59 protein-coding genes and 1 pseudogene (1 of these 60 cut by a window edge) are annotated in these 55,263 nt (G+C 57.7%); 31 read left to right on the top strand and 29 right to left on the bottom strand.

Annotated elements, in window-relative coordinates; genetic code table 11:
- Both HMPREF3142_RS13420 and HMPREF3142_RS13415 read left to right on the top strand, forming a co-directional pair.
- On the top strand, positions 1-894 hold the 3' portion of the coding sequence (locus tag HMPREF3142_RS13420) for an aspartate aminotransferase family protein (RefSeq protein ID WP_008804577.1). Its footprint begins 444 nt before the window's first position; 894 of the gene's 1,338 nt are visible here — the last part of the coding sequence; its start codon lies beyond the left edge, outside the window; it ends in the stop codon at positions 892-894.
- A gap of 92 nt (positions 895-986) precedes the next feature.
- On the top strand, positions 987-1,769 hold the full coding sequence (locus tag HMPREF3142_RS13415; RefSeq protein ID WP_004898673.1) for a DeoR/GlpR family DNA-binding transcription regulator: 783 nt from the start codon (positions 987-989) through the stop codon (positions 1,767-1,769).
- Between the two features lie 15 nt (positions 1,770-1,784).
- Here HMPREF3142_RS13415 and HMPREF3142_RS13410 read toward each other — a convergent pair whose 3' ends face one another.
- The 4 genes from HMPREF3142_RS13410 to HMPREF3142_RS13395 all read right to left on the bottom strand — a co-directional run bounded on the left by HMPREF3142_RS13410 (position 1,785) and on the right by HMPREF3142_RS13395 (position 6,409).
- Positions 1,785-2,774 carry an isopenicillin N synthase family dioxygenase gene (locus tag HMPREF3142_RS13410; protein ID WP_077263615.1) on the bottom strand — a complete coding sequence of 330 codons (990 nt, stop codon included), beginning with the start codon at positions 2,772-2,774 and terminating at the stop codon, positions 1,785-1,787.
- 20 nt (positions 2,775-2,794) lie between these two features.
- Positions 2,795-4,213 (bottom strand): amidohydrolase family protein, encoded by a 1,419-nt coding sequence (locus HMPREF3142_RS13405; protein ID WP_070612137.1) that lies wholly within the window; start codon positions 4,211-4,213, stop codon positions 2,795-2,797.
- An 11-nt stretch (positions 4,214-4,224) separates the two neighbouring features.
- The gene (locus HMPREF3142_RS13400; RefSeq protein ID WP_070612136.1) at positions 4,225-5,214 is read right to left on the bottom strand and encodes an ABC transporter substrate-binding protein; all 990 of its coding nucleotides are present in this window, start codon (positions 5,212-5,214) and stop codon (positions 4,225-4,227) included.
- A gap of 295 nt (positions 5,215-5,509) precedes the next feature.
- Entirely contained in the window at positions 5,510-6,409 is a 900-nt protein-coding gene (locus HMPREF3142_RS13395) for a LysR family transcriptional regulator (protein WP_004202952.1), read from the bottom strand.
- Between the two features lie 207 nt (positions 6,410-6,616).
- Between HMPREF3142_RS13395 and HMPREF3142_RS13385 the strand changes: the two genes are divergently transcribed.
- From HMPREF3142_RS13385 to HMPREF3142_RS13335, 11 genes are all read left to right on the top strand, one after another.
- Entirely contained in the window at positions 6,617-7,585 is a 969-nt protein-coding gene (locus HMPREF3142_RS13385) for a PDR/VanB family oxidoreductase (protein WP_070612135.1), read from the top strand.
- A gap of 11 nt (positions 7,586-7,596) precedes the next feature.
- Positions 7,597-8,880, top strand: coding sequence for an amidohydrolase family protein (locus tag HMPREF3142_RS13380; protein ID WP_070612134.1), 1,284 nt, complete (start codon positions 7,597-7,599; stop codon positions 8,878-8,880).
- Positions 8,870-9,349 (top strand): RidA family protein, encoded by a 480-nt coding sequence (locus tag HMPREF3142_RS13375; protein ID WP_008804570.1) that lies wholly within the window; start codon positions 8,870-8,872, stop codon positions 9,347-9,349. Before HMPREF3142_RS13380 ends, HMPREF3142_RS13375 begins: the two co-directional genes overlap by 11 nt.
- Positions 9,346-10,227, top strand: a complete 882-nt coding sequence (locus tag HMPREF3142_RS13370; protein ID WP_023322765.1) for a creatininase family protein — start codon at positions 9,346-9,348, stop codon at positions 10,225-10,227. The genes HMPREF3142_RS13375 and HMPREF3142_RS13370 overlap by 4 nt, the downstream gene beginning before the upstream one ends.
- Entirely contained in the window at positions 10,227-11,210 is a 984-nt protein-coding gene (locus HMPREF3142_RS13365; RefSeq protein ID WP_023322766.1) for an ABC transporter substrate-binding protein, read from the top strand. The genes HMPREF3142_RS13370 and HMPREF3142_RS13365 overlap by 1 nt, the downstream gene beginning before the upstream one ends.
- Complete coding sequence (locus HMPREF3142_RS13360) at positions 11,207-12,037, top strand: ABC transporter ATP-binding protein (RefSeq protein ID WP_008804567.1); 831 nt, start codon at positions 11,207-11,209, stop codon at positions 12,035-12,037. The genes HMPREF3142_RS13365 and HMPREF3142_RS13360 overlap by 4 nt, the downstream gene beginning before the upstream one ends.
- Position 12,038: 1 nt before the next feature.
- Positions 12,039-12,854, top strand: coding sequence for an ABC transporter permease (locus tag HMPREF3142_RS13355; protein WP_004175779.1), 816 nt, complete (start codon positions 12,039-12,041; stop codon positions 12,852-12,854).
- Between the two features lie 26 nt (positions 12,855-12,880).
- A complete protein-coding gene (locus HMPREF3142_RS13350) occupies positions 12,881-14,302 on the top strand; it encodes an FAD-binding oxidoreductase (RefSeq protein ID WP_070612133.1) in 1,422 nt (473 codons plus the stop codon).
- 384 nt (positions 14,303-14,686) lie between these two features.
- The gene (locus tag HMPREF3142_RS13345; RefSeq protein WP_008804564.1) at positions 14,687-15,163 is read left to right on the top strand and encodes a hypothetical protein; all 477 of its coding nucleotides are present in this window, start codon (positions 14,687-14,689) and stop codon (positions 15,161-15,163) included.
- A gap of 1 nt (position 15,164) precedes the next feature.
- Positions 15,165-15,593, top strand: a complete 429-nt coding sequence (locus HMPREF3142_RS13340; protein ID WP_012967991.1) for a hypothetical protein — start codon at positions 15,165-15,167, stop codon at positions 15,591-15,593.
- 32 nt (positions 15,594-15,625) lie between these two features.
- Positions 15,626-15,928, top strand: coding sequence for a hypothetical protein (locus HMPREF3142_RS13335; protein WP_051975541.1), 303 nt, complete (start codon positions 15,626-15,628; stop codon positions 15,926-15,928).
- A gap of 90 nt (positions 15,929-16,018) precedes the next feature.
- On the opposite strand, the gene chrA is transcribed toward HMPREF3142_RS13335, so the two are convergent.
- From chrA to HMPREF3142_RS13315, 4 genes are all read right to left on the bottom strand, one after another.
- A complete protein-coding gene (gene chrA / locus HMPREF3142_RS13330; protein ID WP_032733163.1) occupies positions 16,019-17,386 on the bottom strand; it encodes a chromate efflux transporter in 1,368 nt (455 codons plus the stop codon).
- Entirely contained in the window at positions 17,355-18,314 is a 960-nt protein-coding gene (locus HMPREF3142_RS13325; protein WP_077265579.1) for a chromate resistance protein ChrB domain-containing protein, read from the bottom strand. Before HMPREF3142_RS13325 ends, chrA begins: the two co-directional genes overlap by 32 nt.
- 128 nt (positions 18,315-18,442) lie before the next feature.
- Entirely contained in the window at positions 18,443-19,636 is a 1,194-nt protein-coding gene (locus tag HMPREF3142_RS13320) for an MFS transporter (RefSeq protein WP_223861307.1), read from the bottom strand.
- Positions 19,637-19,822: 186 nt separating this feature from the next.
- On the bottom strand, positions 19,823-20,071 hold the full coding sequence (locus HMPREF3142_RS13315; protein WP_004175772.1) for a tautomerase family protein: 249 nt from the start codon (positions 20,069-20,071) through the stop codon (positions 19,823-19,825).
- Between the two features lie 60 nt (positions 20,072-20,131).
- On the opposite strand from HMPREF3142_RS13315, the gene HMPREF3142_RS13310 reads away from it, so the two are divergent.
- Positions 20,132-20,593: a winged helix-turn-helix transcriptional regulator gene (locus tag HMPREF3142_RS13310; protein WP_009307678.1), complete on the top strand. Its 462-nt coding sequence runs from the start codon at positions 20,132-20,134 to the stop codon at positions 20,591-20,593.
- A gap of 177 nt (positions 20,594-20,770) precedes the next feature.
- Positions 20,771-21,988: an MFS transporter gene (locus HMPREF3142_RS13305; RefSeq protein ID WP_032730601.1), complete on the top strand. Its 1,218-nt coding sequence runs from the start codon at positions 20,771-20,773 to the stop codon at positions 21,986-21,988.
- Between the two features lie 82 nt (positions 21,989-22,070).
- Here the strand turns inward: HMPREF3142_RS13305 and HMPREF3142_RS13300 are convergent, their stop codons facing one another.
- Entirely contained in the window at positions 22,071-22,979 is a 909-nt protein-coding gene (locus tag HMPREF3142_RS13300; protein ID WP_016161239.1) for a DUF535 family protein, read from the bottom strand.
- Between the two features lie 290 nt (positions 22,980-23,269).
- Between HMPREF3142_RS13300 and HMPREF3142_RS27905 the strand changes: the two genes are divergently transcribed.
- Positions 23,270-23,410, top strand: a complete 141-nt coding sequence (locus tag HMPREF3142_RS27905) for a hypothetical protein (protein WP_002908189.1) — start codon at positions 23,270-23,272, stop codon at positions 23,408-23,410.
- A gap of 48 nt (positions 23,411-23,458) precedes the next feature.
- On the opposite strand, the gene HMPREF3142_RS13295 is transcribed toward HMPREF3142_RS27905, so the two are convergent.
- Positions 23,459-24,349, bottom strand: a complete 891-nt coding sequence (locus tag HMPREF3142_RS13295; protein ID WP_012541468.1) for a LysR family transcriptional regulator — start codon at positions 24,347-24,349, stop codon at positions 23,459-23,461.
- Positions 24,350-24,488: 139 nt separating this feature from the next.
- Here HMPREF3142_RS13295 and HMPREF3142_RS13290 point away from each other — a divergent pair, with 139 nt between their 5' ends.
- From HMPREF3142_RS13290 to HMPREF3142_RS13265, 6 genes are read left to right on the top strand one after another with little or no spacing between them, the layout of a single operon-like run.
- Positions 24,489-25,196 (top strand): CoA transferase subunit A, encoded by a 708-nt coding sequence (locus HMPREF3142_RS13290; protein ID WP_023297776.1) that lies wholly within the window; start codon positions 24,489-24,491, stop codon positions 25,194-25,196.
- A 1-nt stretch (position 25,197) separates the two neighbouring features.
- Positions 25,198-25,854, top strand: coding sequence for a CoA transferase subunit B (locus tag HMPREF3142_RS13285; RefSeq protein WP_012541466.1), 657 nt, complete (start codon positions 25,198-25,200; stop codon positions 25,852-25,854).
- A 9-nt stretch (positions 25,855-25,863) separates the two neighbouring features.
- Positions 25,864-27,045, top strand: a complete 1,182-nt coding sequence (locus HMPREF3142_RS13280; protein ID WP_012541465.1) for an acetyl-CoA C-acetyltransferase — start codon at positions 25,864-25,866, stop codon at positions 27,043-27,045.
- Positions 27,046-27,056: 11 nt separating this feature from the next.
- On the top strand, positions 27,057-27,980 hold the full coding sequence (locus tag HMPREF3142_RS13275; protein WP_012967978.1) for a 3-hydroxyacyl-CoA dehydrogenase family protein: 924 nt from the start codon (positions 27,057-27,059) through the stop codon (positions 27,978-27,980).
- 50 nt (positions 27,981-28,030) lie between these two features.
- A complete protein-coding gene (locus HMPREF3142_RS13270) occupies positions 28,031-29,425 on the top strand; it encodes a GntP family permease (RefSeq protein WP_008804551.1) in 1,395 nt (464 codons plus the stop codon).
- A 23-nt stretch (positions 29,426-29,448) separates the two neighbouring features.
- Positions 29,449-30,219: a 3-hydroxybutyrate dehydrogenase gene (locus tag HMPREF3142_RS13265; RefSeq protein ID WP_038422681.1), complete on the top strand. Its 771-nt coding sequence runs from the start codon at positions 29,449-29,451 to the stop codon at positions 30,217-30,219.
- A gap of 19 nt (positions 30,220-30,238) precedes the next feature.
- Here HMPREF3142_RS13265 and HMPREF3142_RS13260 read toward each other — a convergent pair whose 3' ends face one another.
- Positions 30,239-31,111, bottom strand: coding sequence for a LysR family transcriptional regulator (locus tag HMPREF3142_RS13260; RefSeq protein ID WP_008804549.1), 873 nt, complete (start codon positions 31,109-31,111; stop codon positions 30,239-30,241).
- A 106-nt stretch (positions 31,112-31,217) separates the two neighbouring features.
- Here HMPREF3142_RS13260 and budA point away from each other — a divergent pair, with 106 nt between their 5' ends.
- The 4 genes from budA (at position 31,218) to HMPREF3142_RS29875 (ending at position 35,520) form a co-directional block, all read left to right on the top strand.
- The gene (gene budA / locus HMPREF3142_RS13255; protein ID WP_008804548.1) at positions 31,218-31,997 is read left to right on the top strand and encodes an acetolactate decarboxylase; all 780 of its coding nucleotides are present in this window, start codon (positions 31,218-31,220) and stop codon (positions 31,995-31,997) included.
- A gap of 9 nt (positions 31,998-32,006) precedes the next feature.
- Positions 32,007-33,686: an acetolactate synthase AlsS gene (alsS, locus tag HMPREF3142_RS13250; RefSeq protein WP_023297780.1), complete on the top strand. Its 1,680-nt coding sequence runs from the start codon at positions 32,007-32,009 to the stop codon at positions 33,684-33,686.
- A gap of 23 nt (positions 33,687-33,709) precedes the next feature.
- Complete coding sequence (locus HMPREF3142_RS13245) at positions 33,710-34,480, top strand: (S)-acetoin forming diacetyl reductase (protein ID WP_008804546.1); 771 nt, start codon at positions 33,710-33,712, stop codon at positions 34,478-34,480.
- 398 nt (positions 34,481-34,878) lie between these two features.
- Positions 34,879-35,520: a hypothetical protein gene (locus tag HMPREF3142_RS29875; RefSeq protein ID WP_023322776.1), complete on the top strand. Its 642-nt coding sequence runs from the start codon at positions 34,879-34,881 to the stop codon at positions 35,518-35,520.
- A 128-nt stretch (positions 35,521-35,648) separates the two neighbouring features.
- Here HMPREF3142_RS29875 and HMPREF3142_RS13235 read toward each other — a convergent pair whose 3' ends face one another.
- The 4 genes from HMPREF3142_RS13235 to HMPREF3142_RS27895 form a co-directional block, all read right to left on the bottom strand.
- Positions 35,649-36,185, bottom strand: coding sequence for a GNAT family N-acetyltransferase (locus tag HMPREF3142_RS13235; protein ID WP_049163134.1), 537 nt, complete (start codon positions 36,183-36,185; stop codon positions 35,649-35,651).
- 75 nt (positions 36,186-36,260) lie between these two features.
- The gene (gene kexD, locus HMPREF3142_RS13230) at positions 36,261-39,377 is read right to left on the bottom strand and encodes a multidrug efflux RND transporter permease subunit KexD (protein ID WP_023322778.1); all 3,117 of its coding nucleotides are present in this window, start codon (positions 39,375-39,377) and stop codon (positions 36,261-36,263) included.
- A 37-nt stretch (positions 39,378-39,414) separates the two neighbouring features.
- Positions 39,415-40,299, bottom strand: coding sequence for an ABC transporter six-transmembrane domain-containing protein (locus HMPREF3142_RS13225; RefSeq protein WP_070612132.1), 885 nt, complete (start codon positions 40,297-40,299; stop codon positions 39,415-39,417).
- A gap of 229 nt (positions 40,300-40,528) precedes the next feature.
- Positions 40,529-40,918, bottom strand: coding sequence for a colistin resistant protein CrrC (locus HMPREF3142_RS27895; RefSeq protein WP_046620353.1), 390 nt, complete (start codon positions 40,916-40,918; stop codon positions 40,529-40,531).
- Between the two features lie 282 nt (positions 40,919-41,200).
- Between HMPREF3142_RS27895 and HMPREF3142_RS13220 the strand changes: the two genes are divergently transcribed.
- Positions 41,201-41,905 (top strand): response regulator, encoded by a 705-nt coding sequence (locus HMPREF3142_RS13220; RefSeq protein ID WP_032431070.1) that lies wholly within the window; start codon positions 41,201-41,203, stop codon positions 41,903-41,905.
- Positions 41,902-42,963, top strand: a complete 1,062-nt coding sequence (gene ccrB / locus HMPREF3142_RS13215; protein WP_023318488.1) for a HAMP domain-containing histidine kinase CrrB — start codon at positions 41,902-41,904, stop codon at positions 42,961-42,963. The genes HMPREF3142_RS13220 and ccrB overlap by 4 nt, the downstream gene beginning before the upstream one ends.
- On the opposite strand, the gene HMPREF3142_RS13210 is transcribed toward ccrB, so the two are convergent.
- From HMPREF3142_RS13210 to HMPREF3142_RS13190, 5 genes and pseudogenes are all read right to left on the bottom strand, one after another.
- Positions 42,960-43,895, bottom strand: coding sequence for an ATP-grasp fold amidoligase family protein (locus HMPREF3142_RS13210; RefSeq protein ID WP_070612131.1), 936 nt, complete (start codon positions 43,893-43,895; stop codon positions 42,960-42,962). The two genes, ccrB and HMPREF3142_RS13210, sit on opposite strands and share 4 nt — an antisense overlap.
- Positions 43,896-44,131: 236 nt before the next feature.
- A complete protein-coding gene (locus tag HMPREF3142_RS13205) occupies positions 44,132-45,169 on the bottom strand; it encodes a S66 family peptidase (RefSeq protein WP_070612130.1) in 1,038 nt (345 codons plus the stop codon).
- A 176-nt stretch (positions 45,170-45,345) separates the two neighbouring features.
- A complete protein-coding gene (locus tag HMPREF3142_RS13200) occupies positions 45,346-45,708 on the bottom strand; it encodes a TonB family protein (protein WP_070612129.1) in 363 nt (120 codons plus the stop codon).
- A gap of 204 nt (positions 45,709-45,912) precedes the next feature.
- Positions 45,913-46,419: pseudogene (locus tag HMPREF3142_RS13195) on the bottom strand (dihydrodipicolinate synthase family protein); the annotation flags it as partial.
- 32 nt (positions 46,420-46,451) lie between these two features.
- Positions 46,452-47,147 carry a B3/B4 domain-containing protein gene (locus tag HMPREF3142_RS13190; protein WP_070612127.1) on the bottom strand — a complete coding sequence of 232 codons (696 nt, stop codon included), beginning with the start codon at positions 47,145-47,147 and terminating at the stop codon, positions 46,452-46,454.
- A gap of 43 nt (positions 47,148-47,190) precedes the next feature.
- Here HMPREF3142_RS13190 and HMPREF3142_RS13185 point away from each other — a divergent pair, with 43 nt between their 5' ends.
- The 3 genes from HMPREF3142_RS13185 (at position 47,191) to HMPREF3142_RS27890 (ending at position 48,860) form a co-directional block, all read left to right on the top strand.
- Complete coding sequence (locus HMPREF3142_RS13185; protein ID WP_022066437.1) at positions 47,191-47,793, top strand: helix-turn-helix domain-containing protein; 603 nt, start codon at positions 47,191-47,193, stop codon at positions 47,791-47,793.
- Positions 47,794-47,855: 62 nt separating this feature from the next.
- Entirely contained in the window at positions 47,856-48,317 is a 462-nt protein-coding gene (locus HMPREF3142_RS13180) for a GNAT family N-acetyltransferase (protein ID WP_023322784.1), read from the top strand.
- Between the two features lie 138 nt (positions 48,318-48,455).
- On the top strand, positions 48,456-48,860 hold the full coding sequence (locus HMPREF3142_RS27890) for a GNAT family N-acetyltransferase (RefSeq protein ID WP_306426481.1): 405 nt from the start codon (positions 48,456-48,458) through the stop codon (positions 48,858-48,860).
- 265 nt (positions 48,861-49,125) lie between these two features.
- Here the strand turns inward: HMPREF3142_RS27890 and ccmI are convergent, their stop codons facing one another.
- The 9 genes from ccmI to HMPREF3142_RS29870 form a co-directional block, all read right to left on the bottom strand.
- Positions 49,126-49,968, bottom strand: coding sequence for a c-type cytochrome biogenesis protein CcmI (ccmI, locus tag HMPREF3142_RS13175; RefSeq protein ID WP_048268516.1), 843 nt, complete (start codon positions 49,966-49,968; stop codon positions 49,126-49,128).
- Positions 49,965-50,411, bottom strand: a complete 447-nt coding sequence (locus tag HMPREF3142_RS13170) for a cytochrome c-type biogenesis protein (protein WP_014599186.1) — start codon at positions 50,409-50,411, stop codon at positions 49,965-49,967. The genes ccmI and HMPREF3142_RS13170 overlap by 4 nt, the downstream gene beginning before the upstream one ends.
- A gap of 11 nt (positions 50,412-50,422) precedes the next feature.
- The gene (locus HMPREF3142_RS13165; RefSeq protein ID WP_008804532.1) at positions 50,423-50,977 is read right to left on the bottom strand and encodes a DsbE family thiol:disulfide interchange protein; all 555 of its coding nucleotides are present in this window, start codon (positions 50,975-50,977) and stop codon (positions 50,423-50,425) included.
- Positions 50,974-52,926 carry a heme lyase CcmF/NrfE family subunit gene (locus tag HMPREF3142_RS13160; protein ID WP_023297787.1) on the bottom strand — a complete coding sequence of 651 codons (1,953 nt, stop codon included), beginning with the start codon at positions 52,924-52,926 and terminating at the stop codon, positions 50,974-50,976. Before HMPREF3142_RS13160 ends, HMPREF3142_RS13165 begins: the two co-directional genes overlap by 4 nt.
- Positions 52,923-53,381 carry a cytochrome c maturation protein CcmE gene (ccmE, locus tag HMPREF3142_RS13155; RefSeq protein ID WP_004143391.1) on the bottom strand — a complete coding sequence of 153 codons (459 nt, stop codon included), beginning with the start codon at positions 53,379-53,381 and terminating at the stop codon, positions 52,923-52,925. The genes HMPREF3142_RS13160 and ccmE overlap by 4 nt, the downstream gene beginning before the upstream one ends.
- Complete coding sequence (gene ccmD, locus HMPREF3142_RS13150; protein WP_002908220.1) at positions 53,365-53,595, bottom strand: heme exporter protein CcmD; 231 nt, start codon at positions 53,593-53,595, stop codon at positions 53,365-53,367. The genes ccmE and ccmD overlap by 17 nt, the downstream gene beginning before the upstream one ends.
- Positions 53,592-54,329, bottom strand: a complete 738-nt coding sequence (locus HMPREF3142_RS13145) for a heme ABC transporter permease (RefSeq protein ID WP_008804529.1) — start codon at positions 54,327-54,329, stop codon at positions 53,592-53,594. Before HMPREF3142_RS13145 ends, ccmD begins: the two co-directional genes overlap by 4 nt.
- Positions 54,330-54,378: 49 nt before the next feature.
- Positions 54,379-55,038, bottom strand: a complete 660-nt coding sequence (ccmB, locus tag HMPREF3142_RS13140) for a heme exporter protein CcmB (protein WP_064171610.1) — start codon at positions 55,036-55,038, stop codon at positions 54,379-54,381.
- The coding region (locus HMPREF3142_RS29870; protein WP_416376789.1) for an AAA family ATPase at positions 55,035-55,263 on the bottom strand (229 nt) is incomplete at its 5' end. The genes HMPREF3142_RS29870 and ccmB, both read right to left, overlap by 4 nt.

Genomic DNA, 55,263 nt, shown 5'->3' with positions numbered 1-55,263 from the left:
ATCGTCACCGAGAGTGCCTATCACGGCAATACAACGGCGGTGATGGAGGTCTCTCCCTCCGGGCACAAAGAGGCCCTCCTGCCCCCGTGGGTGCATACCATTCCCGCCCCTGACCTGCGCAGGCTGTCAGCGGGCCAGACGCTGTCTGACCTCTTCGCCGCCGACGTTGAGCGCGCCATGGACGAGCTGGATGAGCGGGGCTACGGCTGCGCGGCGCTACTGGTGGATACCATTTTTTCCAGCGACGGCGTTTTCGCCGATCCGCCGGGATTTCTGGCCCAGGCGGTAGCCCGCGTACAGGCCCGGGGCGGACTGTTTATCGCCGATGAAGTCCAGCCGGGCTTTGGTCGGACAGGCTCTCATTTCTGGGGCTTCCAGCGTCACAGTGTGCAACCGGATATCGTCACGCTCGGCAAGCCAATGGGGAACGGTTTTCCCATGGCCGCGGTGATCACGCGTCCGGCTATTCTGCAGGCGTTCAGCGAAAAGACCGAGTACTTCAACACCTTTGGCGGTAACCCGGTGGCTGCCGCCGTGGGCCTCGCGGTACTGGAGGTGATTGAACAGGAGGCCCTGATGAACAACGCCCAGCGCAACGGGGACTATCTGCGTGCCGGACTGCGCCAGCTGGCCCAGGATTTCCCGGCCATCGCCGACATTCGCGGCGCCGGACTGTTCAACGCCATCGAGTTTGCCCGGCCAGACAGCGGAGAGCCGGATCCGCAGCTGACGAGTCGCGTTATCTATCACCTGAAGCTTGAGGGCGTGCTGATTGGCGCGGCCGGTCGCTTTGGCAACAGCCTGAAGATCCGTCCGCCGCTGTGCTTCAGTCGCGATGATGCAGATTTCTTCCTCGAACGGCTGGCGAAAGTCATGGGCCGCCTGAACGGATAGTCTAACCGACAGGGCAAACATCCAGTTTGTTTGCCCTCGGCGTGCAGGTATATTAACGGCATCAGCGACTTCAGGGAGAGTAACCAGCGTTCATGTCGAAGAGAAAAGAAGACCGTCAGCAACAGATCCTGCGCGAACTGGCTGAGACCCCGACCCTGCGGATTGGGGATATGGCGCGCACCCACGGTGTCTCTACCGAAACCATCCGTCGCGATCTCGACGAACTGACCCGCCGGGGCGTACTGAACCGAACTTACGGCGGTGCGGTGCGGGCCATGAACAGTGAACCGACGGTCACGGAGCGCCACCAGCTGTTTACCGAAGAGCGCGAGCGCATCGCCCGGGACGCCGTCCATTGTATGCGCGAGGGCAAAATATTTATGATCGGCTCCGGCGCCACCACGGTACATGTTGCCCGCCGGATGGCCAGCGAGCTGCGGGATATCACGGTCATCACCCACGCCTTCGGCGTCGCAACGGTGCTGTCGATGAATCCAACCATCCGGGTGATCGTCGCTCCCGGGGAGTACTGCGCTACCGAAGGGGCAATGACCGGTGCGCAGACGCTTCAGTTCCTCAGCCAGTTCACGGCGGACTATACGTTACTGGGGGCCAGCGGTATCGCCGCCGATGGGCCAAGCGAGGCGTTAATCGACAGTGGAACGGTTTACCGGGCGATGATCCAGCGCGCCGCGAAGAGCATTGTCGTCGCCGACCACTCGAAGTTCGACCTCACCTATCCCTACCACTACGCGGGCTGGTCGGGCATCAGTCGTTTAATTACTGACCAGCCCCTGCCCGACCATCTCGCTACTGTACTCGGCCGGGAAAAGGTGGTCGTGGCGCGTGGTCATGCCGCTCCTGAACAGCAGTGACCCGCGCCGGTACGTTTACCCTTTGGCAAAATTGGCCTGGATCCGCTGCTGCAGATAATCCTCGGCGCTGATGGGCGGGTACTTTCTCTGCGGCCCGAGGATCTCGACATCTTTATTGGCCTGGCAGAAAAACGCCAGGCTGTAGCGCGGTCCCTGATATTCATGCGGCAGCGGGTTTCTCACCCGGTGGAAGTTAGACGGCAGCTGGTCGTCGCTCCAGCGCATCAGCATATCGCCGATATTGCAGGTGATCACCTCCTCGCGCGGCTCAATACTGGTCCACTGCTGGCTTTCGCGGTCTTTACCGGGACAAACCTGCAGTCCGCCCTGGCCGGGGCGCTGGAACAGCAGCGTCAGGCAGTCAAAATCGGTGTGCGCGCCGGCCCGCCACATCCCCTGCTGCGACTGCTCGGTCGCATAGTAATGCAGCATACGCAAGGTGCTCTGGTAGGTGTCACGCTGCGGATCGTGCGCGGTGGTGAAAAACGATTCCGGAAAACCAAGCTTCAAAGCAAAGCAGGAGAGGATCTTCATCCCCAGCTGCCAGCACTGCGATTCAAACCCGAGCATCGTCTGCTGAAATGCTGGCAACTCCCGATCGCTGGGCCAGCGCCCGGCCATCAGCGGCCGGGTGATCTGATACGACTCTTTTTGATCCGGCGTGCGGGTCGATGGCCGGACCTGCGCCTTGCTTTCCCAGCCGGCGTTGCCGGCCAGCGGATACTGGCGCTTCACCTCGTCGGGCAGGTCGAAAAACGCCTCGGTCATGCTGAACGCCTGGCGGATATCCGCCAGCGGAATACCGTGGTGGCTGACCTGGAAGAAGCCAATCTCCACCGCCGCCTCCCACAGTTGTTCGGCAATGTCATTTTTTCTTTCGGCAAAGTTCGACAGGTCGATACAGCGCACTTCGCGGGCGAAGGTCTCTTCGCCCTGGGCGCCCATCAGCGCCTCTTTTTCCAGTTCCTGTAAGGCGTAGCGTTGATTCTGAGTGGTTGCGTTCATCGTCATTATCCTGTTATCAGTTAAACAGCGGCGCGCTGTTGGAGGGTACGGACGGCCGCCAGCGCGTCGTGGCGCATCGCGTCAAGGTCGAGACCGGGAATGGCGTCGTCTTCCACGATGGGGCGGCCATTGAGCAGCAGCGCCTTCAGCGCGGCGCGCCCACCGCAGGCCACCGGCCCAATAGCCATATCGTGCAGGCCGAAGTAGCGCGGATCGTCCAGCCGGTAAATGGCGAGGTCCGCCTGCATGCCGACCTGCAGAGTGCCGCTCTGCGCTAAGCCAAGGATCTGCGCCCCGCCGGCGCTGCCCCAGCGCACCACATCCTCCACCGTGGCCGCATCGGCCCCACCCTCGAAGGTGCCTCCGGCGTAGCGCGGCTGCGCCAGCATCCCCTTGCGCGCGCGTTGCAACAGCCATGCGGCATGGGCTTCGCTTTGCATATCCGCCGCTTCATTCGAGGCAGCGCCGTCCACCCCCAGCGAGACCGGGACCCCGGCCTGCTCCAGCGCCAGCAGATCGGCGATGCCGCTGCCCAGCCGGCCGTTGCTTTGCGGGCAGTGGGCGATGCCGGTTCCGGTGCGGCCCAGCAGGGCAATCTCCTCCGGCAGCAGCTTCACCAGATGGGCAAACCACACGTCATTTCCCAGCCAGTCGTGCTCCGCGCAGAACTGTATCGGCGTCATGGCGAATTTCTGCCGCGCGGCGTCGAGATAATCGACGGTTTCCGATAAATGGCTGTGCAGCCGGATCCCCAGCTGGCGGGCCAGCTTCGCCATCTCCCGCAGCTGGGCGCCCGGCGCGGAGTGCAATATGGTAGTGGGCGCCATCACCACCCGGCGCAGAGAATCGGGCCGGGGGTCGTGATAGCGACTGACCAGCCGTTCGACATCCGCCATATAGCCGTCGAAGGTTTCCGGACGCAGCGCCACAGGCAGATCCTGTTCCACCGCCCGACCCTGGGTCGCCCCACCCCGGCACAGAACGATGCGCATCCCCAGCGCTTCCCCTTCGCTGAAGACAATCTCCGAGGTATCGAAAGGCATATCCGGCCAGTACAGGTAGTTGTGATCCGCCACGCTGGCGCAGCCCGAGCGCAGAAGCTCCACCAGGCCGATGCGCACCGCCAGACGAAAGGTATGTTCATCGAAAGCCGCGCGAAAGCGGTACGGCGTGGCGCTCAGCCAGGCCGTCAGGCTCTGGTTCAGCCCCTGCGGCTCGCCCTTCAGCAGCGACTGAAAAAGATGGTGGTGCGTGTTCACCCATGCCGGATAGATCACGCAGTCGCGGGCATCGATCTGTCGCTCTTCAGGCAGCGGCGTCAGGCTGCCGATGGCGGCAATCTTGCCGTCGCGGATGCGAATATCCGGCCCGGCCAGCCGCGCCGCCTCTCCGGGCAGACCGCTGAGGATGGCATGGGCATTTTTAATCATTAATGACATGGCGTCGCTCCTCAGGGTTTAACCTGCATGGCCTGAACAAATTCGGTGGTGTAGGCCTGTTTCCAGTCGGTGGCCGCCGCCAGCAGACCGGCTCTGACCATAAAGTCGCGGGTCTTCTGCCAGCGCGCGTCGGTCATCGTCCCCCAGCCCTGGCTGGCGGCATCCCCACCGTCGATCAGGTGATGCTCACGGATCTGGGTCACGCCCCAGGCGAGCAGATCGTCGGTCATTTTCGGGTTGTCCTGCTTAATCAACGCATTTCCCGGCGCCGGATTGTTGAGGTAACTCACCCAACCCTCCATTGAGGCGCGCACAAACTTCGCCATCGCCGCTTTCCGCTCGGCGATGGTATCCGGGCGGGCGATGAGAATGCCGCCGTAGGGAGGATAACCATGCTCAGAAAACAGGAAGAAGTTCGCCTTCACCCCGGCCTTCTGCACCTGGAACACCTCGGAGCTGACATAGGCCTGCTGGGCGACGGCGTCATCGACGACAAAGGGTTGAATATTGAAGGTATAGGGGCGAACCTGAGCGTCGCTCAGCTGATATTGCGCCTTCAGCCACGGCCACCACGTCGCCTGACCGGAGCTGGAGACCAGAAGCGTTTTGTCTTTCAGCCCCTGCAGGGAGGTGACATCGGCATGGGTCAGCAGCCCCTGGGGATCGTACTGAAAGGGCGCGGCAATGGCTTGCGCCTGGAAGCCGCGCTGAATGCCTTCCAGCAGCTGCAGGTCGTAACCGATTATCACATCGGCCCGCTTCGACAACAGCAACTGCATGCCGTTGACCTGGGGGCCACCGGAGCGGATCTCGACGTCGAGACCATATTTTTTGTACAGCCCAGTGGCCTGAGCCTGATAATAACCCCCCTGCTCCGCCTGAGCGTACCAGGAGGTCAGCAGAACGATTTTCTCCTCGGCCTGAACGGCCAGCGAGACACCGCCGAGAGCCATCAGGCCCAGCCAGCGAAAGCCCCGGGGAAGGCGTGCACGACTTTTCATTATCCCTCTCCTCTTCATGCCGGGAGAGGGGCGAGCAAACCACGGCTCAGCCTCCCATCCCGGTCAACATTGAACCGCGACATGGTGACTGAGCAATGTCCCGTATGGATAACCCGTACTGACCGCTTCTACTCACACTCAGCTATACAAAAACAATGCCAGATTTGATCGCCCACGAGCGGCCGCGAGAAATCGCCTGCGCCGCCGCCCACGGGTATGCAACCTTTGATTCATGCACACAAAAAACGCACCATTATGGTGCGCTAATGAATGATTTTAGTGCCTGCCCGGTCTCTCACAGCTGACTGAAGAGCATCTCCAGCTGGTTCAACATCATCGAGGCGGCGAGGGAAAGCTGGCGGGCGGGCGAGACGCACAGCGCCAGCGTGAAAGGCTTAAGCTGCGGATCGGTTAGCGGTACAAACGCCAGCTGGCCTGACTCGATCTCATCGAGAATATCCAGCCGGCACAGGATGCCGATGCCCATCTGCTCTTTGATCAGGGTGCGGATCATGTGAATGTTATTCGACACCGCCACCTCCTTCACCTCGTTGCCGCTGATGTTCACCAGCGCCTCCACCGGCTCGCTGATCATCAACGGGGCGGACGGCAGGATAAACGGGTAGTCGATGCACTGACTAAAGCGCACCGCGCTGCGGCTGGCCAGCGGATGGCCGGTCGGCACCACGATACCCATATTCATCTCGGCAAACGCCCGCACCTGCAGTTCGCGGGAGGTCTGGGGATTGAGCATGATGCCGAAATCCGCCTCGCCAGAGATCAGCGCCTGCTGAATGTGGATATTGTTGATGGTGGTCAATGTAAAAGAAATGTTGGGATAATGTTTATGCACCTCTTTGAGCATCGTCGAAAAAAAATGCCGGTTAATGGCATCGATGGTAGCGATACGCACATGCCCCCGCCGCAACCCGCGCAGGTCATCCAGCTGTTCGCAGACCCGGGTAAAGTCCTTTTTCCAGTTATTGGCCGCGTGCAGGAGCAGCTCCCCGGCGGCGGTCAGACGCAGCCCGGTGGGATGGCGCTCGAAGAGCGGCATCGCCAGCTCCTGTTCCACGCGCAAAATCTGACGGTCGATGGAAGACGCCGACACATGCAGCGCCTCTGACGCTTTACGAAACGATCCCTGACGGGCCACTTCGGTGAAATAGAGCAGAAATCGGGAGAAGGCAAACATGGTTTGGGTGCTCTCTTTTTTGCAACGGGTTGTGCGAATCAAAGCTCTGGACGCAACAGTTTTATCACAATACCGTAGCATTCATAGCGGAGAAACGATCGTTTCACCCATTTTCTTGCACGCCGGACAGTTTACCGCGAAGAGGAGTTATCTCTTCGCCGACCCTGGCCGCCCTGCAGACAGCGGAATGAGGGAGAGTAAACGGTAATGCACAGCCACGATCTTATTTCGGTCTCGGTCGGGGAAATACGCCCCAATGGAGAGGGAAATCTATCATTAATATTGCAGGCGGCGGCTGGGGAAATATTACCGGCCTACTCTGCCGGGGCGCATATCGATATTATTATTCCCGGCGTTGGCCCCCGGCAGTATTCCCTGTGCGGCACGCCTGACCGCAGTAATACTTATGAAATTTGCGTCAGACTGACGGACGCGTCCACCGGCGGCTCACGCTATTTGCACCAGCAGGTGAAATCCGGCGATCGGCTCGCCATTTCGCCTCCGCGCAACCATTTTCCCCTGCCGGAGGCCGGGCGCTACCTGCTGTTTGCCGGCGGTATCGGCATCACGCCTTTGCTGGCGATGGCTGAAGCGATTGCCGCCAGAAAGGGGGCGCTGGAGCTGCATTATTATGTCGCCAGCTCGCGCCAGACGGCCTTCTCCCCGCGCCTGACCCAGCTGGCTGCGGGCGGCACGGTGGCGATCCACTGTAGCGAGGAAGGCGCGTCGTTTCGCCAGCGGATCCCCGCCTGCTTAACCACACCCGATCCTGATACCGCAGTGGTCGCCTGCGGCCCGGAGGGTTTTATTCAGCGACTGCAGTCGGTCATGGAGGAATATCGCTGGTCGCCGTCGCAATTCGTCTTCGAGCGTTTTACTCCCGCGGCGGAAAATAATACTGCGGCGAAAAATGCGTTTTATATTGAACTGGCCTCCAGCGGGCAGCGCCTGCAGGTCGCCGCGGATCAAACCATTGCTCAGGTATTACAGCACGCCGGCGTGGAGGTGATGCTCTCCTGCGAACAGGGAATGTGCGGGTCGTGTATTACCGGGGTCCTCGACGGGATCCCCGAACACCGGGACAGCGTGCTGACGGCGGAAGAGAAAGCTGGCAACGACCAGATCACGCTCTGCTGTTCGCGGGCGAAATCGCCGGTTCTGGTTTTGGATCTGTGAGGAGACTGACGATGACCTTCCCCTCCTCTTCCGCACCGCTCGCCGGTATCAGCCGCGCCCGACTCCCGGCCTGGGCGCTGCCCGACGGCTGGCCGACGCAGGCCAACGGTGAACCGCTGCTGGCGGACCTGGCCTTTCGCGACGGCCGGATTGCCGCATTGACCCCGACCGACCAGCCGACTCCCGGCCTGTGGGACCTGGCGGGGGCGTTGACGCTCCCCGGCCTGCTGGAACCCCATGCCCATCTGGACAAAACCTTTACCATTGAACGCTGCCGTCCGGCGCAGGCCGGGCTGCTGGCGGCGATCCACGCCATGCACGAGGATCGCCAGCACTGGACCAGGGCGGATATTCAACGTCGGGCGTCCGCCGCGCTGGCCCGGGCGGCAGCAAATGGTGTGACCTATTTGCGTAGCCATATCGACTGGTTTACCGCCGACGCACCGGACGCCTGGCAGGAGATCGCCCGCCTCGATACCGTCGGCATCACCCTGGAGCGGGTGGCGCTGGTCCCGCTGACCCTGTTTCGCGATCCGGCGGACGCCGGGGCCATTGCCCGAACGGTCGCCACCAGCGGGGAGGGCTGCCTGCTGGGCGGCTTCATCCACTCCTCCAACTGGGACGCCGCCGCCATGGCAAACCTGCTGGATAGCGCGGCCCGCTGGGATCTGGATCTGGATTTGCATATTGATGAGGAGCTCAGCGAAGTGTCTCAGGGGCTGACCTGGCTGGCGGACCATCTCTCCCGCCACCCTTTTCCCGGGCATATCTGCTGCAGCCACGGCTGCGCGCTGGCCGCTGGCAGCGACGAACAGGCGGCGCCGATCCTGCGCCAGCTGGCGGCGCACGGCGTCACCCTTATCGCTCTGCCGATGACCAACCTGCTGCTGCAGGATGCGACGTTCGGTCGCACGCCGCGCCAGCGGGGGATCACGCTGCTGCACGAGGCGCAGGCCGCCGGCGTGGCCACCCTGCTCGGCTGCGACAACGTACAGGATGCCTTCTGCCCGACGGGGAGCTATGACCCGCTGGACACCCTGGCCTGCGGCCTGTTCAGCGCCCAGCTCAGCGACCTGTTTGACCGGCAGTCGCGGCTGATCTGCGATCGCGCGGCGCTAACCGGTTCGCCGGCAGACGCGGCGCCCTTTGCCATCGGCGCGGCGGCCAGCGTGGTGATTTTCCCGGGTAGCGACCGTTTTACCTGGCCTTTAAACAGCGCCGCCCGTCTGGTGGTTAACCACGGCAGGTTAACCCACCGGCGCGTGTGGCAAGAGGAGATGGCACATGAGTCTTGAAGCAGGCGCGGGGGCGCCGCTGGCGCGGTATGCCGCCTGGCGCAGAGCCGGCGATTTTATCTTTCTCTCCGGCATTATTCCGGTCAATCCCCTGACCGGCACCATCGTCAACGGCTTTCAGGATGTGCCTGAGCCGGTGCGGGAGCTGCTGGGGGCGACCGGTGAATTTTCGACCGATGCGAAACAGGGCCCGATCCTCGCCCAGAGCTGGTACGTCCTGGAAAGCATCCGCCACACCGTGGCGTCCGCAGGAGGGCAGATGAGCGACGTTATCAAGCTGGTGCAGTACTTTCGCAACCTTGACCATTTTCCCTATTACAGCCGGGTCAGGAAGCTGTTTTATCCCGACCAGCCGCCCGTTTCCACCGTGGTCCAGGTCAGCGAAATGCTGCCCGACGCCACGGTACTGATTGAAGTTGAAGCGACCGTCTGGTTACCCCAGCCAATTCACTCCGAGGCACCGCGATGATTAACGGTTACATTCCTGCAGCGCGCTTTCTCCCTTTCCTGAGCTGGACGGACGTGGCCGCCCTGCCGGATAAAAGCAATACGGTTATCGTCCTCCCCACCGGGGCGATCGAACAGCACGGCCCGCATCTGCCCTGCTCGGTGGACAGCGTGATATCTTCCGGCGTGGCGGGCCATGCCCTCGCCCGGCTGCCGGCGGCGATCCCGGCCTACGCCATCCCGCCGATCGTCTACGGTAAGTCCGAGGAGCATCTGCATTTTCCCGGCACCCTGACCCTCAGCGGCGATACGCTGCTGCATACCGTGCTGGAGATCGCCGAATCCCTCTATCGGGCCGGTTTTCGCAAGCTGCTGATGATCAACGGCCACGGCGGCCAGCCGCAGATCCTGCAAATCGCCTGCCGGGAAATGCGCCTGCGCCACGGGGATTTCATCGCCATCCCGCACGATGTGTTCAACGTACCCAACTGCGAAAAACAGTTTCTCAGCCCGCATGAACAGCGGATGGCGATGCACGCCGGACATAGCGAAACGGCGCTGATGCTGGCGCTGGCCCCGGAGTGCGTTCATATGGAGCGGGCGGTCGCCAACTTCCCGCCGGAATTCCCCTGCCCGACCCTGTCGAAAGGCCGCCCGGCGGCGGCGTGGGCGTCCTATGACTTTGGCCCCAGCGGGGTGATTGGCGACCCGACCCCGGCGACGCGGGAGCAAGGCGAAGGGCTTCTCGACTCCCTCGCCGCCAGCTGGGCGCAAGCGATCATCGAGATCCACCGCATGGCCTGGGTCGAACGTCACGAACCGACCTGGGGCAAACAGCACTGGCACGGCTTTGTGCAGTCCCACCCCCCCTCTTTCGCTGCTGAATCCAAGGAGCCATGATGAATACCAGACCGACGCTCGTTTTTACCCTGCTGACCGTGGCCGCCCTCGCGACCTCAGCCTCCTGCTTCGCGGCGGAGAAGTTTACGTTTCTCACCAACTGGTATGCCCAGGCCGAGCACGGCGGGTTTTACCAGGCCCAGGCCACCGGGCTGTATCAGCACGCCGGTCTCGATGTCGAGATTAAAATGGGCGGTCCGCAGATCAACGTCATGCAGTTGATGGCTGCCGGTCAGGCCGATTGTACCCTTGGCGACAACGGTCAGGCGCTGGAGACCTGGCAGGCCGGGGTGCATGCGGTGACCGTCGCTACCGTGTTCCAGCACTCGCCGACGGTGTTTATCACTCATAACAAAGTGGAGAACCCGGCGGAGCTTAAAGACAAAACCTTCCTGCTCGCTACCGAGGCCTATACCTCTTTCTGGCCGTGGGCGAAGAGCGAGCTGGGTCTGGCTGGCAGCAAAGTGCGCCCCTATACCTTTAACGTTCAGCCGTTCCTCGCCGATAAAAACCTGGTGCAGCAGGGCTACGTGACCTCCGAGCCGTTCTCCGTCGCCAAAGGCGGGCAGCCGTTCTATGTCTATCCGCTCAGCGACTGGGGCTACCCGCCCTACGGCAACTCGATTATCTGTATGGCGGATACCATCCGCAAACGTCCGGCGGCGGTGGCGGCCTTCGTCAAAGCCTCCATGGAGGGCTGGAAAAGCTACCTGCAGGATCCCGCCCCCGGCAACCGCCTGATCGGTAAAGCAAATCCGCAAATGGGCGCCGAGCAGATCGCCTTTGGTATTGCCCAGATGAAGCAGTACCAGCTGGTGACTGGCGGCGATGCAAAGACCGGCGGCATCGGCATCATCACCGAGCCGCGGCTGAAGAAAACCTGGGACATGCTGGTGAAAAACAAGCTGATCGACGCCAGCAAGGTGCCGTTTGAGCAGACTTACACCCTGGAGATGGTCAAAGACGCCGGAGTGATGCCATGAATACCGCCCCGAAACTGACCGTGATGAGCGACACCCGCTTTATGCCCGCCTCTGCCACCCCGGCCATCGAGGTGCTGTCGGCGGAGAAGATCTACAGCAACGGTACCCGGGCGCTGCTGCCCGTCAACCTGACCATCAATCAGGGGGAGTTTATTACCCTGCTCGGCCCGTCCGGCTGCGGGAAGAGTACGCTGCTGAAGATGGTCGCCGGCCTGGTGGAGCCCAGCGACGGCAAGCTGATGCTGTGGCGGCGCGACAGCCGGGAGAAAGCCCAGCATCCGCTGTCGTTCGTCTTCCAGGAAGCCACCCTGATGCCGTGGAGCAGCGTGCGCAATAACGTCAGGTTGCCGCTGGATCTGGCCGGCGTGCCGCGGGCGGAAGGTAATACCCGGGTGAGTGAAGTCCTTGAGCTGGTGGGGCTGGGCAAATTCGCCGACGTCCTGCCGCGCGAACTCTCCGGCGGCATGCAAATGCGCGTCTCCATCGCCCGCGGCCTGGTCACCCGGCCAAAGCTGCTGCTGATGGATGAGCCCTTCGGCGCGCTCGATGAAATTACGCGTAACAAACTCGACAGCGACCTGTTGCGTCTCTGGCAGGAGCAGAACCTGACGGTGGTGTTCGTCACCCACTCGATCCACGAAGCGGTGTTTCTCTCACAGCGGGTGATCATGATGGCGGCCCGTCCCGGACGGGTGGTCGAAGATATCGCCATCCGGGAGCCGTTCCCGCGCAGCGAGGCGTTCCGCGTCAGTCCGGCCTTTTCCCTGTATGCCCGTCAGCTGCAGGACAGTCTGTTGCAGGCCAGCCAGTCCGGTATGGAGTCATAATATGAAAAACACAACCTCAACGCCGTGGGTCCAGCATCCGCGTTTTCTCAAAATTCTCTATCCGACCCTCGTCGCGGTGGCGGTGGTGCTCCTGTGGCAGGGCGCGGTGAGCTATTTTCGCATCCCGGCCTTTCTGGTGCCGTCGCCGCTGGTGATGCTGGAAAGCCTGTGGACGCATCTCACGCCGCTGCTGCTGGCGCTGCTGTTCACCCTCAAGATCACCCTGATCTCGTTTCTGCTGTCGATTGTCATTGGCGCCGCGGTGGCGTTTATCCTGGTGCAGAACCGCTTTGTGGAAACCGCCCTGTTTCCGTATATCGTGTTTTTGCAGGTGACGCCGATTGTCGCCATCGCTCCGCTGATCATCATCTGGGTGAAGGATGCCACGCTCTCGCTGGTGGTGTGCGCCACCCTGATGGCGGTGTTTCCCATCATCTCCAATACCACTCAGGGACTGCGCAGCGTCTCCCCCGGCCTGCTGAGCTATTTTCGCCTCAATCACGCCAGCCGCTGGCAAACGCTGGTGCGGCTGCGTATCCCCTCGGCGCTGCCCTATTTCTTCGGCGCGCTGCGTATTTCCAGTGGGCTGTCGCTGATTGGCGCGGTGGTGGCGGAGTTTGTCGCCGGGACCGGCGGGACCAATACCGGTCTGGCCTATCAGATCCTGCAGGCTGGCTACCAGCTGGATATCCCGCTGATGTTTGCCGCGCTGCTGCTGATCTCTCTCGCCGGGATCGCGCTGTTTGGCGTGATGTCCTGGGTTTCGCGCCGGGCGCTCAGCGCCTGGCATGAAAGCGAAGCCGTGCAATCTCATTAATATTTTGCTGACGAACAGGAAGAAAAATGATGACTGATGAGCAGCGTCAACACGCGGTCGCGGCGATCCAGCAGGCACTCCCAACGCTGGAGTGGACCTTACAGCCGGCGAAGATCAAACGGCTTTCCCGCGATTTTCACTGGTTCAGTCCGGTACTCACTGAGCAACTGGCGGGGAAACAGGCGGACGCGGTGGTTCGCCCACGCGACGAAGAGGAGCTGCGCCAGCTGGTCGCCGCCTGCGCGCAGCACCAGCTGCCGCTGACGCTGCGCGGCAGCGCCACCGGCAACTATGGCCAACTGGTCCCCCTCCAAGGCGGGCTGCTGGTCGATATGACCGGACTCAACCAGATCGTCGCCCTCGGCAACGGCACGGTGCGCGCCCAGGCCGGCATTCGTCTGGCAGACATCGAAACCGCCGCCCGCCCAACGGGATGGGAGCTGCGCTGCATGCCGTCGACCTACCGACTGGCGAGCCTGGGCGGCCTCTACGGCGGCGGGTTCGGCGGCATCGGCTCCATCAACTATGGGCCGCTGGCGGCGCCCGGCAATGTGCTCAGCGTCAAAGTGATGACCGTCGAGCCGGTCCCCCGCGTGCTGACCGTCCCGGCTCCCGAAGCGCTGCTGCTGCATCACGCCTACGGCACCAACGGCATCATTCTGGAGGTTGAGCTGGCGCTGGCGCCCGTGCACCAGTGGATAGAGCGCCTGGACGTGTTTGACGATTTCGCTGATGCGCTGAACTATGCCAACGCCTGCGTCCGCTCGCCGGGGCTGGTAAAACGTCAGGTCGCGCTGCTGGCCACGCCGATTGCCGATTATTTTAACCACCTCAACGATCGTTACCGCACCGGGCAGCATGCGGTTATCAGCCTGATCGCCGAGGAGAGCGAAGGACTCTGCGCCAGCCTGTTACAGCGCCATCGCGGGAGCAACGCCATCCGTCAGGCCAGCGACGAGGCCCGGACGCAAAACGCCTCGTTAATGGAATACTGCTGGAACCATACCACCCTGCATGCGCTCAAGGTGGACAATACGCTGACTTATCTCCAGACGGCGTTTGATCCGCTGCGCTATCCGCAGCAAATTTTACAGATGGAGCAGCACTTCGCCGGAGAGGTGATTTCCCATATTGAATTCCTGCGCGATATCGAGGGCAATCTCACCGCCAGCGGTCTGCAGCTGGTGCGCTATACCACGCCCGCGCGGCTCAACGCCATCATGCAGATATTTCGCGACAACGACGTCAAAATTAACAACCCCCACGTGCTGCAGGTTGAGGACGGCAAACAGGGCGTGATTCGCCCCGACGTCGTGGCGGTGAAACAGTCTCTCGACCCGGCGGGATTGCTTAACCCCGGCAAGCTGCGCGGCTGGGCGCTGCGCGACCAGCTGGAGCTGGACAGCAACCCGCTGGCACTGGCCACCCGCGAAACCCCCACGACCTGATCGCCCCATTCCGGGGCGCGCTAACCGGTCGCTGGCCCGCTTCTCTTCCTCCTGCCCGCGCGGCGAGTTTTTTTACGCCACTCATTCATATGAATGAGTGGCGTCTCTGTTTCCTCCGTTATACTCATCAAAAAAGCGACGATAAATTTATTATCACGGGTTAATTCCGCGGTTCAGTTTTCGTGTCGAATTAAATAGTTATTCCGAACACGCTCTGGCGGATTATTTATTACGCGCTGTCATTTTATTACAACTTGCCGATTACCGGCCTGAACGACAAAAATGACCGTAAAATGAGTCGACATAAATTTGCCCCTATGAATTAAGCACATGATAAAAACGTCGTAAATTATTTTTATTCAACACAGCAATAGTGAGGATAATATGAGCGATGCCATTTCTTCGCAACTTGAAAACATCATTACGATGCTGATCGCCATCAGTATCGCCTCGGAAAGACTGGTAGAGATAATCAAAGGGTATTTTCCCTGGCTTAATCTGGAAAATCAGGATCCGGTCATCGAAGGACGACGCAAATCAGCCCTGCAGATATTAGCGGTGGTTGCCGGTATTCTGACGGCGTTTTTGACCCAACCTTTCGTCGCCGGCAGTTTCTCGGCCATTAAACATCCGGACCTGATGACATTATGTATTGGCCTGATGGCAAGCGGCGGATCGGCGTTCTGGAACGTCATTCTTAATTATCTGTTGCAAGTGAAAAACCTGAAAAAGCAACAAGTCAGCAGCGTGAAAGCGGATCCAGTAGCCGATCCTGCCCCCCCTTCTCCGGTTTATCATGACGTGGTTCCTGGCGCAGAGCCGGTCAGCTCAAACCCCTGTTTCAATCCGGAGGGTAAATAACATGGTATGGCGTGTCGCAAAGAGTCTGCTGATACTCAGAGATCAGATTAATCAATATGCTCCGCATCGCAACAAGGACAGCGATGGCACCATTGGTGATGAACATCATGCCCACACCAACTCGGATCATAATCCGCAGGTGATAGATGGAAATATTGGTGTGGTAACGGCTATCGATATTACCCACGATCCTCTACATAAATGTGATGCTCAGGCGATTGTCGATGCGTTGGTCGCCAGCAAAGACAAACGAATTAAATATATTATCTGGAACAAACGGATCATTAGCGCTTCTGTCCAGCCTTGGGTATGGCGGGATTACCATGGGCCCAGCCCGCACGATAAACATTTCCACTTATCCGTGGTGCCGGTGAAAGCGCTGTACGATTACACCTTACCGTGGCTGTTATTTAATCCACATAAAGAATGATCCAGTTTTTTTCCGATTACCGTGAGGCGAATATGACTCAACAAATCGACATTGAGAAAATAAAAGCGGCACTCAACGCCATTGAAGAACTCGAACAGATTGCCCGTTCAACGCAGCCGGCCGATATTAAAAATTTTTGTGTGGAATATAACAAAACATGGAAAAAGAAAGTGGATACCCTGCTGGCACTGATTATTGATGAACCCATCAGTTCGCTGTTAGTTAAACTGGTGCCTTACTTACCCACACTGCTGGTGATTATTAACATGCTAAAGGCGGGCGTTGAGCAATATTGTCAACTGCATCTCGCGGAGGAGCCTCCCGTAGATAAATAATTGCCACCCATCCGGCCAGGGCCTGCTCAGGCACTGGCCTCCCTCCCCAATCCCCCATCTGTCCACGTTTCTCTCAACCCAACGCCGACCTTATCCTGCGCCGGACAGTCCCGCCATATGGACGATAAGCCCCACCGCAGCGGCGGCGGCCAGTACCCAGGTCAGCTTCCACTTATAACGAAACAGCAGCCCGGCGGCGCCCAGGGCAATGGCCGCAGACCACGGGTCGAAACCGGATGGTCCCCAGACGCTATGCCAGATAAAAAACAGCGCCAGATTCAGGATAACGCCCACCACCGCGGCAGTGATGGCGGTCAACGGCGCGGTAAATCCCACCTTATTATGGGTCGTTTCAATAAACGGCCCGCCGGCGAGAATAAAGATGAACGAGGGCAAAAAGGTAAACCATGTCACCAGGCACGCCGCCGCGATGCCCCCCAGCAGCACATCATCGACGCCCAACACCGCTTTGGTGTAGCCGCCGACAAACCCGACAAAGGTCACCACCATGATCAACGGTCCGGGGGTCGATTCCCCAAGAGCGAGGCCGTCCATCATCTGCCCTGCCGTCAGCCAGCCATAGTGGGTCACCGCCCCCTGGTAAACATAAGGTAAGACGGCATATGCCCCGCCAAAGGTCATCAGCGCGGCTTTGGTAAAGAACCAGCTCATCTGGGTCAGCGGATGCGCCCAGCCCAGCATTAGCGTAAGGGCGGCCATCGGCACCAGCCACAGCAGCATTCCGGCGATCAGCACCTGAGAGGTGCGCCGCCAGCTGAAAATGGCATGGGCCGGAATCGGCGTCGTGTCATCAATGATGGCGGCTCCGCCAGGGTGACTCTGCGCACGGTGGGCGTCCGCTTTGCCGAACGTCGTCGGCGCCAACCGTCCGCCGATAAAACCCACCAGTGCCGCGGCGAGGACGATCAGCGGAAAAGGAACGTTCAGCGCAAAAATAGCGACAAAGGCAGCGGCAGCGATGGCCCAGTAGGCACCATTTTTCAGCGCCCGCGAGCCGATGCGGTGCGCCGCCTGCAATACTATCGCCGCTACGGCGGGTTTGATGCCATAAAAGATCCCCGCCACCACGGCGACATCCCCCCAGACGAGGTAGATCCACGCCAGGGCGATGAGTAACACCAGCGAGGGCAAAATAAACAGCACCCCGGCGATGACGCCTCCCCAGGTTTTATGCATCAGCCAGCCGATATAGGTCGCCAGCTGCTGGGCCTCCGGGCCGGGCAGGACCATACAAAAATTGAGCGCATGCAGGAATCGCCCTTCCGAGATCCAGCGTCGGTTATCCACCAGCTCCTGGTGCATCATGGCGATCTGTCCGGCAGGCCCGCCGAAGCTGATGAAGCCAAGCTTGAGCCAAAAGCGAAATGCCTGCCAGAAGGAGACGGAAGCGACGACGGAAGGACTGTCACTCTGCGGAAGAACGACCGTTTTGCTCATGATTGCCAGACCTCATTTCACAGGACCTCAGTAAGCCGTCGAACAGCGAGCAAGCTGCCGCCAGCAGTTGGTCATCGTCCGTAATGGTTTCCCGCAGCCCTGCAAGAATGCTTTCTACCCCCGCCGCCTCCGGGGTCGGTACCCCACCGACGTCCAGGAAGTGGATCAACCGCCCCAGACTGTCGGGGATCACCGCGTCCAGCGCAAAGCGCCGGACCAGTACTTCGAAGGTCACCAGCGTGCCGACGTGGCTGAATGGCGCGCCGTCAAAATCAAAACCGACCGCTGTCGCCGGACAGTCCTCAGGCGCGGCCAGCCACAGGAATAGCGCCTCGTCGTCAATAAAGCGCCGGATAAGCCAGGCGCTGGCCAGACGATCGACCCACGGGCGTCGGCGGGTGGCCCACAGCCGGCCGCGAAAGGCGCCTCTGTCCAGCAGGCTCAGTTCGCCCGCCACCGACTGCGGCTCGTTCGGCGATAGCCGCTGATTAATGACCTGCTCGATAGTGGCCAGTCGCTCAGCGGCTTGCTCCCGGGCGGCCCCCGGAAAGAAATCAATGGCCTCGATCCGCCGGTAGTCACGCTGAATTTTACGCAGTTGTTTGAGCTGAGCCGCCAGTTCGTCGTTGGATAACGTCCCCTGCAGCGCCTGCAGATCCTGCAACAGCGCGTCGTACTGTTCACGACGATCGAATAGCGGCCTGAGCGCCTCTTCTTCCGCCGCCTCAATCGTGAAAACATACCCGGTCCCCCCTTCCGCGCGGATCGCCTGGCAGGTGCTGAGGAAAGTGTCATAGCCCTGGCGCACGTCGGGCAGCAGATAGACCCCATCGCGCAGGACCGCTGCCCCGCTCTGCTTCAGGGTTCGCCAGACACGCATGCGCAGCGTGGCTTGAGACGTTGTCAGGTTAAGGATCAAGAGATGCATTGTCATGTTGTAGAGATTACTACAGCATGTAGCGTCTGTGACGTTTTTACGCGCAAGGAGTCAGATGAATTTCAGCAATGCATAGCTGAAAAAAGCAAAAGACGGCCTGCGCAGCGGCAGGCCAGGCGCTAAGCGCGGGGTGGGGATAAGGGGCGCAGCAGCAGGGTCAACAACGCCACCGCAACCGGGACCAGGGAGCCCCACAGCACGGCGTTCCAGCCGAAGGCGTTGAGCAGAACCCCGGACGAAAACGACCCCACGATCATCACGCCGAAGACCAGAAAATCGTTGAGCGACTGAACCTGGGTCTTCTCTTCCGGGCGGTGGAAATCGATGATTTTCGCCGAGGCGCCGGTGAAGCCAAAGTTCCAGCCGATGCCGAGCAAAATCAGCGACAGCCAGTAATGATACACGCCGAGACCGCTCAGGCCGACCGCCACCGACGCGGCGGTGATCAGCAATCCCGCCGCCGCCATTCGCACTGCGCCGAAGCGCTGGATCAGCCGGCCGGTGAAAAATCCCGGGCCGTACATCGCCATCACATGCCACTGGATCCCAAGGTTGGCGGCCTGCTGGGAAAGACCGTGCATATGCATGGAGAGCGGCGCGGCGGTCATCAGAAAATTCATCACCATATAGGCCACCGCGCCGCTGAATACCGTGGTGGCAAAACCCGGCTGGCGGACAATCTCGCGCAGCGGCCGCCCTCCGCGCACGCTGGCCGCGGTGGGCTCCGCCGGCGTCACCCCTCTCAACAAAAAGGCGGCCAGCACTGCAACCAGCGCCTGAGCGAGGAAGGTGACGGCGAAGATATGTGCCGGCCAGAGGTGCATGGTGCCGGTGACCAGCATCGGGCCAATGATCCCGGCGGCCACACCGCCGCCCATCACCAGCGACAGCGCACGGGCGCGACGCGCCGGGGCGACGCCGTCGGTGGCGGCAAAACGAAAACTGAGCGCCACGGCGGCATAGGCGCCGCCAAGCATCGCGGCGAGACAAAACAGCAGAAAAGAATTCAGCACTACCGCCAGGGCGGCCGCCAGTCCGGTCACCATCCCGGCGCCGGTGCCGAGCCTGAACGCCGCTTTGCGGCCCCGCGTTCGCGCCAGCGCGCCGAAAGGCAGAATGGAGGCCGCCATCCCCAGCACAAACAGGGTGATCGGCAGCGTGGCCAGCGACGGGCTGGGGGCAATCGCGTTACCCACTATCGCGCCGGTAGCGTAGAAGACCACCGAGTTGGCGCCGGCCAGCGCCTGAGCGGCAGCCAGGCGAAGGATATTTTTGTTCTGCACCGCCAGCGGCAGCATGTGTTCTGTAGACATCCGTTGTTTTCACCGGTTTGAGAGTGGCGCCAGGCTGGCCGTCTGGCATCGCGCCCTGTTTGTTGGGTTCCCTGACCGTTACCTTAGCCGCAAAATACGCTTTTGCACCATAGCGAATCGCAATATTACCCGGCGATCTGGCCCCTCTTCTGCGTCAGATCGCCGGGCCGGGCTTCGCCGCCCGTTTTATTCCGGGGATCCGTCGCGCCGCGCGGCGGCAAATTTCGCCGCGATCATTGCGGCCGTCGGCTGGACGCCGCCCAGACTCCACTGCTCCGGGTCATGTTCGTCAATGCGGATCCAGACGGACTGACGGAACTGCGGATCGCCCTGCCCCTCAATCTCCACCAGCAGATCGGTCATCCGTCGCAGCAGCTCACTTTTCTGTTCCGCGGTCATGATCCCTTTAATGGTTTGCACGTTAACAAATGGCACGCTATTCTCCTTAGCATCTAAGTCTAAAATTCAAACTCAGAGTAGAAGGTCAATCTCGCGATGTCAAAAAATAAATCACTGCCCTACCTCGACCCGGCGCTGTGCGGCCTGGCGGAAGGGGCGAAAATCCTCGGCGACCGCTGGGTGCTGTTGATCCTCCGCGAGGCGTTTTACGGCGTGACGCGCTTTGAAACGATGCTGTCGCACACCCATATTACCCGCCAGACGCTCACCACCCGGTTAAAAACCATGACCGAAACGGGATTGCTCAGCAAAGTGCCCTACCGGGAAGCCGGCTCCCGCGAACGGTATGAATATGTTCTGACTGATAAAAGCCGTAGCCTGGCGCTGGTGCTGTTCGCCCTGATGGAATGGGGCCATCAGCACGTGCTGCACAGTGCGCCGCATATAGCATTGGTGGACAGCGCCAGCGGCGAGGCTGTCCATCCGGGGTTTATTACTGCCAGCGGCACCGTGGCGAGCCCCGCCGCCCTGCAGATCGTCAAGGCAGACGAACGCTAATAGCGCCGCTACAGAACTTTCGTACGCCTCTGGCGAAAGCCGCCGCAAGCGGGTATGTTGCATAGCCACGGTACCCGACGAGCGCGGGACATTTTTGTTTCATCGAACTGTGCGATAAAGGATGAAGGTATCCGGTGACCATTCCGACGCGCAGATCGCGCATGCTAAAGGTAGAAAATGTCGCTTCGTTCTCTGCGGGCTTTATGTCTGACCAGCTTTTTTATTGCCGACGTGCGCGACGGCCTCGGCCCGTTTCTGGGGATCTTTCTCACCCAGCGTCACTGGCAGGCGGAGGACATTGGCCTGCTGATGTCCGTCGGCGGTATCGCCGGCCTGCTGGCGACCCTGCCCGCCGGGTTCATCACCGACAGCTCGCGGCATAAGCGCTTGCTGCTGGCCGGGGTCTGCCTGGTGATCACCCTCACCACCCTGCTGCTCTGGTTTAGTCAGAAGACCAGCGTGGTCGCCCTCTCGCAAGTCGCCAGCGGCATCTGCGCGGCCTTTGTCGGACCGCTGATCGCCGGGATTACCCTCGGTCTTGCCAGACAGCGCGGCTTTAGCGCCCAGATGGGGAAAAACGAAGCCTTCAACCACGCGGGAAATTTCTTCACCGCGCTAATGGCCGGGGCTATCGCCTGGTACTGGGGCATCGGCGGCATTTTCATTCTGATGGCCTGTACCACGCTGCTTACCCTGGTCGCCCTGCTGGCGATCCGCGGCGGCGATATCGACGATGACGCCGCCCGCGGCATCGAAGCGGCATCCACGCCCTCCCTGCCGGGGTTTGCCATCCTGTTCCGCCATACGCCGCTGCTGATCGCCGGCGTAACCCTGATGCTGTTCCATCTCGCCAATGCCGCACTGTTGCCGATGCTGAGCATGCGGATCGCCGCCGCGCCCGGACACGTCAATCCCGGACTGTTTGCCGCCGCCACGGTGATTATTTCGCAGGTGGTGATGATCCCGGTGGCCATCCGGGTCGCCGGCAGCATCGACAAATACGGTTACTGGCGATGCATTCTGCTGGCGCTGGTGATCATGCCCATCCGGGCGGCGCTGGCGGCGTCCAGCGACGCCCCGGCGATGATGGTCCCGGTGCAAATTCTTGATGGCCTGGCGGCAGGGATTTTGGGGGTGGCGGTGCCCAGCTTTATCGTCTCGCTGCTGCGCGGCAGCGGGCACGTTAACGCTGGACAGAGCGTGGTGATGCTGATGCAGGGCGCCGGGGCGGCAATGAGTCCGGCGTTAACCGGGTCTATCGCCGGGCACTACTCCTTCGCCACCGCCTTCGGCGTGCTGAGCGTTATCGCGATTGTCGCCCTGATGGTATGGTGGCGCAGCGCTCCGCTGCTCACCGTCTCCGCGTCACCGCCAATCGGCGAGAGCGGGCAGTAACCTACGGCACAGCGACCTGAGGAGAGAGGAAATCGCCAGCCGGGTAGCAGCCCCCTGCAGCCCGGCTGGCGTATGAGAGGCGTTAATTCACCCGTGCTTGCAACGTAATGTGCTGCAGGGCGTTCGCCATATCTATCTGAATCAGATCCTTGACACCTTCGCGCTTAATAAACTGGCTCCGGTGCTTACTTTTCACCTCTTCAATACTTTTTTTGATCTCTTGCGCCGGTAATTTATACCAGCCGCGAGCCTGTTTCTCACCACCCATTTCCAGCCACAGCGATGAATAACTGGCTTTCACCAGATCGCTTTTCACGTGGTAATCGGAATCGATCGCGTAGACCGTGGTGATGCTGAAATAACGCAGGAAACCATACAGCACGCTCATGATGATATTTTTCGGCCGCGCGCCATGCAGCTCTTTAGTCAGCACCTTCACTTCGTCATTGGTGATATCTTTTCCGCCCTGGATGCCGCCAATATAGGCGCGGCCATCGTCGGTACAGGAAAAACAGACGCTATAGACGCGCCGGTCACCGAGAAACAGCTGCAGCATCAGCTCGCCCTCCTCCTGAAACGGCGACGCCAACAGTTTAACGTCAAGATTATCGCCATTTTTCAAAGGAATAGAGAACATCGCGCGACCAAAATCCGCCACATTGTACAGCTGCGGCAGGACATCAGGGTGAAACGTTTTCTCAATAAAATTCAGTGAACCGTGGGCAATATCCAGCTTGCGTCGTTTTGACAGCCGTTTATTGAGATACGCTTTAAACGGTTTATCCTCAAAAGGCACCAGCCCTTTGGTCACGGCGGTCAACCGCGCACACTGATATTTTGCACAAAGTTCTTGATATTCTCTGTATTTACCTCCTGCGAGCGAGAGCTCTCTGCATTTTCGTAAAACTTTTTTATAGTTTATTTTGACCTGACCGATCACTTTATTATGTTTACGCCATTCTTTGATGGCGCCTGCAACAGTATGTTCCATTGATTAAGATCCATAGATTCATCCATAATCGCGGCCATATTAACATAAAAGCTTTTCGTCAACGCTTAATTACTCCTTCGTTGTCCTTTCATTTAATATATACACAGGAAATCATTCTGTATGGTGATTAATAAAGCCTACACCCGCCTGTCAACGGTTATTTATAGTAGGGAAAGCCTGCCGCCCCGCGACTTAACGCTCTGTGCGTTCGGCGCGGAGAGCGGCTACATCCGCTGGCGGTTTTGCCCTATACTTGACGCTGATTAAAAACCAGCAACGATAGGTAACTTATGGAAATTGATCTCGACAACCTGGTCTTCAGCGGCCTGGATGAAGCAGAAGAACGCAACGCGGAGCGTCTGGAAGAAGCGGACAAAAAAGCGCAGGCGATCGTTGCCGATGACGATTGCGGCGACGCCTGCAAAATCTGATTGTCAAACCGGCCAGCAGGCCGGTTTTTTTTTGCCCCTCCCGCCTGCTCAGGTCGGCAAGAACCCTTTCAGCGTATCCAGCAGCGCCTGCGCCGCCTTCGACAGCGGCATATGCCCGGCATGGATCGCACCGACGCACTTCTCAATCGGCGGATCGCTGAGCGGGATGCAGACGGCCCCCAGGGAGGTCATCTGCGTTTTACACAGCGCCGGTACCGCGCTGCCCCCCAGGCCGCTGGCCACCATTCTCCCCACCGTCACCAGCTGGTGACTCTCCAGCGCTACGTCCAGCTGGCGACCGCTGCGCGCCAGCGCCTCCTCGAGCATCAGGCGTACCGCCGAGGGACGCTGCAGGGTAATAAAATCGAGGGTCAACAGCTCCTGCCAGGTGAGCTGCTTTTTCTTCGCCAGCGGGGATTGCCGGGGAACGATCGCCACGAAGCGGTCCACCGCCAGCGGGGTAAACAGCAGGTTGTGGGTGGGCGATGGCTCGAAGGCAATACCCATCTCCACTCGCCCCTCGCGCACCATCTCGATCACCTGCTCATTAATCACATCATGCACCGTGACGTTCACGCCGGCATAGCGGTCGCGAAAGGCCTTCAGCGCCTCCGGCAGGACGTTGGCCGCAAACGACGGCATCGCGGCCACCGAAATTTTACCCCGTTGCAGGGTAAAGCTCTGACGCATGGCCTCCTCGACGTTATCCCAGTCGGCCAGCAGCTGACGGGCCATCGGCAGAAAGAGTTCCCCCTCCTGGGTAAGGGTCACTTTGCGGGTGCTGCGCTGCAGCAGCGCGCCGCCCAGCGCCTCCTCTAACCCTTTGATGGTCAAACTGAGGGCTGGCTGCGACAAATTGAGCCTTTCGCTGGCGTGGGCGAAATTCAGAGTGTGAGCTACCGCTAAAAACGCGCGTAACTGTTTGACACTCATTCTCATTTTTCTTCCTGTTAACTAATTGAAAAAATTAGTTAACAGGAAATTAATTAAAATTCCAAATGAGTGGGTCACAAATTCAAAATTATCAAATCAGTCTCCAGCGCCAATGATAAGGCTATCGCAAGGCAGGAGAGACAAGATGGCAGGACTGGATAAACGCGTCGCCAGCTATGAAGCGGCGCTGGAAGGGTTAACGGACGGCATGACGCTGCTCGCCGGCGGTTTCGGCCTGTGCGGCATTCCCGAGAACTTGATCGCCGAGGTGCAGCGTCGCCAGGTGCAGGGGCTGACGGTGGTCTCCAATAACTGCGGCGTCGACGGCTTCGGTCTCGGTATGCTGCTGGAGTCACGCCAGATCAGCAAGGTGGTGGCCTCTTACGTCGGGGAGAACGCGCTGTTTGAACAGCTGGTGCTGAGCGGCGAGCTGGCGGTTGAGCTCACTCCTCAGGGAACGCTGGCCGAAAAAATTCGCGCCGGCGGCGCCGGGATCCCCGGTTTTTACACCGCCACCGGGTATGGCACCCCGGTCGCCGAAGGCAAAGAGGTGCGCCAGTTCGCCGGCAGGCACTACATCCTTGAAGAGGCGATCCGCGGCGATTTCGCGCTGGTCAAAGGCTGGAAAGCCGACTGGTACGGCAATGTGGTATATCGCCATACCGCGCAGAATTTCAACCCGCTGATGGCCACCGCCGGGCGTATTACGGTGGTGGAGGTGGAAGAGATTGTACCGCCGGGCGAACTGCCGCCCTCCGCCATCCACACCCCGGGGATCTATGTCGACCGGCTGATCGTCGGGCAATTCGAAAAACGTATTGAACAGCGCACCCTGCGCGCCGGAGGGAAGTGAGATGCTGACCCGTGAACAAATGGCGATGCGCGTCGCCCAGGAGCTGCGCGACGGCGACTACGTCAACCTCGGGATCGGTATCCCGACGCTGGTGGCCAATTACATTCCCGCCGGTATTGAGGTGATGCTCCAGTCGGAGAATGGCCTGCTGGGGATGGGCGAATTTCCAGACGAAGCCACGATCGACGCCGACATGATTAACGCCGGCAAGCAGACCGTCACCGCGCAAACCGGGGCGGCCATCTTCGACTCCGCTCAGTCGTTCGCCATGATCCGCGGCGGCCACGTTGACCTGACCGTTCTTGGCGCCTTTGAGGTCGACGTCGCGGGCAACATCGCCTCATGGATGATCCCTGGAAAAATGGTCAAGGGGATGGGCGGCGCCATGGACCTGGTAGCCGGCGCGCAGAACATCATCGTGGTGATGACCCACGCCTCAAAAAACGGCGAATCCAAACTGCTGCCGCAGTGCACCCTGCCGCTCACCGGCGTGGGCTGTATTCGCCGGGTGCTCACCGATCTGGCCCTGCTGGACATTGTCGACGGCGCATTTGTCCTGCGTGAAGTGGCCCCGGGGGTGAGCCCCGACGAGGTGATGCGTAAAACGGCGGGACGGCTGATCGTGGCCGACGATGTGCGCGAAATGCGCTTCAGCTAAGGAGAGACCATGACCGATATTGCCATTGTTGCTGCAGTACGCACCCCGGTCGGCAGCTTTCGCGGCGCCTTCGCCCCTCTTTCCGCCGTCGACCTCGGCGCCGCGGTGGTACGCAGCCTGCTTGAACGCGGCCAGTTGCCCGCCGCGGCGGTGGACGAACTGATTTTCGGCCAGGTGCTCACCGCCGGCTGCGGGCAGAACCCGGCGCGCCAGACCGCGCTGCGGGCCGGCCTGCCGGTGGACACCCCGGCGGTGACCGTCAATCTGGTGTGCGGCTCCGGGCTGAAAGCGGTTCAGCAGGCGATGCAGGCGATCCGCTGCGGCGACGCCGAGATCGTCATCGCCGGCGGCCAGGAGAGCATGAGCAATGCCCCCTATCTGATGCACGGCGCCCGCGACGGCCTGCGTTTCGGCCACGCCAGCCTGCAGGACAGCATGATTCTGGACGGCCTGTGGGACGCCTTTAACGACTACCACATGGGCATTACCGCCGAGAATCTGGCTGATGCCTTCGACATCAGCCGTGAGCGCCAGGATGCCTTTGCCGCCGGGTCCCAGCGCAAAGCGGCGGCCGCCATCGCCGCCGGACGCTTTCGCGAGGAGATCGTCCCGGTCAGCGTCCCGCAGGGCAAAAAGCCGCCGCGTGTCGTGACTGACGACGAGCAACCGCGCCCGGAGACCAGCGAGCAGCAGCTGGCCCAGCTGCGCCCGGCGTTTCGTCCCGCTGACGGCAGCGTCACTGCCGGAAACGCCTCGTCGCTGAACGATGGCGCCGCGGCGGTCCTGCTGATGCGCGTCGATAAAGCGCACGAGCTCGGGCTACCGGTGCTGGCGCGCATTGTCAGCTCAGCGGTCGCCGGGGTCGACCCATCGGTGATGGGCATCGGCCCGGTGAGCGCCTGCCGTAAAGCGCTGCAGCGCGCCGGCTGGACGCTGGACGAGGTGGATCTTATCGAAGCTAACGAGGCTTTTGCCGTCCAGGCGCTGGCCGTCGGTCAGCTGCTTGAGTGGGATAGCGAGAAGGTCAACGTCAACGGCGGCGCCATCGCCCTTGGCCATCCTATCGGCGCCTCCGGCTGCCGGATCCTCGTCAGCCTGGTGCATGAGATGCAGCGCCGGGGCGCCAGCAAAGGGCTGGCAACCCTGTGCGTCGGCGGCGGCCAGGGCATCGCCATGACTCTACAACGTTAACAGGAGCCACTATGTTTACACCACGCCTGGCGGTACTCGGCGCGGGACTGATGGGCGTCGGCATCGCCTGCCATTTCGCCCGTCACGGTCACGTCGTCCGCCTGTATGACACCGACCCGCAACGTCTCGCCGAGGTTCCGGCGGTGGCCAGCGCTATCCTGCGCGAGCTGGAGGCGAGCGGCCAGCAGGATCCCGCCGACCGCGACGCTGTGCTGGCCCGTCTGACCCCCACCCCGGCGCTGAATGCCCTGGCCGATGCCACGCTGCTGATAGAAGCGATCCCCGAGCGGCTGGCGCTGAAGCACGCCCTGTATGCCGAACTGGAAACGCTGATCGCCGACGAGGCGATTATCGCCAGCAACACCAGCGGCCTGCCGCCGGACTCGCTGGCGCAGGGCATGCGCCACCCTGAACGGCTGCTGATCGCCCACTTCTGGCATCCGCCGCACCTGATCCCGCTGGTGGAAGTGGTGCCCGGGAGCGCCACACTGCCCCATCTGGCGCGCCAGGTGAGCGACTTTTGCGCCGCCTGCGCGCTGGAAGCGGTGGTGCTCAATCGCGCCGCGCCGGGCTTTGTCGGCAACCGGCTGCAGTTCGCCCTGCTGCGCGAAGCGCTGCATATCGTCCACAGCGGCATTGCCTCTGCCGAGGTGGTGGACCAGGTGATGCGCGCCTCGCTGGGCCGCCGCTATGCGATGGTCGGCCCGCTGGAGGCAGCGGACATGACCGGGCTGGCGACGGTCCAGGATATCTGCCAGCACCTGCTGCCGGAGCTGGCCAGCGGGAGCGAGATGATGTCGCTGGTGGCGGAAAAGGTGGCGCGAGGCGACACCGGCGCCCGCAGTGGACAAGGCTTTTACCGCTGGGATGAGGCGCGGCAACAGCGCATCCAGTCGCGCCGGGAACATCAGCTTCGCTACGCCCTGAAGCCCTAGTATCGCGTTCTGTACCCCTACAATAACAATGAGAGTGAGAGTGAGACGTCGTGATGAGTGTGATAATTGCCCTGGCCGCACTGGCGTTACTGATGCTGGCGGCCTACCGTGGATACAGCGTGATCCTCTTTGCGCCGATCGCCGCCCTCGGCGCGGTGCTGGTCACCGACCCGGGCGCGGTCGGCCCGGCCTTTACCGGCCTGTTTATGGAAAAAATGGTCGGCTTTGTGAAGCTCTATTTCCCGGTGTTTCTGCTGGGCGCCGTGTTCGGCAAGCTGATTGAGCTGTCGGGATTCTCGCGGTCGATTGTCGCCGCCGCCATCCGCATCCTCGGACGCCGCCACGCGATCCCGGTGATCGTGCTGGTATGCGCCCTGCTGACCTACGGCGGGGTGTCGCTGTTTGTGGTGGCTTTTGCCGTCTACCCTTTCGCCGCCGAACTGTTTCGCCAGAGCGGGATCCCCAAACGGCTGATCCCGGCCACCGTCGCCCTCGGGGCATTCTCGTTTACCATGGACGCCCTGCCCGGCACGCCGCAGATCCAGAATATTATCCCCACCAGTTTCTTCGGCACCAACGCCTGGGCGGCCCCCTGGCTGGGGCTTATCGGCTCGCTGTTCATCATCATCTTCGGTTTGCTGTGGCTGGAGCGTCAGCGCCGCAAAGCGCAGGCCCGCGGCGAAGGCTATGGGACCGACCTGCAAAATGAGCCGGAGACCCCGGATGACATCGATCTGCCGCATCCGCTGATCGCTATCGCCCCGTTGCTGCTGGTGGGGGTGCTGAATCTGCTGTTCACCCACTGGATCCCGCAGTGGTACGGCGCCAGCCATGAGCTCACCCTGCCGGGTCTGGCGAAGCCTGTCGTCACCGAAGTAGGGAAAATCACCGCTATCTGGGCGGTGCAGGCGGCGCTGCTCTCCGGCATTGTGCTGGTGCTGGTCTGCGGCTATCGCAATATCCGCGGCCGGCTGGCGGAGGGGAGCCGGACGGCGGTGGGCGGGGCTATTCTCGCGGCGATGAACACCGCCTCTGAGTACGGATTCGGCGCGGTTATCGCCGCCCTGCCGGGTTTCCTGGTGCTGTCGAAAGCCCTCGCGGCCATTCCCAATCCGCTATTAAACGAGGCGATCAGCGTCACGGTGCTGGCCGGGATCACCGGCTCGGCCTCCGGGGGGATGAGCATCGCGCTGGCGGCGATGTCCGAGACCTTTGTCGCCGCCGCCCACGCCGCCAATATTCCGCTCGAGGTCCTGCACCGCGTCGCCGCCATGGCCAGCGGCGGCATGGACACCCTGCCGCATAACGGGGCGGTGATCACCCTGCTGGCGATCACCGGCCTGAGCCATCGCCAGGCCTACGGCGGTATTTTCGCCATCACGGTGATCAAAAGCCTCGCGGTACTGTTTGTCATTGCCACGTTCTATGTGACCGGCATTGTCTGATACCCGATTGAAGGAGTAATAAAATGAATTTGCACGGTAAAACGGCGCTGGTCACCGGCTCCACCAGCGGCATCGGTTTAGGGATCGCCAAAGTGCTGGCTCAGGCGGGCGCGCAGGTGATCCTCAATGGCTTCGGCGACAGCAGCCACGCCCGGGCTGAAGTCGCCGCGCTGGGTAAGATCCCCGGCTATCACGACGCCGACCTGCGCGACGTCGGGCAGATCGAGGCGATGATGCACTATGCCGAAAGCACCTTCGGCGGCGTCGATATTGTGATCAATAACGCCGGCATCCAGCACGTCGCCCCGGTGGATCAGTTTCCGGTGGACAAATGGAACGACATCATCGCGATCAATCTCTCCAGCGTCTTCCACACCACCCGCCTGGCGCTGCCGGGTATGCGCCAGCGCAACTGGGGGCGCATCATCAACATTGCCTCAGTGCATGGCCTGGTGGCGTCGAAAGAGAAATCGGCCTACGTCGCTGCCAAGCACGCGGTGGTCGGGCTGACCAAAACCGTGGCCCTGGAAACCGCGCGCAGCGGCATCACCTGCAACGCCATCTGCCCGGGCTGGGTGCTAACCCCGCTGGTGCAACAGCAGATCGATAAGCGCATCGCCGAGGGGGTCGACCCGGAGCAGGCCAGCGCCCAGCTGCTGGCGGAAAAACAGCCCTCCGGGGAGTTTGTCACCCCGCAGCAACTGGGCGAAATGGCGCTGTTTCTGTGCAGCGATGCCGCTGCCCAGGTGCGCGGCGCCGCATGGAATATGGATGGCGGCTGGGTGGCGCAGTAAGCCGCTGGCGCCGCGAAGATCAGAACATCGCCAGAAAGCGTTTCACTGTGCGTGAGCGCTCGAAGCGCCGCCAGGCGATGGCGATATCGGTCTTCAGCGGCGCCCCACTGAGCGGGTGATAGCTGACGTTCGGCTGTTGAATGCAGGTCATCGACTGCGGGACCAGCGCGAAGCCGAACCCGGCATTGACCATGCTCAGCGACGACGAAATCTGCGACGACTGCCAGGCACGCTCCATGTCGATCCCGGCGCGCAGGCAGCTGTTGTACACCAGCTCATACAGCCCGGGGGCCACCTCCCGCGGGAAGAGGATCGGCGCCACGTCGCACAGCTGCTCCAGGGCCAGGGTCGGCTGCGTCGCCAGCGGGTTATCGCGCGGCAGCGCGATGACCATCGGCTCCTCATCAATAATCCGCAGATTAAAGGCTTTACTGCTCTCGCACGGCAGACGGACGAAGGCGATATCCAGCTCGGCCTCGCTCAGGGCGGTCATCAGATTGGCCATATTGTCTTCCATCTGGTGCAGGGTCACCCCGGGGTGGTCGAGCTGAAAGCGGTGCAGCAACGTGAAGATTTGCGGATGGAAAGCATCAGAACTGGTAATGCCTAGCGACAGGCTGCCGTTCATCCCGCGCGCAATGCCCTTGGCCTTCTCCAGCGCCGCATCGCTCATGGCGAGGATCTGGCGGGCATCCTCATAGAACGACTCTCCCGCTTCCGTCAGCTCCACCCCGCGGGTTAAACGCCGAAACAGCGGGGTCCCCACCTCGCGCTCAAGTCGCTGAATTTGCTGACTTAAAGGAGGTTGTGAAATACCCAGTTCCTTGGCGGCCTGGGTGAAGTGCCGCGTCCTGGCGACGGCGACAAAATAACGAAGATAACGAAGTTCCATATCGAAAACGTCTCAAACCAGCATGGTTTCTATATTGGAACTGTGAGCTGAATCGGGTCAACATTTATTTAACCTTTCTTATATTTGTTGAACGAGGAAGTGGTATATGAATCACTCTGCTGAATGCACCTGCGAAGAGAGTCTGTGCGAAACCCTACGGGCGTTTTCCGCGCAGCATCCCGAGAGCGTGCTCTATCAGACATCGCTAATGAGCGCCCTGCTGAGCGGGGTTTACGAAGGCAGCACCACCATCGCGGACCTGCTGAAACACGGCGATTTCGGCCTCGGCACCTTTAATGAGCTGGACGGGGAGCTGATCGCCTTCAGCAGTCAGGTCTATCAGCTGCGCGCCGACGGCAGCGCGCGCAAAGCCCAGCCGGAGCAGAAAACGCCGTTCGCGGTGATGACCTGGTTCCAGCCGCAGTACCGGAAAACCTTTGACCATCCGGTGAGCCGCCAGCAACTGCACGACGTTATTGACCAGCAAATTCCCTCTGACAACCTGTTCTGCGCCCTGCGCATCGACGGCCATTTCCGCCATGCCCATACCCGCACCGTGCCGCGCCAGACGCCGCCGTACCGGGCGATGACCGACGTCCTCGACGATCAGCCGGTGTTCCGCTTTAACCAGCGCGAAGGGGTGCTGGTCGGCTTCCGTACCCCGCAGCATATGCAGGGGATCAATGTCGCCGGGTATCACGAGCACTTTATTACCGATGACCGCAAAGGCGGCGGTCACCTGCTGGATTACCAGCTCGATCACGGGGTGCTGACCTTCGGCGAAATTCACAAGCTGATGATCGACCTGCCCGCCGACAGCGCGTTCCTGCAGGCCAATCTGCATCCCGATAATCTCGATGCCGCCATCCGTTCCGTAGAAAGTTAAGGGGTTCACATGGACAAACAGTATCCGGTACGCCAGTGGGCGCACGGCGCCGATCTCGTCGTCAGCCAGCTGGAAGCGCAAGGCGTACGTCAGATCTTCGGTATCCCCGGCGCCAAAATCGACAAGGTGTTCGACTCACTGCTGGATTCCTCGATTCGCATTATTCCGGTACGCCACGAAGCCAACGCCGCGTTTATGGCCGCCGCGGTCGGACGCATTACCGGCAAAGCGGGCGTGGCGCTGGTCACCTCCGGTCCGGGTTGTTCCAACCTGATCACCGGCATGGCCACCGCGAACAGCGAAGGCGACCCGGTGGTGGCCCTGGGCGGCGCGGTGAAACGCGCCGATAAGGCGAAGCAGGTCCATCAGAGTATGGATACGGTGGCGATGTTCAGCCCGGTCACCAAATACGCCGTCGAGGTGACGGCGCCGGATGCGCTGGCGGAAGTGGTCTCCAACGCCTTCCGTGCCGCCGAGCAGGGCCGCCCGGGCAGCGCGTTCGTCAGCCTGCCGCAGGATGTGGTCGATGGCCCGGTCAGCGGTAAAGTACTGCCGGCCAGCCGGGCTCCGCAGATGGGCGCCGCGCCGGATGACGCCATCGACCAGGTGGCGAAGCTTATCGCTCAGGCGAAGAACCCGATCTTCCTGCTCGGCCTGATGGCCAGCCAGCCGGAAAACAGCGCGGCGCTGCGCCGTTTGCTGGAGGCCAGCCATATTCCGGTCACCAGCACCTATCAGGCCGCCGGGGCGGTGAATCAGGATAACTTCTCTCGCTTCGCCGGTCGGGTCGGGCTGTTTAACAACCAGGCCGGGGACCGTCTGCTGCAGCTCGCCGACCTGGTGATCTGCATCGGCTACAGCCCGGTGGAATATGAACCGGCGATGTGGAACAGCGGCAACGCGACGCTGGTGCATATCGACGTGCTGCCCGCTTATGAAGAGCGCAACTACACCCCGGATGTCGAGCTGGTGGGCGATATCGCCGGCACCCTCAACAAGCTGGCGCAAAATATCGATCACCGGCTGGTGCTCTCCCCGCAGGCGGCGGAGATCCTCCGCGACCGCCAGCACCAGCGCGAGCTGCTGGACCGCCGCGGCGCGCAGCTGAATCAGTTTGCCCTGCATCCGCTGCGCATCGTTCGCGCCATGCAGGATATCGTCAACAGCGACGTCACGCTGACCGTGGACATGGGCAGCTTCCATATCTGGATCGCCCGCTACCTGTACAGCTTCCGCGCCCGTCAGGTGATGATCTCCAACGGCCAGCAGACCATGGGCGTCGCCCTGCCCTGGGCCATCGGCGCCTGGCTGGTCAATCCTGAGCGCAAAGTGGTCTCCGTCTCCGGCGACGGCGGCTTCCTGCAGTCGAGCATGGAGCTGGAGACCGCCGTCCGCCTGAAAGCCAACGTGCTGCACCTGATCTGGGTCGATAACGGCTACAACATGGTGGCCATCCAGGAAGAGAAAAAATACCAGCGCCTGTCCGGCGTCGAGTTCGGGCCGATGGATTTTAAAGCCTATGCCGAGTCCTTCGGCGCCAAAGGGTTTGCCGTGGAAAGCGCCGAGGCGCTGGAGCCGACCCTGCGCGCCGCGATGGACGTCGACGGCCCGGCGGTGGTGGCCATCCCGGTGGATTATCGCGATAACCCGCTGCTGATGGGCCAGCTGCATCTGAGTCAGATTCTGTAAGTCATCACAATAAGGAAAGGAAAATGAAAAAAGTCGCACTTGTTACCGGCGCCGGCCAGGGGATTGGTAAAGCTATCGCCCTTCGTCTGGTGAAGGATGGATTTGCCGTGGCCATTGCCGATTATAACGACGCCACCGCCAAAGCGGTCGCCTCCGAAATCAACCAGGCCGGCGGACACGCCGTGGCGGTGAAAGTGGATGTCTCCGACCGCGATCAGGTATTTGCCGCCGTTGAACAGGCACGCAAAACGCTGGGCGGCTTCGACGTCATCGTCAATAACGCCGGTGTGGCACCGTCTACGCCGATCGAGTCCATTACCCCGGAGATTGTCGACAAAGTCTACAACATCAACGTCAAAGGGGTGATCTGGGGTATTCAGGCGGCGGTCGAGGCCTTTAAGAAAGAGGGGCACGGCGGGAAAATCATCAACGCCTGTTCCCAGGCCGGCCACGTCGGCAACCCGGAACTGGCGGTGTATAGCTCCAGTAAATTCGCGGTTCGCGGCTTAACCCAGACCGCCGCTCGCGACCTCGCGCCGCTGGGCATCACGGTCAACGGCTACTGCCCGGGGATTGTCAAAACGCCAATGTGGGCCGAAATTGACCGCCAGGTGTCCGAAGCCGCCGGTAAACCGCTGGGCTACGGTACCGCCGAGTTCGCCAAACGCATCACTCTCGGTCGTCTGTCCGAACCGGAAGATGTCGCCGCCTGCGTCTCCTATCTTGCCAGCCCGGATTCTGATTATATGACCGGTCAGTCATTGCTGATCGACGGCGGGATGGTATTTAACTAATAAAAAATAAGCTCTGACATGGCTTGCCCCTGCTTTCGCGCAGGGGCTTTTTTTTGGTTTGAGTGTAAGTGTAAGCATCCCGGGGAAACGAAGCATCAATACTTGAGGGCTTCTGGCGTTCCTACTTGCGCTTCTGGCACGACGTGGGCAATCTGACTGGGATGAAGGTCTGATTTGAGCGAGGAGCGGAAGTTCGGGAACGGGATAGCTCCATTGATGACTTTATGCTACGTGTTAAACCACAGGTAATGGAGTTGCTGCCGGAGAAAGTAGTATTCTTTAGACTGAGATCTTTTGAAAGGAACTGTAGTTGCTATAAAATTGAGGAACCAAATTTTTTAGCTTTTAAAAAATAAAATATTATCTCTTTTAGAAATTAGATAAGCAGGAGAAAAGCTATGATATCGGTAATAAAGGACCTATTTAGTAACCAAGTGGTTTCCGCAGTCATTCTTACTATCATTGGAGCGATTACAAAAAAGTATATTCAGTTTCATCGCAGAGACTTTTTTTCACGCTCACCCTCCGAGCAGATAAAAGCAGTCGAATGGCTTAGAACCTCTTCTGTACCCATCTCCGATCCGTTAGCAAAGGCGGAACAGCAGTTCCGCCTACAGTCGTTCGGACTGCATAGAGATTGGCATTTATCTTATAAAATCATATGCTTGAGCTCCGATTATGCACAGTCATTAATTCCGTCCTTGAAGGCAGTCTTGCGTTATCAGGGCATGTACACAATTACTAACGGGAATATATACCCTCATAAATTCCATAAGTGGATAATACCTTTTGTGTTAATATCGTTGCTATTATATATCGGTGCTGAGATATACAGAGGTTCTTCACAGAGTGATGGTATAGAGATTTTGAAATCTCTATACGTCGTTATTGTGGCTTTTATAGTATGGTGTTGGGTCGCTGCTTGTGCTCTGAGAGTATCAAGCATCAGTAAAAAGCTCAATGCCTATATCCCACCCGCAAACGATTTTAAATCCAAGACATACGATTTCAGTTCAATACTCAATAATAGATATCCCTAGCCTGGCTGATCTGCTTCCCGTAAATACTGATACCTGGCAGTAAGCGAGATCCGCTTCTGGCACGGCGCGAACTGTTAACTGAGCCAAAGGTCCGCCATGAGCGAGGAGCGGACATTTTTCTTCGTCCTCTACTTCGTCCATTCTTTATGCAGTAACGCATAGATGTATGTGTCGTCATACCTTTCTTTACCCTCCTCGTTTTCAAAGGAGACAAATTCTTTAAAACATCCTTCACGTCGCATAAGTAGTCGTTCGCATAGTTTTTGAGAGGAGTAATTATAATCTTCCACCCAGGCATACAAACGTCTGGCGCCTTTTACTTTAAATAAATAATCAAACAGTGCAGTAACTGACTCGCTTGCATATCCCTGATGTTCGTAACGTTGATTAAAATGCCAGCCTACTGACCAGGTATTGCTGTCTGGCTCGTTGCTATTGTCCGCAAAAAGATGTCCGATTAACGTATCGGTTTCATTTAGACAAACGGCAAACTGTGTTGGGTCAGAGGCTCGTTTAGCCACGTCGACCTCTGCCTCAGCGAGTGAATGTAACTTTTCATCCTTAAAGCAAGGAGTACGTGGTGAAGAGAGGTAATCGAAAAGAGCTGCCGCATCCTCTTCCTTAAAATGGCGAATGATTAATCTTTGAGTGGTAATGATGGTCATAATGTCCTTGATAATGTAATGCCAGCCAGTTCAGCAAGAAGTCTGCTTTAAACTGGCCGGAACACAGGGCAGAGATTAGCCGTTTCGGCTATTCCCCAGTCTGTATTTTCGCATGCCTGTAAATCGTGTGATCGTCACGAAAAATACCGGAACAAATAAAATGGCCAGTAGCGTTCCGCTAATCATCCCGCCGAATACACCGGTACCAATCGCGTGCTGCGTGCTGGCGCTGGCTCCACTGGCAAGCATCAGCGGAACAACACCTAATGTGAAAGCCAGAGAAGTCATCAGAATTGGCCGTAAGCGTAGCTTTGCAGCCGTCAATGTCGCGTCAATAAGGCTCTTTCCTTCTTTCATCAATTGTCTCGCGAACTCGATAATCAGAATCGCATTCTTGGCGGAAAGTCCAATCAGGGTTATCAGACCCACTTTGAAAAAGACGTCATTCGTCATATTTGTAACGGATACGGCCAGCACAGCGCCGAGCAGCCCCAGAGGAACAACGAGCATGACCGCGAAGGGAATGGACCAGCTTTCGTAAAGAGCAGCCAGCACCATGAATACCACCAGTACCGAGAGCACAATAAGACCCGGAAGCTGTGATGCAGACTCTTTTTCCTGTAACGAACTTCCCGCCCACTCACCGGCGAACCCCGGTGGTAAGTGCTTAGCCAGATTGTCCATTGCCGCCATTGCGGTACCTGACGATTTTCCCTGTGCGGAACTCCCGGTTATGCGTATGGCAGGATATCCCTGATAGCGTATCAGTTGCTGCGGTGCTACATTCCACGAAAGCGTCACAAAAGTGGATAATGGAAGCATCTGCCCCAGACGGTTTTTGACAGACAAAGCCAAAAGTTGTTCAGGCTGCATCCGGTATGGCGCATCCGCCTGGACGATAACCTGCTGAACTCGACCATTATTGGTATAGTCATTAACATAATTGGAACCTGCTGCAACCGAGATGGTTTGATTTATTTCATCAAACGAAACCCCCATGGCTTCCGCTTTTTCCCTGTCGACATGCAGGGAAAGGCTTGTTCCCTCACCAAGTCCATCAATATAGACATCGGTAAGGTGAGGATTATGATTTGCCTGTACAATAAGCTCATCGGCCGCCTTTTTGAGTGCCTGATAGCCTTTCCCCCCTCTGTCCTGTAAATAATAAGTGAACCCGGATGAGGTTCCCATATCAGAAATAGCCGGAGGCAGCAGACTCATTGTTACGGCGTCCGGCACGTTTGCCATTTGGGACTGAATATGGTCAGCTTCTTCCTGTGCCGTGGTTCCTTTGCGTTGTTTCCAGTCCTTGAGGGTGGTGAATGCCATGGCCGAATTTTGGCCTGACCCTGAAAAACCAAATCCCAGAATCATAATGTTACTTTCTACCGCCTGCCGATGGGCGATCTCCTCTTCAAATGTATCGACGACCTTAAGCGTCCGCTGCATCGTGGCATCAGAAGGAAGCTGGATTGAGGACATAAAATAACCCTGATCTTCATCGGGTATAAATGATGATGGTAAGGTGGACAGCCCGGCAAACAATGCCAAACATAATGCAGCGTAGATCATCATCATACGGCCAGTACGCTTCAGTACAAATCCCAGACCAGTGGCGTAAAACGAAGTCAGGCGATGAAAGTGAGCGTTAAACCACGCTGAAAATACGCTGCTTTTACCCTGATGAATACCATGTGGTTTGAGCAGGGTTGCACAAAGCGCAGGCGTTAACGTCAGCGCCAGGAATGCCGACAGTAAAATGGATATCGCCATCGAAATGCTGAACTGTCGATAAATAATACCCACAGAACCGCTGGCAAAGGCCATTGGTATAAACACCGCAGTGAGCACCAGCGTAATACCAATGATTGCCGGCGTAATTTCACGCATCGCTTCTCGCGTTGCATCCTGTGGAGACATTTTTTTGTCTTCCATCAGTCGTTCGACGTTCTCCACCACAACAATAGCATCGTCAACAATAATCCCGATGGCCAGTATCATTCCAAACATGGTTAAAATATTGATGGAATAACCGCTTAATAGCATTACGGTAAATGTGCCGAGCAGCGCCACGGGTGCCACAATCGCAGGAATAAGCGTACAGCGTATCTTGTGAAGGAAAAGCAGCATCACGAAAAAGACCAGAACCATGGCTTCAACAAATGTCTCAACTACCTTCAATATCGATAGCTTTACAAATGGAGCCGTATCGAAAGGCACGGTGAATGTCATTCCCTCGGGAAGCACACCGGACAGTTCTGCTAACCGCGCGCGGATACCCGACGCAGTACTAATCGCATTTGCACCAGGAGACAACTGAATGGCGGCTGCCGTTGCAGGCACGCCATTTTCACGGATGCCAAATGCGTAACTTTGCAACCCGGATTCCACGCGGGCAACATCTGCCAGTGTCACCCGGGCGGCTGAGACCTGTGATTTAATCGTGATATTGCGAAATTCTTCAACCGAAGAGAGCTGCCCTTTTACCGTTATTGGATAGGTCACCTCTTGACTGCTCGTCGCGGGTTCATCTCCTGTTCTGCCCGGTGAAACAATCACGTTTTGTTGACTGATGGCGCTTAATACATCCGTAACAGAGAGCCCATAGCTGTGTAATTTCATCGGGTCCAGCCATATGCGGAGTGCCTTTTCTCCGCCAAAAAGCTGGACTTTACCTACACCAGGTACGCGACGGAGTTCATCAGTAACATTCCTTGCAAAATAATCGCTTAAGTCAGCTTCCTGATAGGCTCCGCTTGGCGATTTTAACCCCACCATCATTAAAAAACCGGAATTAGCTGCCTCAACATTTATTCCATTCTGTCTTACCGACTGCGGCAGGCGGGATTCTACAATTTTAATTTGGTTTTGCAGATCCATCTGGGCGAGTTTGATGTCGGTGCCGGGTTTGAAAGTTACCGTAATTGACGCCATCCCTGTCGTGTCACTGGAAGATTCAAAATAGAGTAAATTGTCAACACTCGCAATTTCACGCTCGATCAGAGACACGACGGATGTGTTCATCACTTCCGGGCTGGCTCCAGGGTAACTCACTGAAATGATAATACCGGGTGGCGCAACTTCAGGGTATTGCGCAACCGGTAAACGAGGTATGGACAACAGTCCCGTCAGAACAATAAACAGGGCAATAACCCATGCGAAGATGGGGCGCTCAATGAAAAAGTGCGGCATCAGGTGTACTTCCAGTCAACATACAAAGGGTAAAAGTTCAGCATGGTTTTCCTGATAAAGAGGTCTCACCGTCAGTCGAAACCCGTTTACCGATATCCCTGAGCTGGGAAAATTTCTCAAGAAGTTGTGGTGCGTCATCCAGGCTTGTTGCAAACATCCACATATAGGTCATGACGGAATAAATATGTCCGGCATTAATTCCGGATTCCATGCTCATCCTGATAATGGTCATGGAAAAGAGAGCAGAAACCAGAAGGCCTATTGATAAATATCCCCATGCCTCTCTGTCGGATAACACCACGCGCAGACGGGCAAGTGTGTCATAATGTCGCTTAAGAGCACCAAAAGACGCCTTATTAACATAATCGACCTCTTTCTCAAGGCGATTATTCAGCCGTCTGTAGAATGTCTCATTTTTGCTGGCATAGCTTGAGACAAAACACATCAGTATTGCCACGATGATCAAACAGGCTATACCTGTCCAGAATTCAATCCATAACAGCATAATTGCTGCGCCGAAAAGGGAAATGATCGAGGTGATCAATACGGGCAGGTGCAACTCGAAGAAATCTACAAATTCACGTGATAGAGTGACTCTCGCAGCAATAGTCGAGTGATTAAGTGAATATTTTCGCTGGGATAATACTACAGTCACAGCAAGACTTGCGTAGATACGTGCAAACGTTCGCGTATCGACACTACGTCTGGCGGCTCCCATGCACCACATGAACAGAACCATCAGGCCATAAAGGGCCGCATGTGACGTCTGTCCGCCCAGGATGGCATTTATCGCCATGCCTGCCAGAACGGGGTAGAGCAGGAATGCAACGTTTTCAGCAATAACCAGCATGAAAGTAATACACAATTTCTTTCTGTGCCGCCAGGCAAGTCTCTTAAGTGAGATAGCAACCCCGGGGGCCATAGGTTTGTCGTTGCCTTTATAAATCATGATAAATTATATTAAACATCTGTGTGTAAAGGGTTCTGCAGTTGGTTTATTATGTCAGCTAAGTGAAACGAGACAGCAGAAAAGAGCAGTCATAAATCCATGTGCTAAGTGTAACGTGATGATGTCAATCGTGAATGGATGTTTTATGGAGGATATGTGTACTCACTCCTGAGGTTATGTATCATGTTGACATTGCATAATATCAAACCATTCTTATACATAAACATAAAGGTAGTCCGCAAAAGAAAACCATTAAAAAAAATTCATAATAAAAAACAAAATCATAGATATCTGGAAAAGTATTCAAAAGCAGATGCAATACAATGATGGTGTGTATAAACAGTAAAATCAGACCGAATGTTATTACGATGAAATTTTTAAAAACTCCAGGTTTTTTCTGAATAATAAATGATAATGCTGTAATGATTATCAAAACACGAATCAGTAATGATGAGGGTAATGTGGATTCTACTTTTTCATTAATTGAATGCACAAGGTAAAGCCAGGTAGATAACAACCCATATGAAACGATGCAAAATAAAAGTGAGGCCATCAAATTCTCGCGCCGGAAAAAACATTTAGTCAACACCATAAAACTCCTAAGACAAAGTACATATTGCATGAAACACTTAACCTGGTTGTAGATTATCACTTAGCGATGTTGATTAATTATTTATAAAATGTGTAGTGAATATGGAGAGCATGGCTGGTAAAATTTAAGGATAATTTCCCGATGAACTTTTCCAAAAAAAACCTGTCAAAAGACATTAAATTGAAAATTAATGTTTGTAATTGAGTTAAAGAACTTTAAGCATGACGATAAAAGTGCTTTCAGGGTAAAATGCATGTTGTCATCAGCACTGTGGAAGAAAATATGAACAACAACAATCTGATTATCGTCGCAGAAGACGATGATGACATCGCTGCCATACTGACAGGCTATTTACGTAAGGCAGGTATGAAAACCTTAAGAGCCGAAGACGGTGAGCAGGCAATCAATCTTACCCGTCTGAACAAGCCTGATCTCCTGCTATTGGACATCCACCTGCCCGTGTACGATGGCTGGAATGTTCTCACCACGTTAAGAAAGGAAACGAATGTACCGGTCATCATGGTGACAGCACTGGATCAAGACGTTGATAAACTGATGGGGCTACGGCTCGGGGCTGACGACTATGTGATAAAACCCTTCAATCCATCTGAGGTTATTGCCAGGGTTGAAGCAGTGCTTCGCAGAACCAGACCGGTTGCAGAGTCTACACATTCACGGCCTTTAAGAACGCCTTTTTTAACGATTTATCCTGATGAGTTTTACGTTGAAATCACTGCACAAGGTGAGGTTTCCACGCCAGTATTAACCACCACTGAGTTTAAACTTTTAACCTATCTGGCGAGAAACCCGAGAAAAGTCTGTTCACGTGAAGAGTTACTCGATGCGTGTTTACCTGAGGGAGACTCGCTGGATCGTACTGTAGACAGTCATATGAGTAAACTTCGGAAAAAGCTTGAACATGCCGGATTGAGGGGCATTCCGGAAAGCATCCGAGGATTAGGCTACCGGTTGGGTGACAAAAAATGAACAAAGAAACAATTCTGAGCCGTCAGATTTTGACATATATGTTGTTGTTAACGTTTGTTATTATTGCCATTGCAATACTCGGTTCCTACTTATTTTATAGTTTCCTGATTTATTACCTGCCGGGTGGAATGAACGAAGGTAGTGAAGATGCTATGACATTCCTTGACTGGATGTGGATTCTGATGGCGTCCATTACCAGTCTGGTCGTTGCACTTTTCTTTACCGTAAAGCTGTCTGCAAGAATATTCAACCCACTGAATGACGTTGCATACAGCCTGAAACAAATCTCTCGGGGGAACCTTAGTGCCAGAGCATTTAACAGCAGTTCTAAGTTGGGAGAGATGAATAGGCTCGTCAATGACTTTAATGAGATGGCTGAAAAGTTACAGACGCTGGATGCGCAGCGAAATTTATGGAATGCTGCAATTGCTCATGAACTCCGGACGCCGGTGACTATCTTACGTGGGAGGCTTCAGGGACTGGTTGACGGCGTTTTCGAACCAGAACCGTCGTTATTCAGAAACCTTCTTAAACAAACTGAAGGTCTGACCAACTTAATTGAGGATCTCCGCGTCGTGAGTTCGTCAGGAGGAGCAGGATACTCCTTGATGCTGAGTGAAGTCGATCTCAAGGCCACGATTTCAAATGCGCTTGATACCTTTTGGCCGGACTTTGATAAAAAGCATTTCAAAATTGTCACTGAGATTAACCATCAGTATTGCGTTTGCGATCCCTTACGCATTATTCAGTGCCTCACCGTTCTTTTTGATAATGCCTTGAAATATTCCACATCACAAACGCTTTTAATAAAAAATGGTATTACAGGAAACGATAATTTTATTATCGTTCAGGACAAAGGACCTGGAATTCCTGAAGAACTCCAGAAGTCCTTATTCCAGCCTTTTCAACGAGGAGAATACGCCAAAAATATTAATCCAGAGGGCTGTGGTTTAGGGTTGTCGGTAGTTAAAGCCATTATGTGCGCCCACGGCGGAGACGTTAGCTATAGTTTAACACCAGAAAATGGCTCACTTTTCAAACTCTCATGGCCTGTTTAAGGGCATGAATACACAGGCTCGATCGAACCTGTTTTAGCAACAGACAGATCCCACATACTGCCGAGTTTTGCGTCCCAAATTGATGGGGTGATTTTAAGTTTGCCTCTTTTGGGACTTAATGTTATTTCGCTGAAATAGATATCATCTCCTTTTAGCATAAGATCGACGCGGCAGTAGTCTATTTCTTTTGCTAAGTCCTGGGCGGCAATAACGGATTTATGAAATGATTCTGGTTCATCAACCGGCAATGGCGTGTTTGGGTATTCCATCTGAAAGGGTTGTAAATTCCACGCTTTGTCATAAACGTTAATGAATTCGTTTCCATCGCTGTCAGTAAAGTCGGCCTCGATAAAACATGCCACACCGTGAAAGCAATGTATTCTTATCATTTCCGGAGTTATATTCCGGTGTTTACTGGAAAATAGATCCAGATACATTTCGCATAGGATCACGGGTGGTATGTTTTTATACTGCCATTCTCGGGTCGTATAATACATATTCTTTTTAAGAGATAGTTTTAATTTGCTTTTAACCTTAGCGGGATCAATATTCGTTTTATCCGTGCATATGACCGCGCTACCACTATCATGATTGCATTTCAAAACAAATTTTGAGGGAAGTTTGTCGAAATCAATATCATCAACTCTGTTATAAACACCTACTAAAGGAATAAGCTTAATTAAATTAGTCCGTTTCTCAACATACTGCCTGACCAGAAGTTTATCAGCAAGCAATGTATAAAATGGGTTGTGGATAAATAAAATGCGATGGCAAATTTTCTCATTAAGCGTTACAGGGTTGAGTAAATCCGGATATGTGCCAGATATTTCTCTTAACCTGTCTGCATGAAATGAAATGTCATTAGTCAAAATTGCTCTGCATTTTCTCAACAAATATTCAATGTATTTGATTTGATAGTTTATTTTGTTCATAACGCCTCCGGTTCAGAAAGGAAATTCTGACAGAGGTTTGTTGATTTATTTTTTGCAAATTATGGAGAGTATATGGACCGACTTGCTTCTTTATTAACAGAAATTAATCCGGACCATTGTCCGCGCCTTGCACGAATCGGAAAAGTTAACTGCACTGAAGATCCGCTCTGAACGAAGAGCGGATCTTCAGTGCAAAAGAACAGCAAGGCCCGCCTTTGTGATTAATACTGCCTTATCTACAACTGCTGAGTTACCCAGCTACCATTTTCAGCGAAAAATACCGTCGCATCGGCTCCATTTACCAGGGATATTTGAGGAGGCATGTGACCAATATCAACATCATAGAGTACGGGCACGGCAATATTCTCAAAAGCGGCCTTAAGGGCATCCTGATAATTATGTTTAGTCGGGTCGCTTACGTCGGGTGCAGCACTTCTGCCGATAAGAACACCATTTAAGTTATCAAACCAACCCTGTAATCGTAAGCTAAATAATGCGCGTGTAAATTCACAGGGAGCCATTTCCACATTTTCAAAATAGAGGATTATTCCTTGAGGGCTATTGCTCGCCTTGAACAAGGGCACATTCCCGAATGGTGTACCTGCTAACCTGGATATTATTTCGAGGCAGCCGCCGATCAGTTTCCCGCTGAATGTCAGAGAAGATGTAACACCATCAAGGCGTTTCCACTGTGTTTTTTGGGTCAGATTGAAACCTCCGTCTGACGCTGTTCCCCATTGATTTTCATCCGCTTGAAATGCTGTTGAAGAGTACTGTTTGATTACAGTTCCCCGATTCGATTCCAGAATTTCCCATACGGCCTGAGTGGTGGCATCTAACTTTTGAGCGCCAAGATCCATGAGGTTCGGCCCATGCAAAGTAGCCCAGCCCGATATCGTCGTCAGTGGGAAATGAAGTGTACTAAGATCTGAAAAGCCCACAAACCATTTTGGTTTAGACCGGGACAACAGATCAAAATCAATCAAATCAAGTAATTCCATCGCCAAATCACCGCCCCAAGGTGGCATAACAGCTTTTATATCTGGGTCAGTAAGATAAGACATTAATTCTTCAACGCGAGAAAATTTAGTGGCGCTTTTATTTTTGTGCTGCGAGCGTAAGCAGCGTCCTTCGCGGACCTGGTAACCTCTTTTCTTTAGGTTTTTTATGGCGAGTTCCAGTCTGGGATGCAGATGTTCAGGTACGCCAGAAGAGGGAGCGGTTACACCAATAACATCTCCTGGAGCCAGCCTGGGTGGAAAGAGGATACTCATGGATAGATCCTTTTCAGAACATATAATTCCATAATCCATAAATAAAGCCAGGATGTAAAATCAACAGGCAAACACTCCGCTTGTTTTTTCTGTGAACCTAAAAAAGGTCTGCTCATGGCACCCAAGGAACTTTACCGGCGTAGATGATGCGTAAGGCGACTAATCCTCAAAAGTGCTTACTGCTTATTCGCGGGACCGCCGGCTGATTTGGGTTGGATCTTGACGACTACTCTTTTAGCTATTCCCGGTTTCCCCTTTTCAAAGCGCCATTTACTCATCATTTTCTCGATGATTTTATGTTCAAACTCCGGAGTCGTTGTCGATTCCAGTATCTTAACATTCTGAACTCTGCCATCTGAATCAACATCATACTGAATCCGCAGAGCATTCGGCAGGAGGTTTCCGTTCTTATCATGAGTGGTAATTGCTGTGTTTGCAGAGGAAATGCTGCCTGAAGCTGTGCTGGCGCTGGCCGGTATACCGGCGCAGAGTGCCAGGAACAATGGCAGAATCAGGGTGAATAGTCTGATAGCTTGCATAAATCGTCCGAATTCCAAAATTAACCATGAATCTTCACGTTACCAACGGCGCGAGTGACAGGCTACCAGATGAAATGATCAGTGAATACCGCGTCTTCAGCGGCAATCCCTTTGACCTCCTTACCAGGCGCTTCGTACCACATCCATTCCCGGGGTCGTTTCGCTATCAGGACTAGTGGGAGCTGAGCGAGTATATCAACGATTCCTTTGCCAGCTGTCAGCTACGCTGTCCGGCTCGTCAGGGAACATGACCGAGCTAACACCCTTAAGTGATGAGAGACGACCATGGAGTTCGTCCGTAAAGGTAAAATGCGTCGTGCCCGGATTATCAGAGATACACACTGGTACAGACAGGTGCCGGGTAACGGTCTCGAAGCGTGAGAAGACTTCGTCGTCACGGAGTGACTGGTAGCTGACCGCCGGGAGTAACAGGACATTCGCGCCAGCTGCCTGGGCATCATCAGCCAGATGCAGAATGGCGTCGATACGGACCGCTCCCACACAGACCATAACCGGGATGTCCCCGGCATGCTGTTTTGCCAGAGTGGCTACGCGCTTGCGCTGCTCCCGGGTCAGATAGGCGTAGCGTGCGGTTGACCCCAGGATGCCCATAGAATCAACCCGAGCATCTGTACGGCGGGAAAGCATATGGCTGAACCCCTTTTCATCCACGCCGCTGGCGGCTATTGGGGTTAATGGAAACGCCGATAACCGCTAAACATACCTGTTTCTCCTGAAGGATATTACTGCTGTTGTTCTTCGATGAGAGCAACGTCAAACCACAGGCCGGGCATCATTTTTTCCAGACCGTCGGTCAGCATCTTCCCGGCTTCGTGCAGTTTCTCCAGCGGCATCTGCGGCAGGCTTTCCAGAATGAACCACATTTGCTGAGCGTCCACGCCCAGACGGGTTCTGATCCCCTGTCGCCAGTTCCAGCGGCGGCAGGTCGCGCCGGTATCATCACACCAGATAACTTCTCCTTGTGAAGGATAATCAACGGCCGTTTCACCCTCTTTGACGGTATCAAAAGGCTCTGTTCCGTTTGCCACAGCCAGACGTGGTGAACCCTGATAGGCAGAGATATTCTCCCCACCAACCGGTACGGCGTAGCGGAGGCTCACGGCGTTATAAAGATCAACGATGGGATCGAGCGCGGGCATCGTTCCGTCACGTAATACGCGCTTACGTAACGCATCAGCTGAGCAAGGGGTGCGTTTAGGTTTAGCACCAAACTTTTGAAAAACGTCGGCCCAGGCTGTCAGATGAGATCCCGCCCATTCCGGTTCGCCGGCCAGAACGGCTTCACAGGCTTCCCGCAGCGCGATTTCTCCAGCGTCGGGATGAAGCACTGGCGCAGCTTTTACGCAGATACTGAGTGCCCGAAAACCTGGGGCAATACGATAAATTTCAGGGGCAATTGACGGAGAGACGGTTAACACGTGATAATCCTTTAATGACTAATTTATTCTATGATAATGACCGATGACCAAAAAAGTCAATTTAATGACCGATGCAAATGCTATCGTCAACACGGTGAATGAAGCCGTATCTCAGCGAATTAAACAGTATCGTAAGCAAAAGAAAATCTCCCTCGATGAACTCTCCCGTCGAGCCGGCGTCAGCAAGGGAGCGCTGGTTGAGATAGAGGGATGCCGGGCCAATCCCAGCATTGCCCTGTTATGCCGCCTGGCTACCGCGATGGGGGTTTCGGTGGCTGATTTTGTGGATGTCAGTTCCAAACCGACTGTGCATCTCATTGCTGAAGATGAGATCCCAGAATTGTGGGAAGGTGAAAAAGGCGGGAGAGCAAGACTGCTCGCAGGGTCGGGTGGGCCTGATATGACCGAGCTCTGGATGTGGGAAATGCAGCCGGGGGAAAAGTTTGCTTCACCGGGCCACACGGAAGGAACGCTTGAACTGTTTTATGTTCAGTCGGGCATGCTCACATTGGGGGTAAAGGACCATTTGTATCGGGTAAAAACCGGCTGTTCGGCAACGGCCAGAACGGACGTTCCTCATTTCTACGAAAACCAGGGGGAGAGCCCGCTGGTATTTATCATGACAGTACATGAGAAAACATCCTGAGTGGTTGCCCGGTATGCCTGTAGGGCTTGTCTCATCAAAGCAAGTTTGCAAGGAGTCGTTTAGTGGATAATCAGCATCTGCGTTTTACCCAAGGCCAGTTTACTGTCACAACCGATCCCGCCTTTTTTCAGCAGGAAGCCATTCACGATTACCTCTCGCAATCGTCCTGGGCGCCTGGCATTGATGCTGAAACGGTCAGAATATCAATCCAGAACAGCCTTTGTTTTGCGCTTCTGGATGGAACAAGACAAATCGGCTTCGCCCGTCTGGTCACCGACTATGCCACTTTTGGTTATTTGTGCGACGTCTACGTGCTGAACGAGTATCAGAAAAGTGGTCTTGGTCGTTGGCTGATTGAATGCTGTCACGCCCATCCCGTGATGTCACGCCTGCGACGGATAATGCTGGTAACCTCTAGCGCGCCCTGGCTCTACCAGAAGCTGGGGTATAACCCATTGAACCAACCTGATTTTGTCTGGCAAATCAATCGACCCGATATTTATCGTAAACCCGGGCAAAAGTAAGACTATTTTTTGAGAGTAATGATAAATGTTAATCCGTAGGGCCCGTCCCTCTGATGCAGAAGAGCTTGCCATTTTAGCCGAACGCACCTTTAGAAAAACGTTTGAGGCGGGTAATACTCAGAAGGATATGGAGCTTCACTGCCAGGCAAGTTATTCAACAGATATTCAGTTGCAAGAAATCCTCAGAGAAGACTGGATTACATTAGTCTGCAATACGAAAGCAAACTGATAGGGTATGCCCAACTGAGGTGGGAAGCATTTCCTCCCTGTGTAAATAGCATTCACGCCGGGGAAATCCTGTGTCTGTATATCGATGAACCTTATCATGGCAAAGGTTTTGCACAAGCGCTGATACACAAGTGCTTTGCTGAATTTGCGGCACAGGGATCGGATATTGTCTGGTTAGGTGTCTGGGAACATAACCCAAGGGCAATCTCTTTTTACCGTAAGCTTGGGTTTACCGAGGTGGGTGAACATATCTTCCAGGTTGGGACAGATCCCCAGAGAGATATCATTATGAAACGCTCAACGGGTGTTAGCTGAACAAACATTACGACGTCCGCTCTGGCACACAGCAGGCGTGATCGACACCAGGAGATGTCACGCGCTAGCGGCTAAGCGTAGCGCCGGCTCGGAAAATCCCGGATGGCGGCGCGTGGCGCCTTATCCGGGCTACGCGGTTGTGCCACTCTTGTGCCGTTATTTTGCCGGGTGGCGGCTGCGCCTGACCCGGCCTACAAAAACAGGGCCGCCCGTACTCTTCTGGTGGCATGCCCCAGGCCCGCGCCTGCGCAGCGCCGCCGGGCTGTTACTGCGCCTGCTGCTGCGCTTGCGCCAGCTGGCGGACGATCGCCTCGCGCCGCGCATCCCCTTCCGGCAGCCGGGCCAGCAACGCCTGCAGGGCTGCCACGGCTTCGGGGTAATCTTCATTACGCACCGCGCTCAGGGCCAGCATCTCCAGCACCGGCAGGCTGGTCGGCTGCCGCTGATGCAGGTCACGCAGCAGCAGCTCGCCCATCCGAACCTGACCGCTATCCCCCGCCCGCACCAGCGCGCTGGCGTAATCGAAAGCCGCCGCCGGGTCATCCGCCGCCAGATAATGCGCCCGGCCAAAGGCGCCGATCGCCGTCTCGCCATCGTTCAACAACAGGCCCAGCCGCCCAAGCAGCTGCCATCCGGGGAGATCGTTCGGGGTATCCTGCAGATGGCTGCGCAGCCCGAGCCGCAGCTCCGCCAGCTCATCCATACGCAGCGGCGCCGCCGTCGGGTCCTTAACCTGCTGCAACAGCGCAGGATAATGCCGTTCAGCCTGCTGCCAGAGCAGCACCTGGCCAATATCGCTGGTTTTCAGATACAGGCCCAGACTCAGAACCACCAGCAGCAGCGCGCCCGGAAGCAGCGCCCAGCGGCTTAGCGGCCGTTCGCCAGGCTGTGCCTGGGGCGGAATATCCGTCAGCAGCGTGCGCTGCAGCTCGACGACCAGCGCCGGGTTGTCCTCGCCGCGCTCCTGCGCCAGCTCCTGCAGGCGCGACTGGTACAGGGCGCGGTTGAGGGTATCGCGGTCTACCGCCCCTTTGCCCGGCCACGGGAAGTACAGCAGCCCCAGCGCGCCAGCCAGCAGCAGCGCGACGATAACCACCAACAGGCTCATCGTTCTTTTCCTTCTTTCAATAATGCCGCCAGCCGCTGGCGCTCTTCGGCGCTGAGCGCCGCGTCAGGAATGTCGCGACGACGCGCGCGGGCGATAATCACCCCCGCGCCCGCCAGCACGAACAGCCCCGGCCCCAGCCACAGCAGCACCGTGCCCGCGGTCAGGGGCGGCTCGTAGCTGACAAAATGACCGTAGCGGGCCACCATATAGTCAACGATCTGCCCTTTCGTTTTCCCCTGCTGCATCAGCTCGTACACCTTCTGCCGCATATCAGCGGCAATCATCGCGTTTGAGTCGGCGATGCTGTTGTTCTGGCATTTCGGGCAGCGCAGCTGGGAGGTGATCTCGCGGAAGGCCTGCTCCTGGGCCTCATCCTTAAACTGCCAGGTGTCGATGGCGGCCCACGCCTGGCCGGTCAGCATCAGCGCCAGCAGGATGACCATTGCACATCTCATCAGCCCGCCCTCCGGTTGTATTGATCCCACAGCGGCTGGAGCTCCTCGCGCCACACCCGTTCGTTCAGGTCGCCGGCGTGCCGCCAGCGGATGATGCCCTGACCGTCGATGAGAAACGTCTCCGGCGCGCCATAGACCCCGAGATCCAGGCCAAGCATGCCGTTGCCATCGTACAGGCTCAGCATGTACGGGTTCCCCAGGCGCTGCAGCCAGCTCATCGCCTTCTGCCGATCGTCTTTGTAGTTCATCCCCACCACCCGCACGCCCTGCTGCGCCAGGCCGTTGAGAAACTGATGCTCGGCGCGACAGGTTGGACACCAGGTGGCCCAGACGTTAAGCAGCAGCGGCTTGCCGTCAATCAGCGTCCGCCGGTCCAGCGTCTGGCCGGGGGTATTCAGCGCTTCAAGGCGAAATTCCGGCAGCGGTTTGCCAATCAGCGCCGACTCGAGGGTCGTCGGGTCATCGCCATCGGCGTTGCGCATCAGTTGCCAGAACAGCGCGGCGGCCAGCGCCAGAAACAGCACCAGCGGGATAAACAGTAGCTTCCGGTTCATGAGGCCTCCTGCAGCTTCTTACGCATCCGGTAGCGCGGGTCGAGCATGCAGCACAGACCGCCGAGGGCCATCAGTACCCCGCCGTACCAGATCCAGCGAACGAACGGTTTATAGTACAGACGCACCGCCCAGCTGCCGTCGCTCAGCTCTTCCCCCAGCGCGGCGTACAGATCGCGGGTCAGCCCGCCGCTGATCGCCGCCTCGGTCATCATCATCCGGCTGGCGGTGTAAAAGCGCTTCTCGGCATACAGCGTCGCTTCCGGGCGGCCGTTGCGGGTCACGGCAATAATGCCTTCGCCGCCGGTCCAGTTGGGGCCGACGATATTGCGCACGCCGTTAAACACAAAGTGATAGTGATGGATATCGATGCTGTCGCCGGGGCGCATCCGTACATCGCGCTCCACGCTGTAGTTCTGGCTGAAGGTGATGCCGATAACGGTCACCGCCACGCCGACGTGACCGAGCACCATCCCCCACTGGCTGCGGGTCAGGGTGCGCAGGCCGCGCCAGAAGCCGTGGCGATGGGTGGCCCGTTCGTGAACCTCCATCAGGGCGAAGATCAGCACCCACAGGGCCATCATCAGGCCTATGACCGCCATGGCGGTGATACGGTCCTGCAGCAGCCACGGCAGCGCCAAAGAAAGTGACAACGTCACCACCAGGGCAATAATCAGGCGTTTAATCTGCCTGGCGACGTCATCGCGCCGCCAGCGGATGAGCGGTCCCAGCCCCAGCAGCAGCGCAAAAGGCGCCATCAGGGCGGTGAACATGGTATTGAAGAACGGCTCGCCAATGGAGATGCTGCCGAGGCCCAGCTCTTTATGCACCAGCGGCAGCAGCGTTCCGAGGAGCACCACCAGCATCGCGGCCATCAGCAAGATATTGTTGCCAAGCAGGAACGACTCGCGCGACCACAGCGTATGTTCCACCCGCGCCCGCACCCGGCCGCCCTTCAGGGCGTACAGCAGCAGCGATCCGCCGATGGCGACAATCAGCAGTACCAGAATAAACAGCCCGCGCGACGGATCCGAGGCGAAGGCATGCACTGAGACCAGCACCCCGGAGCGCACCAGGAAGGTGCCCAGCAGACACAGAGAGAAGGCGGCGATGGCCAGCAGCACCGTCCAGGCGCGGAAACTGCCGCGCTTCTCGGTCACCGCCAGGGAGTGTAGCAGCGCGGTCCCCACCAGCCACGGCATAAACGAGGCGTTTTCCACCGGGTCCCAGAACCACCAGCCGCCCCAGCCCAGTTCGTAATAGGCCCACGCCGAGCCCAGCACGATGCCGAGGGTGAGGAACATCCATGCCGCCTGGGTCCAGGGACGCGACCAGCGCGCCCAGGCAGTATCCAGCCGCCCCGCCAACAGCGAGGCGATGGCAAAGGCGAAAGCCACCGAGAAGCCGACGTAACCCATATAGAGGATCGGCGGATGGAAAATCATGCCGATATCCTGCAACAGGGGATTGAGGTCGCGGCCATCAATGGGGTACTGCGGCAGGCCGCGGCTGAACGGGTTGGAGGTAAAGAGGATAAACAGCAGGAACCCAAAGGCGATCATCCCCATCACCGCCAGCACCCGGGCGACGGCGTCGAGCGGCATCCGGCGGCTGAAGAGGGCGACGGCGAAGGTCCAGACGCTGAGCAGCAGGACCCACAGCAGCAGCGAGCCCTCGTGCGCCCCCCAGGTCGCCGCCACCCGATACCACACCGGCAGCGCGCTGTTAGAGTTTTCCGCCACGTAGCGGACGGTAAAGTCATTGACCACGAAGGCGTGCACCAGCAGCAGGAAGGCGCCGCCGATACAGGCGAACAGCCCACAGGCCAGCGGCCGGGCCAGGGCCATCAGCCGCCGGTCCTGCCGCGCCGCGCCCCACAGGGGATAGACGCTCAGGAGCAGCGCCAGCCCCGCCGCCAGACACAATAAAAAGTTGCCCAGCTCCGGCATCATGGCTGCGCCCCCGTTTTCTCCGGCGTCATGGCGTTTTTCACCTCCGGCGGCGTGTAATTTTCATCATGTTTGGCCAGCACCTGCTGGGCGGTAATATGCCGCTCGCCGTCCAGTACGCCCTGGGCCACCACGCCCTGCCCTTCACGAAACAAGTCCGGCAGAATGCCCTTATAGCTGACGTCCACGACCCCGCGGGCGTCATACAGCTTAAAGCGCACGTCGAGGGTTTGCGGATCGCGCTGCAGAGAGCCCGGCTGAACGTAGCCCCCCACCCGCAGGCGCTGCCCGGTATGCGGCAGTGCCCGGGTTTCGGTTTTGCCGTAGATAATTTCCCCCGGGGTGTAGAACAGATCGATATTGCTGCTCAGGGCGTACAGCGTCAGGCTGACGGTCAGCCCGAGGCCGGCGAGCACCGCCAGCACGATATACAGCCGGGTTTTACGACGCGCTTGCATCCGCGGCCTCCTTGTCGTGTTCGCGGGCGGCAGCGATCCGCCGCTCGCGCGCCTGCTGGCGTCGTACCTCATGAAACAGCGCCCGCCGCGCCCACAGAGTGTGCACTGTCAGCAAGCCAAAGGCGGCGACCGCCACGGCCACCGCCAGCCAGACGTACACGGCATAGCCGCCCATATTCAGGAAGGCGGCGAAAGACGAAAAGGCGGGGCTCATCGGGCAGCTCCTTTATTCACCAGCGCCACCACCCACGGTCGACGGCGCTCCAGCTGCAGGATCAGGTTACGCAGGCGCATCAGGGTCAGCGTGACCGACAGCATGAGGAAGGCAAAGATGCAGATCCGCAGCGGCAGACGCATGCTTGGGTCGATGGTTTGCTGCAGGTTGGTCGAGCCCTGGTGCAGGGTGTTCCACCAGTAGACTGAGTAATGAATGATGGGCAGATTGACCACCCCGACCAGGACGAGGATCCCGGCCGCGCGCCCGGCCAGCCGCCGGTCGTCAAAGGCGTGCCACAGGGCGATGACTCCGGCGTAAAGAAACAGCAGCACCAGCTCTGAGGTCAGGCGGGCGTCCCAGATCCACCAGGTTCCCCACATCGGCTTACCCCATGCCGCGCCGCTGACCAGTGCCACCAGGGTGCAGACCGCCCCCACCGGCGCCAGGGCGGCGATCGCCAGGTCGGCCATTTTGATCTGCCAGACCACCCCGACGAAGGCCGCGACGGCCATCGCCAGGTACAGCCCCATCGACCACATCGCCGCCGGGACGTGAAGGTACATGATCCGATAGCTTTCCCCCTGCTGATAGTCCGCGGGGGCGAAGCCAAAGCCCCACCCCAGGCCGATGACCAGCAACAGCGCGCTCAACGCCGCCAGCCAGGGGATCCAGCATCCGCACAGACGGTACAGCCGCTCGGGGATCGCCAGTTGATGTAACGCTTTCCACATAGACGCTTACTCACACGGTTATGATGGCCGCACCCGCAGGCGCAGCGAATTATTGCACGGTCAGCCGCAGCGCGGCGGCGGTGGCGAACGGGCACAGGGTGGCGCTGGCGGTTAAGAACGCCGCCAGCATCGCCAGATAGCCGCTGACCGGGAGCCCAGCGGCCGCCGCCTGGCAGGCCGCGGTGGCGAAAATCAGCAGCGGCACCACCAGCGGCAGCACCAGCAGGCTCAGCAGGACGCCGCCGCGCTTCAGACCGACCGTCAGGCCAACCCCCACCGCGCCGAGAAAACTGAGCGTCGGGGTGCCGAGCAGCAAGGTCAGCGCCAGCACGCCGGCATCGTGCAGACTCATCCCCAGCAGCAGCGCCGCCAGCGGCGAGACGATCAGCAGCGGCAGGCCGCTCATCATCCAGTGGGCAACCACCTTCACCAGCACAACCGCCACCAGCGGCGTCGGCAGGAGCATCAGTTGCTCCAGGGAACCGTCCTGCCAGTCGTCGCGAAACAACCGATCCATCACCAGCAGCGCCGCCAGCAGCGCGGCGACCCACACCACGCCCGGCGCAATCTGCGCCAGCAGCTGTGGCGCGGCGCCGACGCCGAACGGAAACAGGGTGATGACGATCAGAAAGAACCAGAGCGGATTGAGGATCTCCGCCCCGCTGCGCCACGCCAGGCGCAGTTCCCGGGCCAACAGCGCTCGCATCATTGCCCGCCTCCCGCGTCGCCGCCGAGGCGCAGGGTGCGCAACGGACAGCGCAGCGGCCGCAGCGGCTGATGAGTCGTGAGGATCGCGCTTCCCCCCTGCCGGGCGTGCTGCTCCAGGCGGCGGGTCAGGGTTTCCATCGCCGTGGCGTCGAGCGCGGTGAACGGCTCATCGAGGATCCACAGCGGCGCGTCGGTTAACCACAGGCGGGTCAGCGCCACCCGCCGC

This window comes from Klebsiella sp. HMSC16C06, assembly GCF_001808325.1.
In the GTDB taxonomy this organism is placed as follows: Bacteria; Pseudomonadota; Gammaproteobacteria; order Enterobacterales; family Enterobacteriaceae; genus Klebsiella; species Klebsiella variicola.
Note: the sequence above shows the minus strand (reverse complement) of the source record. Positions and strands in the feature narration are given on the sequence as shown.

What these genes read in the sequence shown, in the direction of transcription:
- HMPREF3142_RS29875 (WP_023322776.1), top strand. Translation starts at nt 34,879, where the DNA reads ATGATATCGGTAATAAAGGACCTATTTAGTAACCAAGTGGTTTCCGCA.
- HMPREF3142_RS13400 (WP_070612136.1), bottom strand. Translation starts at nt 5,214, where the DNA reads ATGAAAAGTCGTGCACGCCTTCCCCGGGGCTTTCGCTGGCTGGGCCTG.
- ccmE (WP_004143391.1), bottom strand. Translation starts at nt 53,381, where the DNA reads ATGCAAGCGCGTCGTAAAACCCGGCTGTATATCGTGCTGGCGGTGCTC.
- HMPREF3142_RS13165 (WP_008804532.1), bottom strand. Translation starts at nt 50,977, where the DNA reads ATGAACCGGAAGCTACTGTTTATCCCGCTGGTGCTGTTTCTGGCGCTG.
- HMPREF3142_RS13360 (WP_008804567.1), top strand. Translation starts at nt 11,207, where the DNA reads ATGAATACCGCCCCGAAACTGACCGTGATGAGCGACACCCGCTTTATG.
- HMPREF3142_RS13280 (WP_012541465.1), top strand. Translation starts at nt 25,864, where the DNA reads ATGACCGATATTGCCATTGTTGCTGCAGTACGCACCCCGGTCGGCAGC.
- alsS (WP_023297780.1), top strand. Translation starts at nt 32,007, where the DNA reads ATGGACAAACAGTATCCGGTACGCCAGTGGGCGCACGGCGCCGATCTC.
- HMPREF3142_RS13375 (WP_008804570.1), top strand. Translation starts at nt 8,870, where the DNA reads ATGAGTCTTGAAGCAGGCGCGGGGGCGCCGCTGGCGCGGTATGCCGCC.
- HMPREF3142_RS13265 (WP_038422681.1), top strand. Translation starts at nt 29,449, where the DNA reads ATGAATTTGCACGGTAAAACGGCGCTGGTCACCGGCTCCACCAGCGGC.
- ccmB (WP_064171610.1), bottom strand. Translation starts at nt 55,038, where the DNA reads ATGATGCGAGCGCTGTTGGCCCGGGAACTGCGCCTGGCGTGGCGCAGC.
- HMPREF3142_RS13395 (WP_004202952.1), bottom strand. Translation starts at nt 6,409, where the DNA reads ATGTTTGCCTTCTCCCGATTTCTGCTCTATTTCACCGAAGTGGCCCGT.
- HMPREF3142_RS13160 (WP_023297787.1), bottom strand. Translation starts at nt 52,926, where the DNA reads ATGATGCCGGAGCTGGGCAACTTTTTATTGTGTCTGGCGGCGGGGCTG.
- HMPREF3142_RS27895 (WP_046620353.1), bottom strand. Translation starts at nt 40,918, where the DNA reads ATGGTGTTGACTAAATGTTTTTTCCGGCGCGAGAATTTGATGGCCTCA.
- HMPREF3142_RS13145 (WP_008804529.1), bottom strand. Translation starts at nt 54,329, where the DNA reads ATGTGGAAAGCGTTACATCAACTGGCGATCCCCGAGCGGCTGTACCGT.
- HMPREF3142_RS13300 (WP_016161239.1), bottom strand. Translation starts at nt 22,979, where the DNA reads ATGGAACATACTGTTGCAGGCGCCATCAAAGAATGGCGTAAACATAAT.
- HMPREF3142_RS13305 (WP_032730601.1), top strand. Translation starts at nt 20,771, where the DNA reads ATGTCGCTTCGTTCTCTGCGGGCTTTATGTCTGACCAGCTTTTTTATT.
- HMPREF3142_RS13415 (WP_004898673.1), top strand. Translation starts at nt 987, where the DNA reads ATGTCGAAGAGAAAAGAAGACCGTCAGCAACAGATCCTGCGCGAACTG.
- HMPREF3142_RS13370 (WP_023322765.1), top strand. Translation starts at nt 9,346, where the DNA reads ATGATTAACGGTTACATTCCTGCAGCGCGCTTTCTCCCTTTCCTGAGC.
- HMPREF3142_RS13295 (WP_012541468.1), bottom strand. Translation starts at nt 24,349, where the DNA reads ATGAGAATGAGTGTCAAACAGTTACGCGCGTTTTTAGCGGTAGCTCAC.
- HMPREF3142_RS13205 (WP_070612130.1), bottom strand. Translation starts at nt 45,169, where the DNA reads ATGAGTATCCTCTTTCCACCCAGGCTGGCTCCAGGAGATGTTATTGGT.
- HMPREF3142_RS13405 (WP_070612137.1), bottom strand. Translation starts at nt 4,213, where the DNA reads ATGTCATTAATGATTAAAAATGCCCATGCCATCCTCAGCGGTCTGCCC.
- HMPREF3142_RS13310 (WP_009307678.1), top strand. Translation starts at nt 20,132, where the DNA reads ATGTCAAAAAATAAATCACTGCCCTACCTCGACCCGGCGCTGTGCGGC.
- HMPREF3142_RS13275 (WP_012967978.1), top strand. Translation starts at nt 27,057, where the DNA reads ATGTTTACACCACGCCTGGCGGTACTCGGCGCGGGACTGATGGGCGTC.
- HMPREF3142_RS13210 (WP_070612131.1), bottom strand. Translation starts at nt 43,895, where the DNA reads ATGAACAAAATAAACTATCAAATCAAATACATTGAATATTTGTTGAGA.
- HMPREF3142_RS13245 (WP_008804546.1), top strand. Translation starts at nt 33,710, where the DNA reads ATGAAAAAAGTCGCACTTGTTACCGGCGCCGGCCAGGGGATTGGTAAA.
- HMPREF3142_RS13260 (WP_008804549.1), bottom strand. Translation starts at nt 31,111, where the DNA reads ATGGAACTTCGTTATCTTCGTTATTTTGTCGCCGTCGCCAGGACGCGG.
- ccmI (WP_048268516.1), bottom strand. Translation starts at nt 49,968, where the DNA reads ATGAGCCTGTTGGTGGTTATCGTCGCGCTGCTGCTGGCTGGCGCGCTG.
- HMPREF3142_RS13365 (WP_023322766.1), top strand. Translation starts at nt 10,227, where the DNA reads ATGAATACCAGACCGACGCTCGTTTTTACCCTGCTGACCGTGGCCGCC.
- HMPREF3142_RS13325 (WP_077265579.1), bottom strand. Translation starts at nt 18,314, where the DNA reads ATGCATCTCTTGATCCTTAACCTGACAACGTCTCAAGCCACGCTGCGC.
- HMPREF3142_RS13185 (WP_022066437.1), top strand. Translation starts at nt 47,191, where the DNA reads ATGACCAAAAAAGTCAATTTAATGACCGATGCAAATGCTATCGTCAAC.
- HMPREF3142_RS13340 (WP_012967991.1), top strand. Translation starts at nt 15,165, where the DNA reads ATGGTATGGCGTGTCGCAAAGAGTCTGCTGATACTCAGAGATCAGATT.
- budA (WP_008804548.1), top strand. Translation starts at nt 31,218, where the DNA reads ATGAATCACTCTGCTGAATGCACCTGCGAAGAGAGTCTGTGCGAAACC.
- ccrB (WP_023318488.1), top strand. Translation starts at nt 41,902, where the DNA reads ATGAACAAAGAAACAATTCTGAGCCGTCAGATTTTGACATATATGTTG.
- HMPREF3142_RS13285 (WP_012541466.1), top strand. Translation starts at nt 25,198, where the DNA reads ATGCTGACCCGTGAACAAATGGCGATGCGCGTCGCCCAGGAGCTGCGC.
- ccmD (WP_002908220.1), bottom strand. Translation starts at nt 53,595, where the DNA reads ATGAGCCCCGCCTTTTCGTCTTTCGCCGCCTTCCTGAATATGGGCGGC.
- HMPREF3142_RS13380 (WP_070612134.1), top strand. Translation starts at nt 7,597, where the DNA reads ATGACCTTCCCCTCCTCTTCCGCACCGCTCGCCGGTATCAGCCGCGCC.
- HMPREF3142_RS13170 (WP_014599186.1), bottom strand. Translation starts at nt 50,411, where the DNA reads ATGGTCATCCTGCTGGCGCTGATGCTGACCGGCCAGGCGTGGGCCGCC.
- HMPREF3142_RS13355 (WP_004175779.1), top strand. Translation starts at nt 12,039, where the DNA reads ATGAAAAACACAACCTCAACGCCGTGGGTCCAGCATCCGCGTTTTCTC.
- HMPREF3142_RS13335 (WP_051975541.1), top strand. Translation starts at nt 15,626, where the DNA reads ATGACTCAACAAATCGACATTGAGAAAATAAAAGCGGCACTCAACGCC.
- HMPREF3142_RS13235 (WP_049163134.1), bottom strand. Translation starts at nt 36,185, where the DNA reads ATGACCATCATTACCACTCAAAGATTAATCATTCGCCATTTTAAGGAA.
- HMPREF3142_RS13225 (WP_070612132.1), bottom strand. Translation starts at nt 40,299, where the DNA reads ATGGCCCCCGGGGTTGCTATCTCACTTAAGAGACTTGCCTGGCGGCAC.
- chrA (WP_032733163.1), bottom strand. Translation starts at nt 17,386, where the DNA reads ATGAGCAAAACGGTCGTTCTTCCGCAGAGTGACAGTCCTTCCGTCGTC.
- HMPREF3142_RS13220 (WP_032431070.1), top strand. Translation starts at nt 41,201, where the DNA reads ATGAACAACAACAATCTGATTATCGTCGCAGAAGACGATGATGACATC.
- HMPREF3142_RS13320 (WP_223861307.1), bottom strand. Translation starts at nt 19,636, where the DNA reads ATGTCTACAGAACACATGCTGCCGCTGGCGGTGCAGAACAAAAATATC.
- HMPREF3142_RS13290 (WP_023297776.1), top strand. Translation starts at nt 24,489, where the DNA reads ATGGCAGGACTGGATAAACGCGTCGCCAGCTATGAAGCGGCGCTGGAA.
- kexD (WP_023322778.1), bottom strand. Translation starts at nt 39,377, where the DNA reads ATGCCGCACTTTTTCATTGAGCGCCCCATCTTCGCATGGGTTATTGCC.
- HMPREF3142_RS13200 (WP_070612129.1), bottom strand. Translation starts at nt 45,708, where the DNA reads ATGCAAGCTATCAGACTATTCACCCTGATTCTGCCATTGTTCCTGGCA.
- HMPREF3142_RS13385 (WP_070612135.1), top strand. Translation starts at nt 6,617, where the DNA reads ATGCACAGCCACGATCTTATTTCGGTCTCGGTCGGGGAAATACGCCCC.
- HMPREF3142_RS27905 (WP_002908189.1), top strand. Translation starts at nt 23,270, where the DNA reads ATGGAAATTGATCTCGACAACCTGGTCTTCAGCGGCCTGGATGAAGCA.
- HMPREF3142_RS13345 (WP_008804564.1), top strand. Translation starts at nt 14,687, where the DNA reads ATGAGCGATGCCATTTCTTCGCAACTTGAAAACATCATTACGATGCTG.
- HMPREF3142_RS13410 (WP_077263615.1), bottom strand. Translation starts at nt 2,774, where the DNA reads ATGAACGCAACCACTCAGAATCAACGCTACGCCTTACAGGAACTGGAA.
- HMPREF3142_RS13350 (WP_070612133.1), top strand. Translation starts at nt 12,881, where the DNA reads ATGATGACTGATGAGCAGCGTCAACACGCGGTCGCGGCGATCCAGCAG.